The sequence below is a fragment of the Brevirhabdus pacifica genome, from assembly GCF_002797755.1.
GTDB lineage: Bacteria > Pseudomonadota > Alphaproteobacteria > Rhodobacterales > Rhodobacteraceae > Brevirhabdus > Brevirhabdus pacifica.
This window is the reverse complement of record NZ_PGFI01000011.1, coordinates 223,217-278,880: the sequence shown is the minus strand read 5'-3', so window position 1 is coordinate 278,880 and position 55,664 is coordinate 223,217. Positions and strand designations below refer to the sequence as shown.

General features: G+C 68.9%; 51 protein-coding genes, 1 tRNA gene and 1 pseudogene (2 of these 53 running past the window's edge). 27 read left to right on the top strand and 26 right to left on the bottom strand.

Annotated elements, in window-relative coordinates:
• Positions 1-239, bottom strand: the 5' end (the start) of a protein-coding gene (locus CLV77_RS01525) for an EAL domain-containing protein (protein ID WP_076979570.1). Its footprint begins 607 nt before the window's first position; 239 of the gene's 846 nt are visible here — the first part of the coding sequence; its start codon is at positions 237-239; its stop codon lies off the left edge, out of view.
• Positions 240-315: 76 nt separating this feature from the next.
• Here CLV77_RS01525 and CLV77_RS01520 point away from each other — a divergent pair, with 76 nt between their 5' ends.
• The 5 genes from CLV77_RS01520 to CLV77_RS01505 all read left to right on the top strand — a co-directional run bounded on the left by CLV77_RS01520 (position 316) and on the right by CLV77_RS01505 (position 6,903).
• Positions 316-882: a DNA-3-methyladenine glycosylase I gene (locus tag CLV77_RS01520; RefSeq protein ID WP_076979571.1), complete on the top strand. Its 567-nt coding sequence runs from the start codon at positions 316-318 to the stop codon at positions 880-882.
• 101 nt (positions 883-983) lie between these two features.
• Entirely contained in the window at positions 984-2,387 is a 1,404-nt protein-coding gene (gene argH / locus CLV77_RS01515) for an argininosuccinate lyase (protein WP_076979572.1), read from the top strand.
• Positions 2,375-2,551, top strand: coding sequence for a hypothetical protein (locus CLV77_RS16250; RefSeq protein ID WP_157801989.1), 177 nt, complete (start codon positions 2,375-2,377; stop codon positions 2,549-2,551). The genes argH and CLV77_RS16250 overlap by 13 nt, the downstream gene beginning before the upstream one ends.
• 118 nt (positions 2,552-2,669) lie before the next feature.
• Positions 2,670-3,935, top strand: coding sequence for a diaminopimelate decarboxylase (lysA, locus tag CLV77_RS01510; RefSeq protein ID WP_076979573.1), 1,266 nt, complete (start codon positions 2,670-2,672; stop codon positions 3,933-3,935).
• Between the two features lie 88 nt (positions 3,936-4,023).
• Positions 4,024-6,903 carry a DUF4175 domain-containing protein gene (locus CLV77_RS01505; protein ID WP_083707743.1) on the top strand — a complete coding sequence of 960 codons (2,880 nt, stop codon included), beginning with the start codon at positions 4,024-4,026 and terminating at the stop codon, positions 6,901-6,903.
• A 108-nt stretch (positions 6,904-7,011) separates the two neighbouring features.
• On the opposite strand, the gene CLV77_RS16645 is transcribed toward CLV77_RS01505, so the two are convergent.
• On the bottom strand, positions 7,012-8,289 hold the full coding sequence (locus tag CLV77_RS16645) for a zinc-ribbon domain-containing protein (protein WP_076979574.1): 1,278 nt from the start codon (positions 8,287-8,289) through the stop codon (positions 7,012-7,014).
• A 166-nt stretch (positions 8,290-8,455) separates the two neighbouring features.
• On the opposite strand from CLV77_RS16645, the gene CLV77_RS01495 reads away from it, so the two are divergent.
• The 4 genes from CLV77_RS01495 (at position 8,456) to CLV77_RS01480 (ending at position 12,579) form a co-directional block, all read left to right on the top strand.
• Positions 8,456-9,133, top strand: a complete 678-nt coding sequence (locus tag CLV77_RS01495; protein ID WP_076981053.1) for a cell division ATP-binding protein FtsE — start codon at positions 8,456-8,458, stop codon at positions 9,131-9,133.
• Positions 9,134-9,174: 41 nt separating this feature from the next.
• The gene (locus CLV77_RS01490) at positions 9,175-10,071 is read left to right on the top strand and encodes a cell division protein FtsX (protein WP_076981054.1); all 897 of its coding nucleotides are present in this window, start codon (positions 9,175-9,177) and stop codon (positions 10,069-10,071) included.
• Positions 10,068-11,075, top strand: a complete 1,008-nt coding sequence (locus CLV77_RS01485; RefSeq protein WP_076979575.1) for a lysophospholipid acyltransferase family protein — start codon at positions 10,068-10,070, stop codon at positions 11,073-11,075. The genes CLV77_RS01490 and CLV77_RS01485 overlap by 4 nt, the downstream gene beginning before the upstream one ends.
• 67 nt (positions 11,076-11,142) lie before the next feature.
• Positions 11,143-12,579, top strand: a complete 1,437-nt coding sequence (locus CLV77_RS01480) for an HWE histidine kinase domain-containing protein (protein ID WP_076979576.1) — start codon at positions 11,143-11,145, stop codon at positions 12,577-12,579.
• A gap of 27 nt (positions 12,580-12,606) precedes the next feature.
• Here CLV77_RS01480 and CLV77_RS01475 read toward each other — a convergent pair whose 3' ends face one another.
• Complete coding sequence (locus CLV77_RS01475; RefSeq protein ID WP_076979577.1) at positions 12,607-13,569, bottom strand: acetyl-CoA carboxylase carboxyltransferase subunit alpha; 963 nt, start codon at positions 13,567-13,569, stop codon at positions 12,607-12,609.
• Positions 13,570-13,811: 242 nt separating this feature from the next.
• Between CLV77_RS01475 and CLV77_RS01470 the strand changes: the two genes are divergently transcribed.
• The gene (locus CLV77_RS01470; protein WP_076979578.1) at positions 13,812-14,042 is read left to right on the top strand and encodes a hypothetical protein; all 231 of its coding nucleotides are present in this window, start codon (positions 13,812-13,814) and stop codon (positions 14,040-14,042) included.
• A 102-nt stretch (positions 14,043-14,144) separates the two neighbouring features.
• Here the strand turns inward: CLV77_RS01470 and CLV77_RS01465 are convergent, their stop codons facing one another.
• The 4 genes and pseudogenes from CLV77_RS01465 to CLV77_RS01450 all read right to left on the bottom strand — a co-directional run bounded on the left by CLV77_RS01465 (position 14,145) and on the right by CLV77_RS01450 (position 19,561).
• Positions 14,145-15,110 (bottom strand): L-malyl-CoA/beta-methylmalyl-CoA lyase, encoded by a 966-nt coding sequence (locus CLV77_RS01465; protein WP_076979579.1) that lies wholly within the window; start codon positions 15,108-15,110, stop codon positions 14,145-14,147.
• A gap of 156 nt (positions 15,111-15,266) precedes the next feature.
• Positions 15,267-16,139 (bottom strand): annotated as a pseudogene (locus tag CLV77_RS01460) (4-(cytidine 5'-diphospho)-2-C-methyl-D-erythritol kinase); the annotation flags it as partial.
• Entirely contained in the window at positions 16,129-17,817 is a 1,689-nt protein-coding gene (locus CLV77_RS01455) for a tetratricopeptide repeat protein (protein WP_076979581.1), read from the bottom strand. The pseudogene CLV77_RS01460 and the gene CLV77_RS01455, both read right to left, overlap by 11 nt.
• A 94-nt stretch (positions 17,818-17,911) precedes the next feature.
• Positions 17,912-19,561, bottom strand: a complete 1,650-nt coding sequence (locus tag CLV77_RS01450; RefSeq protein ID WP_076979582.1) for an electron transfer flavoprotein-ubiquinone oxidoreductase — start codon at positions 19,559-19,561, stop codon at positions 17,912-17,914.
• Positions 19,562-19,847: 286 nt separating this feature from the next.
• Here CLV77_RS01450 and greA point away from each other — a divergent pair, with 286 nt between their 5' ends.
• Together greA and CLV77_RS01440 are read left to right on the top strand one after the other, a co-directional pair.
• On the top strand, positions 19,848-20,318 hold the full coding sequence (gene greA, locus CLV77_RS01445; RefSeq protein WP_076979583.1) for a transcription elongation factor GreA: 471 nt from the start codon (positions 19,848-19,850) through the stop codon (positions 20,316-20,318).
• 30 nt (positions 20,319-20,348) lie between these two features.
• On the top strand, positions 20,349-21,380 hold the full coding sequence (locus tag CLV77_RS01440) for a hypothetical protein (RefSeq protein WP_076979584.1): 1,032 nt from the start codon (positions 20,349-20,351) through the stop codon (positions 21,378-21,380).
• Positions 21,381-21,415: 35 nt separating this feature from the next.
• Here CLV77_RS01440 and CLV77_RS01435 read toward each other — a convergent pair whose 3' ends face one another.
• The 4 genes from CLV77_RS01435 to CLV77_RS01420 are packed head-to-tail and all read right to left on the bottom strand — an operon-like array spanning position 21,416 to position 24,679.
• On the bottom strand, positions 21,416-22,702 hold the full coding sequence (locus tag CLV77_RS01435) for a molybdopterin-binding protein (RefSeq protein WP_236861023.1): 1,287 nt from the start codon (positions 22,700-22,702) through the stop codon (positions 21,416-21,418).
• The gene (gene mobB / locus CLV77_RS01430) at positions 22,699-23,193 is read right to left on the bottom strand and encodes a molybdopterin-guanine dinucleotide biosynthesis protein B (protein WP_076979585.1); all 495 of its coding nucleotides are present in this window, start codon (positions 23,191-23,193) and stop codon (positions 22,699-22,701) included. The genes CLV77_RS01435 and mobB overlap by 4 nt, the downstream gene beginning before the upstream one ends.
• Positions 23,190-23,813 carry a molybdenum cofactor guanylyltransferase MobA gene (gene mobA / locus CLV77_RS01425; protein WP_076979586.1) on the bottom strand — a complete coding sequence of 208 codons (624 nt, stop codon included), beginning with the start codon at positions 23,811-23,813 and terminating at the stop codon, positions 23,190-23,192. The genes mobB and mobA overlap by 4 nt, the downstream gene beginning before the upstream one ends.
• Positions 23,810-24,679: a formate dehydrogenase accessory sulfurtransferase FdhD gene (locus tag CLV77_RS01420; RefSeq protein ID WP_076979587.1), complete on the bottom strand. Its 870-nt coding sequence runs from the start codon at positions 24,677-24,679 to the stop codon at positions 23,810-23,812. The genes mobA and CLV77_RS01420 overlap by 4 nt, the downstream gene beginning before the upstream one ends.
• 72 nt (positions 24,680-24,751) lie before the next feature.
• Here CLV77_RS01420 and CLV77_RS01415 point away from each other — a divergent pair, with 72 nt between their 5' ends.
• A complete protein-coding gene (locus CLV77_RS01415; RefSeq protein WP_076979588.1) occupies positions 24,752-25,477 on the top strand; it encodes an AzlC family ABC transporter permease in 726 nt (241 codons plus the stop codon).
• On the top strand, positions 25,474-25,803 hold the full coding sequence (locus CLV77_RS01410) for an AzlD domain-containing protein (protein WP_076979589.1): 330 nt from the start codon (positions 25,474-25,476) through the stop codon (positions 25,801-25,803). Before CLV77_RS01415 ends, CLV77_RS01410 begins: the two co-directional genes overlap by 4 nt.
• A 131-nt stretch (positions 25,804-25,934) precedes the next feature.
• Here the strand turns inward: CLV77_RS01410 and CLV77_RS01405 are convergent, their stop codons facing one another.
• From CLV77_RS01405 to CLV77_RS01395, 3 genes are all read right to left on the bottom strand, one after another.
• Positions 25,935-26,528 carry a hypothetical protein gene (locus CLV77_RS01405; protein ID WP_076979590.1) on the bottom strand — a complete coding sequence of 198 codons (594 nt, stop codon included), beginning with the start codon at positions 26,526-26,528 and terminating at the stop codon, positions 25,935-25,937.
• Between the two features lie 34 nt (positions 26,529-26,562).
• Positions 26,563-26,697 (bottom strand): aa3-type cytochrome c oxidase subunit IV, encoded by a 135-nt coding sequence (locus tag CLV77_RS01400; protein ID WP_076979591.1) that lies wholly within the window; start codon positions 26,695-26,697, stop codon positions 26,563-26,565.
• A 165-nt stretch (positions 26,698-26,862) separates the two neighbouring features.
• Positions 26,863-28,590, bottom strand: coding sequence for an acyl-CoA dehydrogenase family protein (locus CLV77_RS01395; RefSeq protein ID WP_076979592.1), 1,728 nt, complete (start codon positions 28,588-28,590; stop codon positions 26,863-26,865).
• Positions 28,591-28,746: 156 nt separating this feature from the next.
• Here CLV77_RS01395 and CLV77_RS01390 point away from each other — a divergent pair, with 156 nt between their 5' ends.
• Entirely contained in the window at positions 28,747-29,739 is a 993-nt protein-coding gene (locus tag CLV77_RS01390) for an L-threonylcarbamoyladenylate synthase (protein WP_076979593.1), read from the top strand.
• A 31-nt stretch (positions 29,740-29,770) separates the two neighbouring features.
• Here the strand turns inward: CLV77_RS01390 and CLV77_RS01385 are convergent, their stop codons facing one another.
• Positions 29,771-30,343 (bottom strand): YqgE/AlgH family protein, encoded by a 573-nt coding sequence (locus tag CLV77_RS01385; RefSeq protein ID WP_076981056.1) that lies wholly within the window; start codon positions 30,341-30,343, stop codon positions 29,771-29,773.
• A gap of 177 nt (positions 30,344-30,520) precedes the next feature.
• Between CLV77_RS01385 and CLV77_RS01380 the strand changes: the two genes are divergently transcribed.
• Positions 30,521-31,582, top strand: a complete 1,062-nt coding sequence (locus CLV77_RS01380; protein ID WP_083707745.1) for a protein-disulfide reductase DsbD domain-containing protein — start codon at positions 30,521-30,523, stop codon at positions 31,580-31,582.
• 27 nt (positions 31,583-31,609) lie between these two features.
• Here the strand turns inward: CLV77_RS01380 and CLV77_RS01375 are convergent, their stop codons facing one another.
• From CLV77_RS01375 to CLV77_RS01355, 5 genes are all read right to left on the bottom strand, one after another.
• Positions 31,610-35,152: an efflux RND transporter permease subunit gene (locus CLV77_RS01375; RefSeq protein ID WP_083707746.1), complete on the bottom strand. Its 3,543-nt coding sequence runs from the start codon at positions 35,150-35,152 to the stop codon at positions 31,610-31,612.
• A gap of 2 nt (positions 35,153-35,154) precedes the next feature.
• On the bottom strand, positions 35,155-36,663 hold the full coding sequence (locus CLV77_RS01370) for an efflux RND transporter periplasmic adaptor subunit (RefSeq protein ID WP_076979594.1): 1,509 nt from the start codon (positions 36,661-36,663) through the stop codon (positions 35,155-35,157).
• 96 nt (positions 36,664-36,759) lie between these two features.
• The gene (gene moaB / locus CLV77_RS01365; RefSeq protein WP_076979595.1) at positions 36,760-37,302 is read right to left on the bottom strand and encodes a molybdenum cofactor biosynthesis protein B; all 543 of its coding nucleotides are present in this window, start codon (positions 37,300-37,302) and stop codon (positions 36,760-36,762) included.
• A gap of 3 nt (positions 37,303-37,305) precedes the next feature.
• On the bottom strand, positions 37,306-37,977 hold the full coding sequence (locus tag CLV77_RS01360; protein ID WP_076979596.1) for a LysE family translocator: 672 nt from the start codon (positions 37,975-37,977) through the stop codon (positions 37,306-37,308).
• Complete coding sequence (locus CLV77_RS01355; RefSeq protein WP_076979597.1) at positions 37,977-38,834, bottom strand: uracil-DNA glycosylase; 858 nt, start codon at positions 38,832-38,834, stop codon at positions 37,977-37,979. The genes CLV77_RS01360 and CLV77_RS01355 overlap by 1 nt, the downstream gene beginning before the upstream one ends.
• A 114-nt stretch (positions 38,835-38,948) precedes the next feature.
• On the opposite strand from CLV77_RS01355, the gene CLV77_RS01350 reads away from it, so the two are divergent.
• From CLV77_RS01350 to CLV77_RS01335, 4 genes are all read left to right on the top strand, one after another.
• A complete protein-coding gene (locus CLV77_RS01350; RefSeq protein WP_076979598.1) occupies positions 38,949-39,893 on the top strand; it encodes an aspartate carbamoyltransferase catalytic subunit in 945 nt (314 codons plus the stop codon).
• Complete coding sequence (gene pyrC, locus CLV77_RS01345) at positions 39,890-41,173, top strand: dihydroorotase (protein WP_076979599.1); 1,284 nt, start codon at positions 39,890-39,892, stop codon at positions 41,171-41,173. Before CLV77_RS01350 ends, pyrC begins: the two co-directional genes overlap by 4 nt.
• 145 nt (positions 41,174-41,318) lie before the next feature.
• Positions 41,319-41,924, top strand: a complete 606-nt coding sequence (plsY, locus tag CLV77_RS01340; RefSeq protein ID WP_076979600.1) for a glycerol-3-phosphate 1-O-acyltransferase PlsY — start codon at positions 41,319-41,321, stop codon at positions 41,922-41,924.
• Positions 41,925-41,959: 35 nt separating this feature from the next.
• Positions 41,960-42,451 carry a DUF805 domain-containing protein gene (locus CLV77_RS01335; protein WP_076979601.1) on the top strand — a complete coding sequence of 164 codons (492 nt, stop codon included), beginning with the start codon at positions 41,960-41,962 and terminating at the stop codon, positions 42,449-42,451.
• Between the two features lie 7 nt (positions 42,452-42,458).
• On the opposite strand, the gene CLV77_RS01330 is transcribed toward CLV77_RS01335, so the two are convergent.
• From CLV77_RS01330 to CLV77_RS01320, 3 genes are all read right to left on the bottom strand, one after another.
• Positions 42,459-43,829, bottom strand: a complete 1,371-nt coding sequence (locus CLV77_RS01330; RefSeq protein WP_076979602.1) for a glutamate--cysteine ligase — start codon at positions 43,827-43,829, stop codon at positions 42,459-42,461.
• 135 nt (positions 43,830-43,964) lie between these two features.
• Entirely contained in the window at positions 43,965-44,567 is a 603-nt protein-coding gene (locus tag CLV77_RS01325) for a hypothetical protein (protein WP_076979603.1), read from the bottom strand.
• A complete protein-coding gene (locus CLV77_RS01320; RefSeq protein ID WP_076979604.1) occupies positions 44,564-45,361 on the bottom strand; it encodes a 16S rRNA (uracil(1498)-N(3))-methyltransferase in 798 nt (265 codons plus the stop codon). The genes CLV77_RS01325 and CLV77_RS01320 overlap by 4 nt, the downstream gene beginning before the upstream one ends.
• A gap of 12 nt (positions 45,362-45,373) precedes the next feature.
• Between CLV77_RS01320 and ubiA the strand changes: the two genes are divergently transcribed.
• From ubiA to CLV77_RS01305, 3 genes are read left to right on the top strand one after another with little or no spacing between them, the layout of a single operon-like run.
• Positions 45,374-46,399, top strand: a complete 1,026-nt coding sequence (gene ubiA, locus CLV77_RS01315) for a 4-hydroxybenzoate octaprenyltransferase (RefSeq protein ID WP_418222449.1) — start codon at positions 45,374-45,376, stop codon at positions 46,397-46,399.
• Between the two features lie 42 nt (positions 46,400-46,441).
• Positions 46,442-48,469, top strand: coding sequence for an OmpA family protein (locus tag CLV77_RS01310; RefSeq protein WP_076979606.1), 2,028 nt, complete (start codon positions 46,442-46,444; stop codon positions 48,467-48,469).
• Entirely contained in the window at positions 48,466-48,795 is a 330-nt protein-coding gene (locus CLV77_RS01305; protein ID WP_076979607.1) for a hypothetical protein, read from the top strand. The genes CLV77_RS01310 and CLV77_RS01305 overlap by 4 nt, the downstream gene beginning before the upstream one ends.
• 68 nt (positions 48,796-48,863) lie before the next feature.
• On the opposite strand, the gene CLV77_RS01300 is transcribed toward CLV77_RS01305, so the two are convergent.
• Together CLV77_RS01300 and CLV77_RS01295 are read right to left on the bottom strand one after the other, a co-directional pair.
• Positions 48,864-49,514 carry a GntR family transcriptional regulator gene (locus tag CLV77_RS01300; protein ID WP_076979608.1) on the bottom strand — a complete coding sequence of 217 codons (651 nt, stop codon included), beginning with the start codon at positions 49,512-49,514 and terminating at the stop codon, positions 48,864-48,866.
• A 23-nt stretch (positions 49,515-49,537) separates the two neighbouring features.
• Positions 49,538-50,263, bottom strand: coding sequence for a M48 family metallopeptidase (locus tag CLV77_RS01295; protein WP_076979609.1), 726 nt, complete (start codon positions 50,261-50,263; stop codon positions 49,538-49,540).
• 110 nt (positions 50,264-50,373) lie between these two features.
• On the opposite strand from CLV77_RS01295, the gene CLV77_RS01290 reads away from it, so the two are divergent.
• The 4 genes from CLV77_RS01290 to CLV77_RS01275 all read left to right on the top strand — a co-directional run bounded on the left by CLV77_RS01290 (position 50,374) and on the right by CLV77_RS01275 (position 54,825).
• On the top strand, positions 50,374-50,694 hold the full coding sequence (locus CLV77_RS01290; RefSeq protein ID WP_076979610.1) for a TIGR02300 family protein: 321 nt from the start codon (positions 50,374-50,376) through the stop codon (positions 50,692-50,694).
• Between the two features lie 132 nt (positions 50,695-50,826).
• Positions 50,827-50,902 (top strand) — tRNA-Ala (locus CLV77_RS01285).
• A gap of 469 nt (positions 50,903-51,371) precedes the next feature.
• The gene (deoC, locus tag CLV77_RS01280) at positions 51,372-52,388 is read left to right on the top strand and encodes a deoxyribose-phosphate aldolase (protein WP_076979611.1); all 1,017 of its coding nucleotides are present in this window, start codon (positions 51,372-51,374) and stop codon (positions 52,386-52,388) included.
• 64 nt (positions 52,389-52,452) lie between these two features.
• Entirely contained in the window at positions 52,453-54,825 is a 2,373-nt protein-coding gene (locus tag CLV77_RS01275; protein WP_076979612.1) for an aldehyde dehydrogenase family protein, read from the top strand.
• Positions 54,826-54,872: 47 nt separating this feature from the next.
• Here CLV77_RS01275 and CLV77_RS01270 read toward each other — a convergent pair whose 3' ends face one another.
• A protein-coding gene (locus tag CLV77_RS01270; RefSeq protein WP_076979613.1) for a M24 family metallopeptidase crosses the window boundary here: on the bottom strand, positions 54,873-55,664 show its 3' portion. It continues 444 nt past the right edge of the window; only the last 792 of its 1,236 coding nucleotides appear in the window; its start codon lies beyond the right edge, outside the window; it ends in the stop codon at positions 54,873-54,875.

The window sequence follows — 55,664 nt, the reverse complement described above, 5'->3', positions numbered from 1 at the left end:
CCCACGAAATTGCGCGCCGGGATCACCCGCCCGCCGGGATCGACGACGCGGATCAGCCCCTCGTGAAAGGCGACGCGACCGGGATCGGCGGCCTGGACCACCGGCTGGTAGGCCAGCAGCACGTTGTCGGACAGGATCGCGGCCTGGACCATGTCCAATGTCCGGGCATCCCGCTTGGCGACCGCGACGCCGATGGGATCGCCCGGTTCTTCCCCGTTGTAGACTTCCGGATGATGCATGATCTTCCCCTTTGCTCGTCCTCCGGTGTGGGCGATAAGCTTTAAGAAGCGGTGAAACGGGACGTGGGGGGCGAACATGCCAAGATGCGAATGGTGCGGCGATGACCCGCTTTACGTCGAGTATCACGATCGCGAATGGGGCGTGCCCCGGCGCGACAGCCGCGAGCTTTTCGAGATGCTGACGCTGGAGGGGTTCCAGGCCGGGCTGAGCTGGATCACCATCCTGCGCAAGCGCGAGAATTTCCGCGCTGCCTTTGCCGGGTTCCGGCCCCAGATCCTGGCCGGCTGGGGCGCGCCCGAGGTCGAGCGTCTGCTGGGCGATGCCGGCATCGTCCGTCACCGCGGCAAGATCGAGGCCACCCTGTCGAACGCCCGCCAGTGGTGCCGGCTGGAAGAGGCCCGGCCCGGCGCCTTCTCGGACCTGGTCTGGGACAGCGTCGGCGGCACCCCGCGACAGGAGGGGCGGCGGCAGCATGCCGACCTGCCTTCCGTCACGCCCGAGGCCACCGCGCTGGCCAAGAAGCTCAAGGCCGAGGGGTTCCGCTTTTGCGGGCCGACCACGACCTATGCCTTCATGCAGGCGGCGGGGCTGATCAACGATCACGTCGCCGACTGTCCTCGCCACGCCGAGCTGGCCGGGTAGCATCCCGCGATGGGCCCAAGGCGTGTGCGCGCCATTTGCACAGGGCTGCGCCCTTGTGTAGAGGGTTCGCACGCCCAAACAGCCACCAGAGGCCGCCACCGATGACCGACAAGACCCAGAACACGATGTGGGGCGGCCGCTTTGCCGCCGGACCCGATGCCATCATGGAGGCGATCAACGCCTCGATCGGGTTTGACAAGCGCCTCTACGCCCAGGACATCGCCGGGTCGCGCGCCCATGCCGCGATGCTGGCCGCTTCGGGCATCCTCAGCGAGGCCGACGCCGACGCCATCGGCGAGGGGCTGACCGCCATCCTGGGCGAAATCGAACAGGGGGATTTTCCCTTCTCGACCGCGCTCGAGGACATCCACATGAACGTCGAGAGCCGCCTGCGCGAGCGCATCGGCGACGCGGCCGGCCGGCTGCACACCGCCCGGTCGCGCAACGACCAGGTTGCAACGGATTTCAAGCTGTGGACCCGCGACCAGATCGATGCCGCAACCCGTGGCCTTGAGGCTCTGATCGACGCGCTTCTGGGCCAGGCCGAGGCCGGCGCCGACTGGGTCATGCCCGGCTTCACCCATCTTCAGACCGCGCAGCCCGTCACTTGGGGCCACCACATGATGGCCTATGTCGAGATGTTCGGCCGGGATCTTTCGCGCTTCCGCGACGCCCGGGTTCGGATGAACGAATGCCCCCTGGGCGCTGCGGCACTTGCGGGCACGTCCTTCCCGATCGACCGGCACGTGACGGCAGAGGCGCTGGGCTTCGACCGGCCCTCGGCAAACTCGCTCGACGCGGTGTCGGATCGCGATTTCGCGCTGGATTACCTGTCGGCGGCGACCATCTGCGCCATGCACCTCAGCCGTTTCGCCGAAGAGCTGGTGATCTGGTCCTCGGCCCAGTTCCGCTTTGTCGCGCTGTCGGACCGGTTCTCGACCGGCTCGTCGATCATGCCGCAGAAGAAGAACCCCGACGCGGCCGAACTGATCCGCGCCAAGATCGGTCGGATCCTGGGGGCAATGGTGGCGCTGTTCACGGTGATGAAGGGCCTGCCGCTGGCCTATTCCAAGGACATGCAGGAAGACAAGGAACAGGTCTTCGATGCCGCCGACAGCCTGATGCTGGCGCTGGCCGCGATGGAGGGGATGGTGCGCGACATGACCGCCAACCGCGAGTCCCTGGCCGCCGCCGCAGGCTCGGGCTTCTCGACCGCGACGGACCTGGCCGACTGGCTGGTGCGCGAGGCGGGGCTGCCGTTCCGCGACGCCCACCACGCGACCGGCGCGCTGGTCGCGATGGCCGAGAAGAAGGGCTGTGACCTGCCGGACCTGACCCTGGAAGAGATGCAGTCGGTGAACCCTGCCATCACCCAGGGCGTCTTCGACGTGCTGGGGGTCGAGAACTCGGTCGCAAGCCGCGTCTCCTACGGGGGCACGGCACCCGCCCAGGTGCGCAAGCAGGTCGCCCGCTGGCGCGAGGTCCAGGCCGGATGGACCGCGTGAAGTTGCGCGCCGCCCTCGGGGGGATTGCGGCCCTGATGCTGCTGGGGCTTGCGGGATGCGGCGTCGACGGCCGCCCCGTGCCGCCCGGCACCGACCCCGACGCGGCGCCGGTCGAAAAGACCCCCGCCACGCCTGAGGTCTTTCCCAAACCCCTCACCGAGTAGGGACGCCCGGGCCAAGGGCGGCGATTGATCCGCCCCGCGCATCTGCTATGACCCGCACGAACGGCGCCAGGGCGCCCTGCGGATCGTCACGACCACGACCATCAGAAGGACCGACGGGATGGATCATTTTCTTTACAGGGACGGCCAGCTTCATGCCGAGGATGTGCCCGTGTCCGAGATCGCCCGCGCGGTCGGCACCCCCGTCTACATCTATTCCGAGGCCACGCTTCTGCGCCATTTCCGCCTGTTCGACGAGGCGCTGTCGGGCATGGATCACCTGGTCTGCTTCGCGATGAAGTCGAATTCCAACCAGGCCGTGCTGAAGCTTCTGGCCGATGCCGGGGCCGGGATGGATGTGGTCTCGGGCGGCGAATACGCCCGTGCCCGCGCCGCCGGCGTCCCCGGCGAACGCATCGTCTTTTCCGGTGTCGGCAAGACCGAGGCCGAGATGCGCCAGGCGCTTGAGGGTGGCATCCGCCAGTTCAACATCGAGTCCGAGCCCGAGATGGCCCTGCTGTCCGGTGTTGCCGAAAGCATGGGCAAGGTGGCCCCCGTCACCATCCGCATCAACCCCGATGTCGATGCCCGCACCCATGAGAAGATCGCCACCGGCAAGTCCGAGAACAAGTTCGGCATTCCGATCTCGCGCGCCAGTGCTGTCTTTGCCGAGGCCGCGGCGCTGCCGGGCCTCGAGGTGGTCGGCATCGACGTGCACATCGGCAGCCAGCTGGTCGAGCTGGAGCCGTTCGAACAGGCTTACACCAAGGTCGCCGAGCTGACCCGCCAGCTGCGCGCCGAGGGGCACGACATCCGCCGCCTCGACCTGGGCGGCGGGCTGGGCATCCCCTACACCCGCTCGAACGAGGTGCCGCCCCTGCCGCAGGATTACGGCGACATGGTACGCCGCACCCTCGGCCACCTGGATTGCGAGATCGAGATCGAGCCGGGTCGCCTGATCGCGGGCAACGCGGGCATCCTGGTATCGTCGGTCATCTACCTCAAGTCTGGCGAAGGGCGCGATTTCCTGATCGTGGACGCCGCGATGAACGACCTGCTGCGCCCGTCGATGTACGGCGCCTACCACGACATCGTGCCGCTTATTGAGCCGTCCTCCGACACCCCGCTGGCACCGATCGACATCGTCGGCCCGGTCTGCGAAAGCGGCGACACATTCGCCAAGCAGCGTCCGATGCCGCCGCTCGCCTCGGGGGATCTGGTCGCCTTCCGCTCGGCCGGGGCCTATGGCGCGGTCATGTCGTCGGAATACAACACCCGCCCCCTCATCCCCGAGGTTCTGGTGCGCGGGGATCAATTTGCCGTAATTCGTCCCCGGCCTACCTATGACGACATCATCAACCGCGATAAGCTGCCCGAGTGGCTATAGCCCCGCGCGCCCTCTGATTCCGCCCGCAGCGCCCTCGGGACGCGCCGCGACGCGACTGTCCGGGGTCACCGCGGCCCCGGAGTGAGCGATGGATCCGAACCACCCCGACGCCCAGCCGCGCGAACCCGGCCCCGACCGGGACGCCGCCGCGGCACTGCGCAGCCTGGCCCGCCCCCTCGTGGTGACGCGGGCCGGTATGCTGGCCGAACGGATCACCCGCGCCTTCTGGCCCCTCTGGACACTGATCCTGGCAACACTGGCGGCGGTGATGCTGGGCGGGGCGGCGCCGCTTTCGGCCCGCGCGCTCGTCCTCGCCGGCGGTGCGGTCCTGTTGCTGGCGGGCTGGCTGGGTTTTCGTGGCCTCCGGCGCTTCGTCTGGCCCAGCCGCGAAGAGGCGTTGGCCCGGATCGACGCCACCCTCAAGGGCCGGCCCATCGCGGCCCTGCGTGACAGCCAGGCCATCGGGCAGAACGATCCGCGATCCCGCGCCGTCTGGACCGCCCACGTCGCCCGCATGGGCGAGCGGCTGAAGACCGCGCGCCCGGTCCGCCCCGACCTGCGGGTCGCGCGCGACGATCCCATGGCCTTGCGCCTGATCGCGGCAACCGCCTTTGCCGCCGCGCTGATCTTCGGCTCGGTCTGGCACCTGCGCGACGTGGCGGGCGTGCCGGGCGCCGGCGGAACAGCCGTCGCCGCCGGTCCCAGCTGGGAAGGCTGGGTCGAGCCGCCGCTTCATACCGGTCGGCCGGGCCTCTATCTCAACGACATCCCGTCCGGCCCGCTGGAACTGCCCGAGGGCAGCCGGTTGGTGCTGCGCTTCTACGGACAGCTTGGTGCGATCACGGTCGAACAGGACGTGACCGCCCCCCTGCCCGCCCCGGATGATGCGGCAACCGCCGAGGCCGGCCCCGAGGCCCAGCAGGCCGAGGAACTGGTCGGCGGCGGTTTCGAGGGGGTGGTCAGCCGCTCGGGAAGCCTGCGGATCACCGGCGCGCAGCCGCGCGACTGGCAGATCGACGTGCTGGCGGACATGGCCCCCACGGTCGAGGTCACGGCCCCCTTCGAGGGTCGCGCCGATGGCGAGATGCGGCAAGGCTTCCGCGCGACGGACGATCACGGTGTCGAGGGCGGCAGCGCGGTGCTGGAGCTTGACCTGCCCCGCCTGCCGCGCCGCCACGGGCTGGCTCCCACGCCCGAACCCCGTGATCCGATCACCATCGACCTGCCGATGACCATCGCCGGCGACCGCTCGACCTTCGAAGAGGTTCTGGTCGAACGCTTTGCCGAACATGCCTGGGCCGGCCTGCCCGTCACCCTGCGGCTGGAGGTGCGCGACGCCATCGGCCAGACCGGCGAGGTCCGGGTCACCGATATCGACCTGCCGCGCCGAAGCTTCTACGACCCGCTTGCCGCCGGCATCGTCGAACAGCGCCGCGACCTGCTGTGGACCCGCGAAAACGCGCCGCGCGTGGCACAGATCCTGCGCGCCATGACCGCCTACCCCGATGGGTTCATCAAGAACGAGAAGGGCTACCTGCGCCTGCGCCTGGCCCTGCACCGCCTGGAAGCCGCGATGGAGGGGCGGGGCGTTCCCCTGGCCGAGGGCGCGGATACACCCGCCGCCGCAGCCACGCCCGAGGACAAAATCGGGGACAAAACCGCCGCGCCCCGCGCCGCCGAGGCCCCGCGCCTCGTGCCCGTGGTCAACGGGCTGACGCCCGCGATGCGCGACGAGGTGGCCACGATGCTGTGGAACGCCGCGCTGATGTTCGAGGATGGCGACCTGTCGTCGGCCCTTGAACGCCTGCGCCGGGCCGAGGATCGCCTGTCCGAGGCCATGCGCAACAACGCCCCCGAGGACGAGATCGCCCGGCTGATGCAGGAACTGCGCGAGGCGATGCAGGACTATATCCGCGAGATGGCCGAGCAGGCCCGCCGCGACGAGAACCAGCAGGCCGAGGCCGACCAGCAGGGACAGCAGATCACCGGCGACCAGCTTCAGCAGATGATGGACCGGATCGAGGAGCTGATGCGCCAGGGCCGCACCGCCGAGGCGCAGCAGCTTCTGGACCAGCTTCGCCAGATGATGGAGAACATGCGCATCTCGCGCCAGCAGGGGCAGCAGGGACAGCAGGGCGATCAGGGCCAGCAGTCGATGCAGGGCCTGTCCGAGACGCTGCGCGAACAGCAGAACCTGTCGGACGAGGCGTTCCGCGACCTGCAACAGCGGTTCAACCCCGGCCAGCAGGGCCAACAGCAAGGCCAGCGCCCCGGACAGCAACCGGGCCAACAACCGGGCCAACAACCCGGTCAACAGCCGGGCCAGCAACCTGGTCAGCAACCCGGACAGGGGCAACCGGGCGATCGCCAGGGCAACCAGCCCGGATCCCGCCCCGGCGATCAGCCCGGGCAGCCTGGCGGCAGCGCCGGCCAGGGCCAGGGCAATCCCGACGCAACGCCCGGCGGGCCCCAGGGTCTTGCCGATCGTCAGCGCGCCCTGCGCGACCAGCTCAGCCGCCAGACCCGCAACCTTCCCGGCGCCGGCACCGAGGCCGGCGAGGCCGCCCGCGAGGCGCTGGACCGGGCCGGCCGGGCGATGGACCAGGCCGAGGATGCCTTGCGCGAGGGGCTGACCTCGGATGCGCTGGACCGCCAGTCCGAGGCCGTGGAGGCCCTGCGCGAAGGCATGCGCAATCTTGGCGACGCCATGGCCGACCAGCAGCCGGGCCAGCAGGGACAGGGACAACAGAACGGCCGCGCCCAGGGCCCCTCGGGTGAGGGGCGTGATCCGCTTGGCCGCGAGGCCGGAAACCAGGGGCGCGTCGGCTCGGACGATGCGCTGAGCGATGGCGAGGATGTCTATCGCCGCGCCCGCGAGTTGCTGGACGAGATCCGCCGCCGCTCGGGCGATCAGACCCGCCCCAGCGAGGAGCTGGATTACCTGCGGCGCTTGCTGGAACAGTTCTGAGCCGGACAGACCCACACGGATTGCGGCCTTGACCCGGGCCGCTCCGGGCTGGGCGCCAGGCAGGTGGAAACATCTGCCCCGCTTGAGGGCACCGAAGCCAGATGCGGTTTAGCCGCCCAGGTTGCCGATCTTTTCGACCATCAGCCGCGCCCAGTCGTCGAGGCGCAGGCGGGCCACGTCCACAGTCTCGACATAGCGGTCAAGCAGTGGCCCCGCCTCGGGGATGCGGTCGACCACCTCGGGGGCAAAGCGGTAAAGCGCCACCCCGGCGGCGGCCAGCAGCACCATAAGAAGAAACCCCAGCCGGAAGCCCGTGCGCTGACTTTCCTCGGCGGCGTCCTCCTCGGTGACGGGCGCGTCGGGATCGGCAGAGCGATCCGTGGTCGCGGTCAGCGAGGAATTGACCTCTTCGATATCGGGGAACATCTCGCTGCGGTCGTCCTGATCGACGCCCGGGCGGCCGGGGATCGCCGTCGCGTGGCCATGGGCACCGGCGGCTGCTCCGGCGGCACCGGCCTCGGCGGCGGCCTGCGCTGAGGCTTGCGCGGAAGGGGCGGGCATCTCGGGCTCATCGCCTTCCTGCCAGCTGGGCAGGCGGCTTCGGGCGGCGGTCGCGTCGTGGGGCGCGCCCGAATCCAGGCCCAGGTCGGGTTGGCTTTCCAGGCGGTTGATTTCGGCGCGGCGGGCCTCGGCCTCGCGGCGGGCCTCTTCGCGCAGGACCTCGGCCACTTCGGGATCGAGCGGGCGGCGGGGGATCTGTTCGCGCTGGGACAGCGGGCCGCCGGCGGGAAGCGATGTGCCGGCGGGATCCTCGGGGGTCGCGCGGTCGGCGTCGGGGGCCGCATGGTCTCCGCCCTCCTCCTCGTCATCCCCGTCCTCGGGCAGGCCATCATCGCCCAGCGCAGCGCGCAGGGAGGCCTCGAACTCGTCCTCCTCCGCGTCATCCGCTGCGGGGGCGGAGGTCGGCGCGCTGCCGGCCAGCTCCTCGTCATCCTCGTAAAGCTGGGTATCGTCGCGCTGGCTGTCGCCGGCATCGGCCGCCACGTCGCCGAAGAAGGCGGCGGCCTCGCCGTTGTCCTGACCCGCCTGGGGCGAACCGGCATCCGTTGCCGCGTCCGATGCCACATCCTGACCCGCCGCCGCAGCGGCCGTCGCACCCCCGACCGGGTCGTGGATACGCGAGTCCTGTCGCATGCCCCGGCTTCGCGGCTGGGCGACATGGGGTGGCGGCGTGGTGACGGGTTCATCCGGGCGGCCATCCGCCGTTTCGGAGACCTGGAACCAGGTGTGCCCGCAATTGGAACACTGGACATCGCGCCCTTCGGGCGGAATGACGCCGTCGCCCACCTCGTATTGCGCATCACAATTCGGGCAAATCAGTCGCATTTACGACCTCGCTCACTGCTCGGCGTCCGGTATTTTCCGGCTCGCTTCGATTTCATCGGCTTTTATCAATCAAAGCCTGTTAATTCAAAGTAATTGACCCTTCCTCCGATTGAAACCCGTCGCGTGTTGCGCGACACTCACGGCCTTGCAGATCGAGGGGCCGGAATTGATCGAACTGGAAAACGCCGCCTACTCCTATGGCGGCGCGGAACTACTCAGCGACATGTCCCTGCAATTGGGGGCGGGCAGCTTTCACTTCCTGACCGGCCCTTCCGGTGCCGGCAAGACCACCTTTCTGAAACTGTGCTACGCCGAACTGGTGCCCAGCGCGGGCACCGTGCGGCTGCTGGGCCAGGACGTGCGCCAGATGGATCGCGACGATGTCGCCCGCCTGCGCCGCCGCGTCGGGGTGGTCCATCAGGATTGCCAGTTCCTCGACCACCTCAGCCTGCGCGAGAATATCGCCCTGCCGCTGGAGGTTTCGGGCCACGACATGAACGCGGATTCCATCAACCTGGACGAGCTTCTGGGCTGGGTCGGCCTGGCCGAGCGCGCCCGCGCCCTGCCCCCGGAACTTTCTGGCGGCGAGCGACAGCGCGCGGCACTGGCGCGGGCCGTCATCATGTCGCCCGATGTCATCATCGCGGACGAGCCGACCGGCAACATCGACTGGGAGATGAGCCTGCGCCTTCTGACCCTGCTGGTCGAGCTGAACAAGATGGGCAAGACCATCGTCATCGCGACCCATGATCTGAACCTGATCCGCGCCACCAAGGCCGAGGTATCGGCGCGTGTCCTGCGCATCGCCAATCGCCGGCTGCAACTGGCGGGGTCGGACCTGTGAGCGCGCAGCGCCCCAGCCGAGGCGCCCGTGCCAGCGCGCCGCTGCACGCCCTCATCGCGGCGGTGTTCCGGCCCTCGGGCCGCGCCGACCGGGTCGTGCCGCCCACCGGCTTCACCGCGCGACTGACGGTCTTTACCGCCGCCGCCATGGCCTTCCTCGGTGTCTTCGCGCTGGCCCTCTCGCTGGCGACGGGCCGGCTGGCCGAACGCTGGGGGGCCGAACTTGCGCGCACCTCGACGGTGCGCATCTCGGCCCCGGCGGGGCAGATGGCGGCCCAGACCGAGGCGGTGGTAAGGGTGCTGCAATCCACCCCCGGCGTCCGCTCGGCCCGGGTGTTGGAGGATGACGAGCTGAGCGCGCTGCTGGAACCCTGGTTCGGCCCCGAGCTGCCGGTCGCCGACCTGCCGGTGCCCAGCCTCGTCGAGGTGATCGAGCAGGGCGAGGGTTTTGACGCAGAGGGCCTGCGCCAGAGGCTGGCCGCCGAGGCCCCCGGCTCGGTCCTGGACGACCACACCCGCTGGCGCCGTCCCCTGATCGACGCGGCCGACCGGCTGCGGCTTCTGGGGCTTCTGTCGCTGGCGCTGATCGCGGCCTCGACGGCGGCGATGATCACCCTCGCGGCCCAGGCCGCCCTGGCCGCCAACGCCCGGCTGATTTCCACCCTGCGCCTCGTGGGCGCACGGGACACGTTCATCGCGCGCGCCTTCGTGCGCCGCTTCACCCTGCGCGCCATCGGCGGCGCCACCATCGGCACGCTGGCCGGCGGCCTGGCGGTGCTTGCCCTGCCCAGCGCCGACGCGGCGGGCGGCTTCTTGACCGGTCTTGGATTCCAGGGCTGGCACTGGCTCTGGCCGCTTCTGATCCCGCCGCTTGCCGGACTGGTCGCCTTCCTGGCCACCCGCACCGCGGCGCTGCGCACCCTGAGAGGATTCAAATGATCGCCTACGGCATCCAGTGGCTGCGGTCGCTGTTCTACAGCATCTCGCTCTATACCTCGATGTTCGTGATCGGCATCGCCTACTTCCCCTTTGCGCTGTTCAGCCGGCGGGCAGCCTTCGGCGCCTGTCACGCTTTTTGCGGCTATGCCATCTGGTCGGCCCGCTGGATCGTCGGCATCAAGACCGAGGTTCGCGGCACCCCGCCCACCGAGGAATGCATGATCGCCGCCAAGCACCAGTCGTTCTTCGACATCATCGTCATCTTCAACAGCGTCCCCCGGGGCAAGTTCATCATGAAGCGCGAATTGCTGTTCGCGCCCGTGCTGGGCCAATACGCCTGGCGCATCGGCTGCGTGCCGGTGGATCGCGGCAAGCGTGGCCGCGCGGTGATGAAGATGGTGGCCGACGTGATCCACGGGATGCAGCGGGCCGGACAGCTGATCATCTACCCCCAGGGCACCCGGGTCGCACCGGGCGTCGCGGCCCCCTACAAGGTGGGCACGGGCGTTCTGTACGAACAACTGGGGCAGCCCTGCTACCCGGTGGCGACGAACGTGGGCCTCTTCTGGCCGAAGCGGGCTGTTATGCGCAAACCCGGCCGCGCAGTGGTCGAGTTTCTGGAGCCGATCCCGGCCGGCGTCGACAAGGCGAGCTTTCTTGCGCAACTCTCGCGCCAGGTCGAAGAGCGGTCGATCGAGCTGATGGCCGAGGCCGGGTTCCACACCCCGCCCGAGGGCAACGCCCTGACTGCTAGCGCGGGGGGCGCACGCTCTCTCAGGGACGGCGCCGGAACGAATGTGCCGGGGCCCGAGGGCACCCTGGACACCGGCACGGCCGAGGGGGGCGCGGTTGCGGGCCTCGGTGCCGCGCCCGGGCCGGGAGACCTTGACGACGACCCGCTCAGCCCGATGCCCGGCCCCGTTCGCGGGCCCATCAGCGAGGCGGGCGAGGACCCGGCGCCGGACGGCCCCGAGAAGACGACCGGGAAAGAGACCGACAGCTGACAGTTCTCTTTTCAATCCCGGAACATTCGTGCAACTTGGTCCGGATCACTTTGGGACTTGAGTGCACATGACCGGGCAGGACGATCAACGCGGGACCGTTGGCACCAAGGGCGCGGAGGCCGGCCGGAACGACAGGCGCGTCCGCATCCTGTTGGATCATCTCGACCAGGAGGTCGGGTTGTGGCAACTCAACGTCGCCGACGGCACCGCCTGGCGGAACCTGCGCCACGATCAGATCTTCGGCTATGACGAAGTGCTCCCCGAATGGACCTTCGAGATATTCCTTGAACATGTCGTCGCCCAGGACCGCGACAAGGTCCGCACCCTGTTCCAGACCGCCGTCGAGAACAGCCAGCACTGGTCCTTCGAATGCAAGATCATCCGCGCCGACGGAGACGAGGGCTGGATCCGCGCCCATGGCGAGCCTGTCCGTGACCCCGAAAGCGGCGAACAGTTCCTGCTGGGCAGTGTCTTCGACATCTCCCGCCTGCGCCGCGCAGAGGAGCAGACCCGCCTTCTGAAGGCCGAGTTGAACCACCGCGAGCGCAATCTGCTGGGAATGCTGCGCGCCATGGTGCAGCTTACGGCCGAACGTGCGACCGGCGTGAAGGCCTTCGCCAAGGTGCTTGGCGACCGGCTGGCGGCCTTGGGCCGGACCCACGATCTTTTCGTCAGCCGCGGCAGCTTCCCCGTGCCGCTGGTCCAGATCGTGCGCGCAGAGATGGCGGCGATGGACATCCGTCCGGACCGGTTCACCATTGAGGGCGACACCGACTTCGCGCTCCACTCCAAGACCGCCGAAAGCGCCACGCTGGTCCTGCACGAGCTGGTCACGAACGCCCGCCAGCACGGTGCCTTCAGCACCAACAAGGGGCGCGTGCGGATCAGTATCGAGTCCCGCAAGGAAGGGGTCGCCCGCATCATCTGGACCGAGGTCTGGGGCCCCCGCGTGGCAAGGCCCACCGAGTACGGCTTCGGCGCCCGCATCCTCGACACCGCCCTTGGTCAGGACGGCACGGTGAAGATGGACTACAAGCCCGACGGGCTGGTCTGCACCATCGACCTGGTGGCCAGCCGACCGCGCCCGACCATGGACGTGGCCCGCACGACCGTCATGCCCGTCGAGATGCCCGACCTGAAGGGCAAGCGCGTGATGGTGCTGGAGGATGAAGCGCTGATCGCCCTGTCGCTTGAGATGACCCTGACCGATGAGGGGGTCGTGGTGCTAGGCCCTTTCTCCTCGGTCGACGATGCAAAGGCTGCGATGAAGGGCGAGGTCGACGCCGCGATCCTGGATGTGAACCTCGGCCGCGACACATCGCTTGATGTGGCGCAGACGCTGACGACGCGGGGGGTGCCCTTCGTGTTCCTGACCGGCGACGGCGACTGGCACCGGGTCGCGAATACCTTCCCCGACGTGCCCGTCTTGGAAAAGCCGATCCGCGAGGTCGATGTGGTGGTCAGCCTCGGTCGCGTGCTGAAGAAGGCGGCCGGCCGGAAGTGAGGCATCGCGCCCCGGCCCGCTGGCGCATCAGGCGGCCAGGCCCTTCGATCCCATGTCCAGGAATTTCTGCCGCCGCGCGTCGCGCAGGGCCTTGCCGTCCTTGCCCGAAAGCTCCTCCAGCAGTTCGACGATGCTGCGACCGACGGCGTCGATGGCCGCGTCGCGGGCCCGCTGGGCGCCACCCACGGGTTCCTTGACGATCCGGTCGATCACGCCCAGTGCCTTGAGGTCCTGGGCCGTCAGGCGCAGGGCCTCGGCGGCCTCGCGCATCTTCTCGGCATCCTTCCACAGGATCGAGGCACAGCCCTCGGGGCTGATGACCGAGTAGATCGAATGCTCCAGCATCACCAGCCGGTCGGCGGTGGCGAAGGCAACGGCGCCGCCCGACCCGCCCTCGCCGATGATGACCGAGACCAGCGGGACGCCGATGCTCAGGCAGCGCTCGGTCGAGCGGGCGATCGCCTCGGACTGGCCCCGCTCCTCGGCGCCTTTGCCGGGGTAGGCGCCGGGCGTGTCGACAAGGGTCACAACCGGCAGGCGGAAGCGGTCGGCCAGATCCATCAGGCGGATTGCCTTGCGATACCCCTCGGGGCGGGCCATGCCGAAGTTGCGCTCGATCCGGGTCTTGGTGTCGTGGCCCTTCTCATGGCCGATCACCATCACCGGGCGGTCCTCAAGCCGGGCCAGCCCGCCGATCACGGCGTGGTCGTCGGCAAAGTTGCGATCGCCGGCCAGCGGCATGAAATCGGTGAACAGTCGGTTCACGTAATCCATGCAATGGGGGCGGTTCGGGTGCCGGGCGACCTGGCATTTGCGCCAGGGGGTCAGCTCGGCATAAAGCTCGCGCAGCATCTTGTCGGCCTTGGCGTCCAGCGCCGCGGCCTCTTTTTCCACGTCCATTTCGGAATTCGCCCGGGCCATCGCCCGCAATTCCTCGGCCTTGCCCTCGATCTCGGCCAGCGGCTTTTCAAATTCGAGATAGTTTTGCATGGAATGCTCCGCCTGTTGTCCGGGTTATATGACGCCCGGGGACGGTTTTTGCAACAATCCCCGGCCAGGGTCGGATTCAGCCGGCGGGCCGGCGCGTCATCCTACCGGAACGCTGCTTCCGAGGATCGAATTCGGGCAGTTCTGCGGCCCGGCGTTCAAGAAACGGTCAGATTTGCGCCTTAGAACGATCAACGCAAATTGCGACAACACCAGCGATAAGAACGTCAGGAAATGAACGTCACATGTATTACTCGCTAACCCTCGCTGCCCTTCTGGTGCTGATCTACCTGGCCCGGCCGATTCTCCGGCGCCGTCTGAGATACCTGCGCAACCGCACGCCCGGCCCGGTGCTGGAACGCCCGTTCTCGGCCCAGTTCTCGGGCCAGCTCTCCGGCCTTCCCGGCGGCGGCCCGTCCTATTCGGGGTTCGAGCGGTCGGCACCCCAGATCCGGCCCATGCCCCGCATGCGCTAGGCCAAGGCCGGGCGGCGCGGGCTGACCGCCCCGCCCTGCTCTCTGCATCCTGTCAAGTTCTGCGCCGCCGCCCCTTCGGGCAGGCGTGACCGGCGCCGTCGCTCAGCCCTGGCGGGCAGCGATCAGTTCGGATTGCCGGACGATGACTTCGGCCTGCTTGATCGAGGCGATGTCGACCAGCCGTCCCTTGTAGACCGTGGCGCCCGATCCTTCGGTCTTGGCCTTCTCCATGGCCTCCAGAATCTCGCGCGCCTCGGTCACGGCCTCTTCCGAGGGGGTGAAGACCTGGTTCGACAGCGGGATCTGGCTGGGGTGGATCGCCCATTTGCCGACCATGCCCAGCACGGCCGAGCGGCGCGCCTGAGCCAGGAAGCCCTCGGGGTCCGAGAAATCGCCATAGGGCCCGTCGACCGGCAGGACGCCATGGGTGCGGCAGGCGGCGACGATCGCGGTCTGGGCCCAGTGCCAGGGATCGGACCAGTACTGCTGCCCCTCGCGCAGCATGTAATAGCCTTCCTGCGTGCCGCCGATGCCAGTGGTCTGCATCCCCATCGAGGCCGCGAAATCGGCGGCCCCCAGGCTCATGGCCTGAAGCCGGTCCGAGGCGGCGGCGATCTCTTCGACATGGGCGATGCCGGCGGCGCTTTCGATGATGACCTCGAAGCCCAGCCGCTTGCTGCGGCCCGTCGCACGCTCGATCGCGGTGACAAGGGCGTCGACGGCATAAAGATCACCCGCACAGCCGACCTTGGGGATCATGATGAGGTCCAGCCGCTCGCCGGCTTGTTCCAGCAGGTCGACCACGTCGCGATACCACCAGGGGGTATCCAGACCGTTGATCCGGACGCTCAGCGTCTTGTCGCCCCAATCCACATCCGAGATGGCGGCGATGATGTTCTGACGGGCCTGGGCTTTGTCATCGGGGGCGACGCTGTCCTCCAGATCCAGGTTCACCACATCCGCGGCGCTGGCGGCCATCTTTTCGAAGATCGCAGGGCGGGAGCCCGGGCCGAAAAGCTGGCAGCGGTTGGGGCGGGAAACGGGCGAGGGCTGGATGCGGAAGCTCATTGCGGATCCTTGAGGTCATTAAGTTGCGTGACAGGCACGTCACTCGTTAGGATATTGCGGCGCAGCATGCAACGGGTCGCTTTCCCCGGAGCCGGGTGCGGTGCAATCCTCCAGCGGCACGCCGGCGCTCTGCCTGGGAAGGTCGGCCAGGGGTGTCGCGGCCTCCACCCACCAGCGGGGATGGGCACGGCGGATGGCCCGGGCCGCGGCGCGGGCGGCGTGCGCGGTCTCGAACATACCGAAACAGGTTGCACCCGAACCCGACATTCGCGCCAGCATGCAATCGGTCGTGCCCGAAAGGGCGAGGATCGCGTCGCGGATGACCGGAGCACGGGCGATGGCCGGCGCCTCGAGATCATTGCGCTGCAGGTGCATCCACGTGACCAGGTCCCAGGCGGTCCCGAAGCGGGGGATGCGATCGGTCATCGGCTCGTTGCCGCAGGCCGAAAGCCCGCCGAACACCATCGGGGTCGGCACCTCGACGCCCGGGTTGACCAGCACCATGTGGAATTCGGGCAGCGGGGGGACGGCGCCCAGGGTCTGGCCGATCCCGCGCATCCGGGCCGGGCGGGAGGCCAGACAGACGGGCACGTCGGCCCCCAGCGACACCAGCGCGGCCCCCTCGGGCAGGGGCACGCCCCACAGCCGGGACAACGCCCGGATCGCGGCGGCGGCGTCGGCCGATCCGCCCCCGATCCCCGAGGCCGGCGGCAGGAATTTCTCCAGCGTCAGCCGCGCCCCCGGAAGGGGCCGGGCTTCGCATTCGGCGGCAAGAAACCGCGCCGCCCGCAGGACAAGGTTGTCGTCGCCCGCCGGCACGGTCGCGCCGAATGGACCGGCCAGGTCCAGCAAAAGCTCCCCCGGGGCGGCGGGTTCGGCATGCAGGATGTCGCCCGTGCTGACAAAGGCCACGAGACTGTCGAGGAAGTGATACCCGTCGTCGCGCCGTCCGGTGACGTGCAGCGTCAGGTTGATCTTGGCCGGGGCGTATTCTTTGACGAATTCCGTGGCGTGTTCCTCAGCCGTCATTCGCCACCGTGACCGGTGCCTTTGCCTCTTCCGAGAGGACCATGTCCAGGCCCACGTCCAGCTTGCGCAGGATGCGCTTCTCGTCGCGTTCCTCGGGCTTGAAGGACAGGGCACGCTTCCACTGGAATTCGGCCTCGCGCTCCCGGCCGACGCGCCACAGAACGTCGCCCAGGTGATCGTTGATGATCGGGTCCAGCGGCATCAGCTCGACCGCGCGTTCCATATGCGGCACCGCTTCCTCGTAGCGGCCAAGACGATAGAGGACCCAGCCCAGACTGTCGGTGATGTAACCGTCGTTGGGCCGCTCGGCGACCGCCAGCTCGATCATCTCCAGCGCCTCGTCCAGGTTCTTGTCCTGCTCGACGAAGGAATAGCCCAAGTAGTTCAGGACCAGCGGCTGGTTGGGGCGAAGCTCCAGCGCCTTACGGAAATCGCCCTCGGCGATGGTCCACTCGTTCTGGCGTTCGCGGCTGATGCCACGGGCATAATAGACCACCCATTGCGAGGCCGAGGGATGCGGCACCAGCTCCAGCGCGCGGGTGTAGGCCTCTTCGGCCTCCTCGTAGCGGTTGAGGCGGCGCAGCATGTCGCCCAGCGTCACGTGGACCGAGGCGATCTGACCGTGGGTCTTGCCCAGCTGTTGCAGAACCTCGACCGCGGCGTCGGGTTTACCGATGTCCTGAAGCGTCTCGGCCCGGCCGATGGCGGCGATGTGGTAGGCCGGATCGTCCGCCGGCACCCGGTCGTAGGCGGCGGTGGCCAGGTCCCGCTGACCCAGCGATTCCAGCAGTCCCGCGCTCAGCAGCAGGGCGTCGATGTGATCGGGCTGAAGATACTCGGCAATGCGCGAATACAGCAGCGTCAGGCTGTCGGGGGTCTCGCCGCGCAGGGCGGCGGCGACGGTATAGAACACCTCGGCCTGGCCGTCCTGGGCGCTGGTCACCATGTCGAAGGCCAGGGTCTCGCCCGCCTCAAGCGTCTCGAGGGCGGCGATGATCTCGGGGTCCGAGGTATCGGGCAGCGCAGTTTCGATCAGTTCGATCGCATCGCCGTCCCGGTCAAGCTGGCTGAGAACGCTGGCATGGGTCAGCACGCCCCGGCGCGTCATCTGAAGCGCCCCTTCGGCCTTGCCGGACAGGATCGCGTCGGCGCCTTCCATGTCGCCCGCAAGACCCAGCGCCAGCGCCTTGTGATAGGCGCCGAATTCCTTCAGCCCCGGCGTCGCGATCAGCGTGTCGAACCGGGCCAGCGCCTCGGTCATCTTACCCTCGCCCAGCAGGTCCCAGGCAAGCACCAATCCGCTCACCAGCTCGCCCACGCTCTCGGAATAGGCCGCCGCGTCGCCGCCGTTGCGAATCGCATCGCCCAAAAGAATCAGCTGTGCGATCTGGCTGTCGGCCTTGGCGCTTTCCATCTGGCGCGCGACGGTGATCGCCTTGTCGATCTGTCCCAGCCCCATGTACGAGACGATCAGGCTTTCCATCAGGATGGCGTTGTCGCGATCCTCGGCCAAGGCGCGGGTATAGTATTGCGCCGCTATGCGAAACTCGTTGTCGGCGCTGGCCTGGCGCGCGGCCAGATAGGACCCCGCAAGCCCCTTGGCCCCGGCTTCAAGGGGGACTGAGAAAGCGATCACCCCGAGGGCCACGGAACTCATCAGTCTGCGAAAACGTGTCATGCGGAGGTCCTCATAAAACTGCGGCACAGGTTACGACCACGCGCGGCCCGGAGCAATCCACCCCGGGCCCGGGGACCCTCTGCTGATGCAATTGTTACATGTTCGGGTAGTTCGGACCATCGCCTCCCTGCGGGGTGGTCCAGACGATGTTCTGACTGGGGTCCTTGATGTCACAGGTCTTGCAGTGGACGCAGTTCTGGAAATTGATCTGGAACTTGACCGCCTCGCCCTCTCCCACGAACTCGTAGACGCCCGCGGGGCAGTAGCGCGCCGAGGGGCCGGCATAGAGCGGCAGGTTCACCTTCACCGGCGTATCGGCATCCCGCAGCTTGAGGTGGCAGGGCTGGTTTTCCTCGTGGTTGGTCATCGAGAAGCTGACGTTGGTCAGCCGGTCAAAGCTCAGCACCCCGTCGGGACGGGGATAGTCGATGGGCTTGTGCTGCTCGGCCAGCTCGGTCGCCTCGGCGTCGGTCTTCTGGTGCTTGAGCGTGCCGAAAAGCGAGAAGCCGAAAAGGTTGTTGGTCCACATGTCCAGCCCGCCGACGGTAAGCGAGGCCAGCAGCCCGAAGCGCGACCACAGCGGCTTGACGTTGCGCACGGGGCGCAGGTCGCGGCCGATGGCGCCGTCGCGGACGGCCCCGTCATACCCGTCCAGCACGTCGGCCGAGCGGCCGGCGGCCAGCGCCTCGACGATGGCCTCGGCCGCGGCCTTGCCCGACAGCATCGCGTTGTGGTTGCCCTTGATGCGCGGCACGTTGACCATGCCCGCCGAACAGCCCAGCAGCGCGCCCCCCGGAAAGGCCAGCTTGGGCAGCGACTGCCAACCGCCCTCGGAGATGGCGCGCGCGCCGTAGGCCACGCGCTTGCCGCCTTCCAAGAGCTCGGCCACCATCGGGTGGTGCTTGAAGCGCTGAAACTCCATGTAGGGGAACAGGTAGGGGTTGGCGTAGTTCAGGTGCACGACAAAGCCGACATAGACTTGGTTGTTGTCCAGGTGGTAGATGAAGGACCCGCCGCCCGCGTTGCCGCCCAGCGGCCATCCCATGGTGTGCACGACCTTGCCCTGCTGGTGCTTGGCGGGGTCGATCTCCCAGATCTCCTTCATGCCAAGGCCGTATTTCTGCACGTCGCTGTCGCCGTCGAGGGCGAACTTCTCGATCACCTGCTTGGAAAGCGATCCGCGGACACCCTCGCCCAGCAGAACGTATTTGCCGTGCAGCTCCATGCCCGGTTCATAGTTGGGGCCGGGGGTGCCATCGGTGTTCAGGCCGAATTCGCCGGCGACCACGCCCTTAACGCTGCCATCCTCGCGATAGACCAACGCCGAGCAGGACATGCCGGGGAAGATCTCGACCCCCAGCGCCTCGGCCTGTTCGGCCATCCAGCGGCAGACATTGCCCATCGACACGATGTAGTTGCCGTGGTTCGACATCAGCGGCGGCATCAGGAAGTTCGGGATGCGGACCGAGCCGGACTCTCCCAGCATGTGGAATTCGTCGCGCTTGACCTCGACGTTGATCGGCGCGCCCATGTTGCGCCAGTCGGGCAGCAGCGCATCAAGGCCCGAGGGATCCAGAACCGCGCCCGACAGGATATGCGCGCCCACTTCCGATCCCTTTTCCAGCACCACGACATCAAGGTCGGCGTTCAACTGCTTGAGGCGGATCGCGGCGCTGAGGCCGGCCGGGCCGGCACCCACGATCACGACGTCGTATTCCATGGTTTCGCGCGCGGAGTCGGACATGTTCGGCTTCCTTCTGGCTGACGGCACGGCACCGCCGGGGATGTTTCATATGCTTGTTACCCAATGGCAAATATCCCAGCGCTGACCGACACGTCAATCTGTCCCTCCCGGCACGTGGCGGCAACGACGTCGCGACACGCGGCAAGCGGTTGCCGCGCGGGGCGCCAAGCCCCAGTTATCGCTTGCCATCCGCTCGGCGGTTGGTTCAGTTAAGCGAAACAGCAGGGCGCAGTGATGCGCCCGAGGGGCGCCCGCGCCAGGACGCCCACGGACCGGAGGATGAGACGTGGAAAAGATACCCATGACGCGCAGCGGCCACCAGGCGCTGGAGGCCGAACTGAAGAACCTGAAGTCCGTCCAGCGCCCGGCCGTCATCCGCGCGATCGCCGAGGCGCGTGAACATGGCGACCTTTCCGAGAATGCCGAGTATCACGCCGCCCGCGAAAAGCAGAGCTTCATCGAGGGCCGGGTCAAGGAGCTGGAGTCGATCATCTCGCGCGCCGACGTGATCGACACGTCCAAGATGTCCGGCAACATCAAGTTCGGCGCGACGGTCAAGCTTGTCGACGAGGACACCGACGAAGAGAAGACCTACCAGATCGTCGGTGAGCCCGAGGCCGACATCGAAAAGGGCCGCCTGAACATCAAGTCCCCCCTTGCCCACGCTTTGATCGGCAAGGAGGAAGGTGATAGCGTCGAAGTGCGCACCCCCGGCGGCACGCGCAGCTACGAAGTTCTTGAAATCGGATATCATTAGCCCGCCGCGGGCTGATGGACAGGACACCGCATGGTCACTGACAGGAACCGCCAGACGCCCCCGCTTTTCGGCGGGCGCGACGGCGCGGGGGAAAACGCGATCTCGGCCACCGAGATCGTGGCGGCGATCCTCAGCTTCGTCTGGGTGGCGCTGGTCTTCGTCTATCTTTACGTGATCCCGCCGGCGTCGGGCGAGGGCGGCAATCCCGCGACCACGATCATGATCTTCGTCGCGATCTTCCTGCCGCTGGCGCTGATCTGGGTGGCGGCCGTGGCCGCGCGCACCTCGCGCATGATGAAGGCCGAGTCGGCGCGCCTTCAGGCCTCGATCGACGCGCTGCGCAACGCCTACGTGGTCCAGAGCCACAGCAACAACGCAAGTCTGGACCCCGGCCTGACGCGCAAGATCGAACAGCTTGTCGAGGCCCAGCGCGCCACCGAGGAGGCGCTGGCCATGTTCCATTCCGTGCGCTCGGGCGAACGGCCGATGCATGCGCCCCTGGCCGGCACCCCGGTCGCCGGCGCCGCCGGCAAGCCCCATGTCGATCAGCCCAGCCTGGCCCTGGGCACCCCGGCCGAGGACCTGGGCGTGCCGATCTCGATCGCCGATTTCATCAAGGCCATGAACTTCCCCGAGGATGCCAACGACCGCGAGGGTTTCCGCGCCCTGCGGCTGGCGCTGGCCGACCGGCGCATCGCCACGCTGATCCGCGCCTCCGAGGATCTGCTGACCCTGCTCAGCCAGGACGGGATCTACATGGACGATCTGCGCCCCGACCGCGCCCGCCCCGAGGTCTGGCGCCGCTTTGCCAAGGGCGAGCGGGGCAAGCCTGTGGCGGCGCTGGCCGGGGTCCGCGACCGCTCCAGCCTGGCGCTGACATCAGGCCGGATGAAGTCCGATGCCGTTTTCCGCGACGTGGCGCATCACTTCCTGCGCCAGTTTGACCGCAGCTTTGTCGAGTTCGAGAAGGGCGCCAGCGATCAGGACATCGCGGCCCTGGCCGAGACGCGCACCGCGCGGGCCTTCATGCTGGTGGGCCGGGTCTCGGGCACCTTCGACTGATTTGGGCATCGCCGCGCGCGCGGCGTCACCCCCGGCTACAGGCCGAAGCTCGCATAAGGCAGGAAGCGTACCGGATCCCCCGGCCGCACGTCGCGGGCGCCGTCCTCAAGCTCGACCAGCCCGGTCGCCCAGCTCAGCCCCGAGATCCGCCCCGAGCCTTCCGAGACAAAGACCTCGGCCCGTCCCTCAGCGTCAAGCCGGGCGCGCAGGTACTCGCGGCGGCCGGGCTTCTTGTTCTTCTTGAAGGCGGCGGGCACGGTGAAGCCCTGCGGCGCGCTCCACTCCGCGCCTTCCAGCACGGCGAAGGCCGGCCGGGCGAAAAGAAGGGTGCAGACGAAGGCGGCGACCGGATTTCCCGGCAGGCCGAAGACCGGCATTCCCTGCCATAGCGCCAGCGCCAGCGGACGCCCCGGCTTCAGCGCGATGCGCCAGTTGCGCAGCGATCCGGTCTCGGCCAGCAGTGCCGAGACGTGATCCTCGTCGCCCGCAGAGGCCCCGCCCGAGGTCAGCAGCGCGTCGCAGCGGTCGCGCGCGTCGTCCAGCCGTTCGGCCAGGGCGGCGCGGTCGTCGCCGACGTGTCCCATGTCCACAGCCACCACGCCCCAGCGGCGCAACATCGCCAGCAGCATGGGGCGGTTGGCGTCGAATATCTGGCCGGGCCCGGCGGGCTGGCCGGCGGCGACCAGTTCATCCCCCGTCGATAACACGCCCACACGCAGCGGCTCGCGCACCGAAACCTCGGCCACCCCGAGGGCCGAGAGCAGCGCCAGGTCCGGCGCGCCCAGCCGGTGGCCCGCGTCGAAGACCTGTGCGCCCGCGACCACGTCCTCACCGGCCTTTCGGGTATTGGACCCCGCCCGCAGGGGGCCGTGAAAGGCCACGTTGGCGCCGTCGGTGGTGACATCCTCTTCCAGCACGACCGTATCCACCCCCTCGGGCAGGATCGCGCCGGTCAGGATGCGGATCGCCTGGCCCAGGGGCACCCCGCCCTCGAATGGCACGCCGGCGGCGGCGCGCCCCTCGACCAGGGGCAATTGCTGCGGGCCCGACCCGGTCGCGGCATGGGCAAAGCCATAGCCATCGACGGCCGAGTTGGGCATCGGCGGGTTGGAGCGGAGGGCGGCAACCGGCTCGGCCAGAACGCGGCCGGCGGCCTCGTCAACCGGCAGGCGGATCACCCCGGTCACCGCGTGCAGACCGTCGCGCAACTGTGCCATCGCGTCATCGACCGGGGTCCAGTCGACCCCGGCGGGCAGCGCGAAACAGTCGTTGCGCAGGGGCGGCGGGCGCAGGGTCCCGTCCGTTGGCGAGGGGCCGCTCAAAGCCCGACCTCGCGCAGGATGAAATCGGCGATGCGCGCGGTCGCGTTCAGGTCGAAGACCGGACGCCCCTCCACCTCGAGCGCGGTGTCGGCGGCGACGGCGCGGATGGTCGGATCACCGGGCGCGATCAGCGAATTGCCGGTCTCGGCGCGGAAGGCCTCGACCTTGGGGTGGTCGTCACGCTTGTAGCCCTCGACCAGGATCAGATCGACAGGCGCCAGCTTGGACAGCAGCAATTCCAGCGGCGGCTCCTCGTGACCGCGCAACTCGTGCATCAGCGCCCAGCGCGTCCCCGAGGACAGCAGCACCTCGGTCGCACCTGCCTGGCGGTGGCGGTGGCTGTCCTTGCCCGGGTGGTCCACGTCGAAACTGTGGTGGGCATGCTTGATGGTCGAGACCGAGAAGCCGCGCGCCGAGATCTCGGCGACGAGCCGCTCCATCAGCCCGGTCTTGCCAGCGTTCTTCCAGCCGACGACACCGTAGACCCTCATGCCGCGCCCTCCTTCAGGATTTCCTTGGCCCGGATCATGTCTTCGGGCGTGTTGACGTTGAAGAAGGGATCGTGCCCGGCGCAATCGAACCGGGCGGCGGCGGTGCCGTGGCGGTCGGTCCAGGCGACCACCTTGCGGGTCCCCTCGGCCAGGGCGCGGCGCAGATCCTCGCGCAGGGCGACGGGCCAGTAGCCGAAGGTTGGGTGCCGCGCCAGGCCCCGTTCGGGATCGGGGGTCGCCGCCAGCGCGATGGGCTGGCCCGAGCTTTCGGCGGCCGTCCGCAGCCGGTCGGCCAGATCGCGGGGAAAGAAGGGCGTGTCGGCGGCCGCGGTGACGATATGCGTGGCCCCCTGCCCGGCGGCCCAATCCAGCCCCGCCAGCACCCCGGCCAGCGGTCCGGCGAACCCCTCGACACTGTCGGCAACCACCGGCAGGCCCAGCTCGGCAAAGCGCGCGGGATCGCCGTTGGCGTTCAGCGCCATCGCCTCGACCTGGGGCGCAAGCCGGTCGCGCACCCGCTCCATCAGGCTGAGTCCGCCCAGTTCCAACAGGCCCTTGTCGCCGCCGCCCATGCGGCGCGACAGCCCTCCGGCCAGGATGACGCCGCAGGTGCCGCTCATGCACCCGCACCCTTACGGCCCGAGCGGCGATCCTCTGGCGCGACCGTCGCGGGGTCGGCGTCGAGGATCAGGCGTTCCTGCCCGCTGAGGCAGACAAAGCGTTGACCGCGCATCCGGCCGATCACCGTCAAGCCGACCTGGCGCGCGATCTCGACCCCCCAGGCGGTGAAGCCCGAGCGCGAGGCCAGCACCGGGATGCCCATCATCGCGGTCTTGATCACCATCTCGGATGTCAGGCGCCCGGTGGTGTAGAGGATCTTGTCGGCCGGATCCGTGCCGGTCGCCCGCATCCAGCCCGCGATCTTGTCCACGGCGTTGTGGCGGCCGACATCTTCCATGTAGACCAGCGGCTGGTCCTGGTGGCACAGCACACTGCCATGGATGGCACCCGCCTCGAGGTAGAGGCTGGGCATGGTGTTGATCTGCCGCGCCAGCGCATAGAGCCATGAGCTGCGGACCGGCGTCGCCGGCAGGCTGAGCCCTTCAAGCCCCTCCATCATGTCGCCGAAGACCGTGCCCACGGCGCAGCCCGAGGTGCGGGTCTTCTTCTGAAGCTTTTCCTCGTGGTCGGTCTCGACCGCGGTACGCACAACGACGGTCTCCAGCTCTTCGTCATAATCGATGCCGGTGACCTCGTCATCGGCGCGCAGCATGTTCTGGTTGGTCAGGAAGCCAAGGGCCAGATATTCGGGGTAATCCCCGATGGTCATGGCGGTGACGATCTCGCGGCTGTTGAGGAAGATCGTCAGCGGCCGTTCCTCGACCACCTTCAGCGTGACGGCAGCGCCGGTGTGGTCCAGCCCCTCGACGGGCCGCGTCAGGCGCGGGTTGTCGGGGTCCGGTCCGATCAGGATATCCTGTGTCATGGCTGGTTTCTGGCCTTTTCGCCGGTGGTCAGGATGGCTATTGCTGGCGGAGACTGAAGCAGGGAAGAGCCTATGTCCAGATCGCGAGACCACTTTTGGAGGGGCTTCAGAAACGGGGCCCCGTTTCTTCTTGTAGTGGTGCCGTTCGCCCTGCTTTTCGGGGTGGTGGCGACCGAAGCCGGGCTTGATCTTCTCAAGGTGATGGGCTTTTCGGTGCTGGTGATCGCGGGGGCGTCGCAATTCGCGGCGCTTCAGCTGATGACCGACAACGCGCCGGTGCTGATGGTGCTGGCGACCGCGCTGGCGGTCAACATGCGCATGGCGATGTACTCGGCCTCGCTGACGCCCTACCTCGGCGCGGCGCCCCTGTGGCAGCGCGCGCTTGCCGCCTATTTCCTGGTCGATCAAAGCTATGCCGTCTCGATCGCGGAATATGAAAAGCGCCCCGAGATGAGCGTGCGCGACCGGGTGGTCTATTTCTTCGGCACGATGACCCCCGTCTGCATTCCATGGTACGTGGCGACCTATGTCGGCGCGGCGGTGGGCGCACGGATCCCCGAGGCTTGGGCGCTGGATTTCGCGGTGCCTATCACCTTCCTCGCGATCATCGCACCGGCGCTGCGCACCTTCGCCCATGTGGGAGCGGCTCTGGTGTCAATCGCGGTGGCGCTGAGCCTCAGTTTCCTGCCCTACAACAGCGGCCTGCTGATCGCCGCCGCGCTGGCGATGATGGTCGGCGCCGAGATCGAGCGGCAGACGACCCGCCGCGCCGCCCGGCGCAAGGAGACGAAGGCATGAACTATTCCGACGCGACCATCTGGCTGATCATCGTGGCGCTGGGGTCCGGCACCTTTCTGATCCGGTTTTCCTTTCTGGGGCTGATCGGCAACCGGCGTCTGCCCGACTGGGCCCTGCGCCACCTGCGTTACACGGCCGTGGCGGTGATGCCGGGGCTGGTGGCGCCGCTGGTCGTGTGGCCGCAGGCAACGGGCGGCGCGACCGACCTGCCGCGCATCCTGGCCGCTGCCGCGACCCTGGGCGTGGGCCTGACGACGCGCAACGTGCTGGCCTCGATCACCGCGGGGGCGGCGACGCTTTACACCATGCTGTGGCTGCTGGGCTGAGGGGGACGGCATTGGCGTTCTGGCCAGTGCCGGAGCCGGATGCACTGCACTGCCGGCAACAAAACCGGCAATGAAAAAGGCCGCGCTGGGCGCGGCCTTCGGTCAGTTTCCGTAACGCGGTAGAGGCCGGGTCAGTTGCCCGCCGCCAGCTTGGACTTGTTGTTGTCCGAATCGTCGTCATAGATCTTGCGCGTCTTCACGCCCGGCAGTTGGGCAAAGGCGTTCATCGTCGTCTTCGGGAAAAAGCTGACCGGCATGTTCTCGAACCCCGGAACGGTGCGCAGCGCCTTGCTGGTATAGTTCGAACAGAAGGATTTCGGTGCCGCCCCCTGGGCCGCAAAGGCGCGGATCGCCTGGTCCGCGACGGCCCGGGTCACCGGGACCTCCTGCACCACCAGGTGGAAGGTTTCCCGCGCGTGATAGTCGTAGAAGAACTCGCGCAGCGTGTTGGTGAAACCGTAGTGCAGGTCATGACGCTCGGGCGCGCTGCGGTGATACCAGGTCCCGGCGGGATCCCACAGCACCTGCTGGCTGCCGTTCACGATCACCGCCGTATGCCCGCCCTCGCCCGAGCGGTTGTTGATCGCCGTCACCAGCGTGATCGAGGCCGGCTCGGGATTGACGAAGGCTGCGCGTGCCACCGCCTCGTCCGAGGCATAGATATTATCGGCGCCACAGGCGGCGAGGAAAAGAATGGTTACCAACGGAAGGATCGTTCTGAGCATTCTGCCTCGCTGCTGTTTGTTATGGCCGGCTTTCTCAGCCGTTTATAAGTGCGAGAAGGATCAGCGCAACGATGATCGCGATGACCATGCGAATGGTGATCTTCACGAACCCTTCGAAGGTCTTTTCCTGGGTCGTGATGTCCATCGTGCCGTGCTTGTGTTCGGCCATGTCGAAACTCCGTCTGGCGTTGTTTGAGTTGGTCAGCAGATACTGAAAAAATCCGGGGGTGTCACGCCCCGCATGATGCGCATATCGGCGCAGGGGCGCGGGCGCGGCCAACGGGTGACAGGGCGCGGACCGCCCGGTTGCCCCCCCAGCCGGTGCCCGCCCGGATCAGCCCGCCAGTTCCTCGTGGCTGAGCCCGTAAAGGTCACCCGCCCCGCGCGTCGCCTGCACACAGAGGCTTGCGGCCTCCGGCAACAGCCGATCGACGTAGAACCGCGCCAGGGCCCGGCGCGGGCCGGCCTCTCCCTGGGCCTTCTCGGCCATCGCAGCGCGCAGGTGGGCACAGGCCCCCAGCACCCGGGCAAAGGCCCGCAGGAAGGACGTGGCGCCCGCGAAACGGTCGTTGAGATCTTCGCGCGCGACCAGCCAGTCGCAGGCCTCGCGCAGATTCTCGGCGGCTTGCCAGATCGGCTCGGCCAGCTCGGGCATGTCGGCGCGCGCCCCCTCGGCGCAGGCCTCGATGTCATCCAGCAACCGGGTCGCGGCCTCGCCGCCGTCGGCCAGCTTGCGCCCGACCAGGTCCATCGCCTGGATGCCGTTCGTTCCCTCGTAGATCGCGGTGACGCGGACATCGCGCAGGTATTGGCTGGCGCCCGTTTCCTCGATGTAGCCCATGCCGCCGTGAACCTGGATCCCCATCTGCGAGACCTCGACGCCGATATCGGTGCCGAAAGCCTTGGCGATGGGGGTCAGGAAGGCGGCGCGGTCGCGCCATTCGGGCTTGCCGGTGGCCCGCGCCATGTCGGCCGAGACGGCGCAGCCGAGGGCAATCGCCCGGGCGCCGAAAACCTCGGCCTTCATCTGCATCAGCATCCGGCGGACGTCGGCGTGATCGGCGATGGGTCCGGCACCGTCACCCAGCGGGGTGCGCCCCTGGCGCCGTTCCAGCGCGTGGGCCAGGGCGTGCTGATATGCCCCCTCGGCCACGCCGATCCCTTGCAGGCCGACGCCCAGCCGGGCGTTGTTCATCATGGTGAACATGGCCGCCATGCCCTTGTTCGGCTCTCCGATCATCCAGCCGGTGGCGCCGTCGAATTCCATCACCGCCGTCGGCGAGCCGTGCAGCCCCATCTTGTGCTCGAGCGAGACGACCCGCAGGCTGTTGGCTGCGCCGGGCTGACCCTCGGCATCGGGGATGCGCTTGGGCACCATGAAAAGGCCGATGCCGCGGGTGCCCTCGGGCGCGCCCGGCAGACGGGCCAGCACCAGATGGCAGACGTTGCCGGTGAAGTCGTTGTCGCCCCAGCTGATGAAGATCTTCTGCCCGGTGATCGCAAAGCTGCCGTCGCCATTGTCGACGGCGCGGCTGCGCAGGGCGCCCACGTCCGAACCGGCCTGCGGCTCTGTCAGGTTCATCGTGCCCGACCATTCGCCCGAGATCAGCCGGGGCAGGTAGACCCGCTTGATCTCGTCCGATGCGTGATGCTCCAGCGCCTCGATCTGGCCCTGGGTCATCAGCGGGTTCAGCTGCAACGCCAGGCAGGCCGAGGACATCATGTCGTTGACGACGCTGGTGATCGCCAGCGGCAGGCCCATGCCGCCATATTCCTCAGGGGCGGAGATGCCGACCCAGCCGCCCTCGGCCACTGCGGCATAGCCTTCGGCGAATCCGGGCGAGGTGCGCACGACGCCGTTTTCCAGGTGTGCGGGGTGCAGGTCACCCTCTCGCTGAAGGGGGGCCAGGACCTCCTCGCACAGGCGGCCGGCTTCCGAGATGATCGCAAGGCTGGTCTCGGAGGTCGCGTCGCCGAAACGCTCGGTGTCGGACAGCAGGGGAAAATCCACGACGTGGTCCAGGATGTATTGGTAATCCGTCACGGGTGCGCGGTAGGCCATGTGATGCGTTCTCCAATTCATTGCGAAACATCCCGGCGCCCCGGCGGGACCGAGCCGCGCGTCGACGCGACCCGGCGGATGTTGCCAAATTTTTGCGAACGGTAGACAAGGCGTCTGCACCGCTCAATCGGGACGCGGCGTCATCGGAGGGTAAATATGAAGACGTTGCACCTTTCCGCCGACGGACAGGGGCTGGACCGGGCGGCGGAACTGCTGCGCGGCGGCGCCCTCGTGGCCTTCCCGACCGAGACGGTCTACGGGCTGGGCGCCGACGCCGCCGACGACCGGGCGGTGGCACGCATCTTCGAGGCCAAGGGCCGGCCCAGCTTCAATCCGCTGATCGTCCACGTCTCATCGGTCGATCAGGCACGCCGCTATGCCGAGTTTTCCCCCGAGGCAGAGCGCCTGGCGGCCGCCTTCTGGCCCGGCGCGCTGACGCTGGTGCTGCCGCTGCGCCCCGAAGCGCCGCTGTCGCGGCTGGTCACGGCGGGCCTGGAGACGGTGGCGATCCGCATGCCCGCCCATCCGCTTGCCCACGAATTGCTGGAACGCGTCGGCCGCCCGCTGGCCGCCCCCTCGGCCAATGCCTCGGGCCGGATCAGCCCCACGAGTGCCGCCCATGTCCTCGGCACCGGGGACGGCGGCCTTGGCGGACGGATCGAGGCTGTCCTGGACGGCGGCCCCTGCGATGTCGGCGTCGAATCGACCATCCTGCGGCCCGGCACGGCGGGCGCGCCCGCCCGATTGCTGCGCCCCGGCGGCATCCCCGCCGAGGCGATCGAGGCCGCCCTCGGCGCCCCGCTGGAGCCCGAGGCCCCCGTGGCCGAGAATGCGCCCAGCGCCCCCGGGCAGCTGGCCTCGCATTACGCCCCAGAGGCGCGGGTGCGGCTGAATGCGTCGGAGGTGGGGCCGGACGAGGTCCTGCTGGGCTTTGGTGCGGACAAGGATCGGACGGCCGCGCTGAACCTGTCGCCCAGCGGCGATCTGCACGAGGCGGCGGCGAACCTCTTCGACATGCTGCGGCGGGTCGATGCGCAAGCCCGTCAGGCGGGGCTGAGCCGGATCGCGGTCGCACCAGTGCCCGAGCATGGGCTGGGCAAGGCGATCAACGACCGGCTGCGCCGCGCCGCCGCCCCGCGCGACGCCTGATTTCAGGTGAAAAGGGGCGGCAACCGCCCGCTCAGGCGCGCCCGCCCTCGGACGACAGCATCAGCGGGTCGATCCCGATGGATTTCAGCGCCTCTTCCCACTTGCCCCGCGCGTCCGAGCCGAAGACGATCTCGGGCGTGGCATCGCCGGTCAGCCAGCCGTTGCGCTGAAGCTCATCCTCAAGCTGCCCCGGCCCCCAGCCGGAATAACCAAGCGCCAGAAGGCTTTGACGGGGCCCGTCGCCGCGCGCGATATCCTCGAGAATGTCCAACGTGGCGGTCATGCCGAAGCTGGTGCTGACCTGCATGGTCGAATTGTCCGAGCAATAGTCGGCCGAATGCAGCACGAAGCCGCGCCCATGCTCCACCGGCCCGCCGAAATGCACGTTGATGGGGGGCAGGTCGCCCGCCGGGGTGATCCCAAGCTGTTCAAGCAGGTCGCGGGCCGACAGGTCCGGCGTCGGCTTGTTGACGATCAGGCCCAGCGCCCCCTCGTCCGAATGGGCGCAGACGAAGATCACGCTTCGGTCGAAACGCGGATCGCCCATTCCGGGCATCGCGATCAGCAGCTTGCCGCAAAGGGGGCTTTCGGAAATCTCGTTCATGGATTCTAGGATGAGGTCGCGGGCGGCGCGGCGCAAGAGGCGGTGAGCGCTAATTCGTGCAATCGCCTGTCCCAAGGCGCGGAGCCAGGGGGCGGCGCTTTTGCAGCCGTGCCACGCTCACGCCCTCTCTCCAACAAGTGACTGTTCCCCGCACGCCGTTCGCCTATCCTGTCCCGCATGACCAAAACCCTGATCCCTCTTGAGACTTCCCGCGTCGCGACCTCTGTTCGCACCGCCCCCCGGCCCCACCGGTCCGGGCGGCTGCGCGGCTGTCTGGCGGGGGTGCTGGGTCTGGCCGCGCTGGCCGTTGCCACGCCGGCTCCGGCCGGGCCTCCTCTGGTTCAGGGCGGGGCGGCCGAGGGGGCGTCGGGTCATGGCGGCACCATGGATCAGGCCGACGGCCCGGACGCTGCCGGGGTCGTGGTTTCGCTCAAGGATCCGGTCGCCCAGGCCGAGATCCTGCCCGGCTGGCGCCAGGCTGACGGCACGCTGATGGCCGCGCTGAGGCTTGAGATGAAGCCGGGCTGGAAAACCTACTGGCGCGCCCCGGGCGAGGCCGGGATCCCGCCACAGCTTGACTGGACCGGCTCGGACAATCTGGAGGCCACCCGTATCCTGTGGCCGACCCCTTCGGTCATCTTCTCGAACGGCCGCCGCTCCATCGGGTATCGCGACAGCGTTGTCCTGCCGATCGTCATCGCGCCCAAGGACGCCGGCAAGCCCGTGCGGCTTGAAGGCATGTTGCAGGCCGGCATCTGCGGCACGGTTTGCGTGCCGATGCAGTTCCAGCTTTCGGGGGAGCTGACCGGCGAGACGGCCGAGCCGGTCCCGCTGATCGAGGCCGCCATGCGCTACCGTCCCGTCAGCGGCGCCGCCGCCGGGGTGAAGAACCTGCGCTGCCGCACCCACCCGTCCGAGGACGGCCTGGTGGTCGAGGCGCGCATGCAACTGCCGCGCGGTCCCTCGGATGAGGTGGTCGTCTTCGAATACGACGATCCCGACCTTTGGATCGCCAGCGCCAGCGTGATCCGCAAGGGGCGCGAGCTGACGGCCGTCAGCACATTCATGGTGCAGCCCGGCTCGGGCGACGAGACCGGGACCGCATTGGGACCCAAGCCAGAGCCAGCGCATGTGGACCTGTCGCGCCTGCGCCTGACAATCTTGGGCAAGGACCGGGCCATCGACCTCAACGGTTGTCCTGAGGCGCGCAGCCTGTCGACGATCCTGCGCAGCGAGTAGGCCCCTCCGGGGCGCGCCCCCCAACGATCAGCCCCGGACAGGATCCGTCCCGCGCGCCCGGCGGGCGCGCCAGCTCAGCGCAAGCGCCCCCAGCACATAGGCCAGAAGCACCACGATCGCGCTTGCCGCGACGAATGCCGCCAGGGCGGGGGCCGGCCCAGCCTGCGCCAGCCGGTCCGCAAGCGTCGGTGACAGAAGCCCGGCGGGACCGGGCCAGATACCGCCGCGCAGGGCCGAATGCCCCACGGTCGCCGCGAAAAGCCCGGCGACGACCAGCGCGGCCAAGGCCGCTACCGCCCCCACACCGCGCCCGCCGGCATGGCGCGACCCCAGCGCCGGACCCAACGCAAGGCCCAGCGCCCGGCGCAGCCCCACGAATTGCCGCCGCAGGTCCATCTGCACCGCCAGCAGGGCCGGCACCATCAGCAGAACCAGCACCATTCCGAAGGCCAGCCCGTAGCAAAGGGTGATGACCGTAGGCTTGAGGAACTGCGCCTGGGCCGAGCTTTCGTAAAGCAGCGGCGCCAGACCCAGCACGGTCGTCAGCGTCGTCAGAAGCACCGGTCGCAACCGGTCCGAGGCCGCGTCCACGATCGCAGGGAAAAGGCCCCGATCCTCGGAATACTCGTCCACCGTCGTCACCAGCACGATCGAATCGTTGATGATGATGCCGGTCATGCCGATCAGCCCCACCACCGTGAACATCGACAGCGGCACGTCCCAGGACCAATGCCCGTAGATCGTGCCCACCAGACCGAAGGGGATGACCGACATCACCACCAGCGGCCGCGTCCAGGACGAGAAGACCCAAGCCAGCGTCAGGTAGATGCCGACCAGGCACAGCATGAAGCCCAACAGCGCGTCGGACAGGAAATCCCCCTCCTGCTCGGCCAGGCCCGACAGCCGCCAGGAAACGCCGTGCCGCTCCTCGATCGCGGGCAGGATCACGTCCTCCAGCTCGGTCATGATCTCGGTTGCCCGAGCGGCGTCATCCTCTGATATATCGCCCGTGACCGAAACCAGCCGCACCCCGTTCTCGCGCTGGATGGTGGAAAAGCCGCTGCGCCGGGTGACCTGCACGATGTCGGCCAGCGGCACATAGCGGCCGCCGGGCGTGCGCATCTGGGTGCGGTCCAGGAAATCCGCCGTCAGCTCGCCCTCCGGCAGTTCGACCCGAATGGTGGCCGAGCGGGGGCCGTCGGGATAGGTCGCGGCCTCGATCCCGCCCAGCCGGTCGCGCAGGACCCGGCCCAGCCCGTCGATGGTGAAGCCCAGCGCCTGGCCCTGGGCGGTCAGCTCCAGGATCAGCTCTTCCTTGTCATAGGCCAGCGTGTCCTCCAGCGCCGAAACCTCGCCAAAGCGGGCCAGCGTGGTCTTCAGCTCCTCGGCGGCGGCCTTCAGGGTCTCGGTCGGGGCGTTGAAAAGCTGCACGTCCAGCGCATCGCCCCCCGGTCCCGAGCGCCAGCCGCGGAAGCTGACGGTTTCCAGCATCGGGTGGCGGCGAACGCTGTCCTGCAACTCGCCCACGAACTTGAAACTGGAATAGGGGCGCAGGTCCGGATCGATCAGCTCGATCGCGATGGAGCCCAGCAGGTCGCTGTCCTTGTTGTCGGCACCCGCCAGGCCCCGCCCGGTCGAGCCGCCGATCTCGGCCAGCACGAATGCCAGCGGGTTGGTCCCGTGCTCGGCCTCGTATTTCGCGGCCAGCTCCTCGGTCGCGCGCTGCATCTCGCGCATCATCTCGACGGTGTCGGCGCGGCTGGCGCCATTGACCATCGCGAAATTGCCCGAGACCGACCCCCGCTCGGGCGCGTTGAAGAAGCGCCAGGTGACATCGCCGGTCACGAACAGGGCCAGCTGTGACGCCAGCAGCGCGAAGACCGCCGCGATCACCGGGTAGCGCGCCCAGACCACCGCCCGCATCAGGCGGCGGAAGATCCCGTCGCGAAACCGCCGGAAGCCCCGGTTCACCAGCCGGCTGGGCAGGTCATACCAATGTTCCTTGGCGGTGTGGGCCAGCGCATGACTGAGGTGGTTGGGCAGGATCACGAAACATTCCACAAGCGAGGCCAGAAGCACCACGATCACCGTGAACGGAATGTCCTTGATCAGATCGCCGAAACGCCCGCCTACCACCACCAGCGCGAAGAAGGCGATAACCGTGGTGATCGTGGCCGAGAAGACCGGCAGCGCCATGCGCCGGGCCGCGTTCTCGGCGGCGACGACGGGCGGCTCTCCCAGGCGTCGGGCGCGAAAATCGGCGTGTTCGCCCACGACGATGGCATCGTCGACCACGATGCCCAGCGTAATGATGAGCGCGAATAGCGAGACCATGTTGATGGTCAGGCCGGCGGCATACATCAGCGCGATGGCGGCGGCCATCGCCACCGGGATGCCGGCCGCGACCCAAAGGGCAATGCGCGCGTTGAGGAAAAGAAACAGAAGCCCCACCACCAGGCCCAGCCCCAGCAGCCCGTTGTCGAGAAGCAGGTCCAGCCGCCCGGTGATCGCCTCGGCCCGGGTGCGGATCAGGCTGATATCCACCCCCCGGGGCAGGCTTGCGCGCATCTCGGCCACGACCTCCTCGACCGTCTTCTGGATACCGATGGCGTCGCCCCGCTCAGTACGGTCCACCCTGACGGAGATCGCGGGATCGGGTCCGACGAAATAGGCCCGTTGCCGGTCGATTCCTTCCTGCGTGACCCGGGCCAGATCCCCGATCAGCAGCTTGGATCCATCGGGGTTGGAGCGCAGGGCGATGGCCTCGATCTGGTCGGGGCTGCGCTTGGCCACGCCGGTGCGAACCCGGGCGTTGGCGCCCGAGACATCGCCCGCCGGGTCCGCCCGTGCCTCCTCGGCGATGGCCTCGGCGATGGCGCGCATGGTCACGTCATGGCGGATGAGGGCGGCGGTCGGCACCTCGACGATGGTTTCGGGGGCGGCGACGCCACGGATCGTGGTGCGCGTCACCCCCCGGGCGAAAAGCCGCGCCACCAGCTCGTCAGCCAGACGGCCAAGTTGGTCCACCCCCACGGGGCCCGTGACCACGAGGTCTGTCACCCGGTCGCGCCAGGCGCCGCGCCTGACTTCGGGTTTCTCGGCCTCTTCGGGCAGGTTCGAGACCGCGTCGACCGCCGCCTGCACGTCGTCGGCGGCACGCGCCATGTCCCAACCCGGTTCGAACTCCAGCCCGATCGAGGCGCTGCCCTCGCGCGAGGTCGAGCTTGAGGATTCGACCCCCTCGACCGCCAGCAGCACCGGCTCCAGCAGCTCGACGATGCCGGCGTCCACATCCTCGGCCCCCGCCCCGTCCCAGCGGACCGAGACCGAGACGCTGTCGATGATGACATCGGGAAAGAACTGTGCCCGCATCCTTGGGATGGCGACGACCCCTGCGGCAATCATCAGCACCAGCACCAGATTGGCGGCAGTGCGATGGCGGGTGAAATACGAAAGGATCCCCCCGATGGCCGAGGCGACCTGCTGACGGCGCGCCGGCTGGGCGCGGTCGGTGCCGGTGCCCTGCCCTTGGCCCCGGTCCTGGCCCTGGCCCTGATCTTGGCCAGCCATGCTCAGCCCCCCATCCGGCCTTCAAGCCGGTCAAGGACACGCGCGGGGACCGAGGGCTGTGCCAGTTGCGCCAACAGCCGTTCCTTGACTTCGGGCGGCATGCGCTTGTTGCCCTCGATAAAGGCGATCAGCTTCTGGCGCCGCTCATCCGTCAGCTCGACCATCTCGGCCTCGTCCTCGGCCCGGGGCTGGGCACGGGCGGAGGCGTTGTCGGTCTTGCCGTCCACGATCTCGTCCGTTTCGGCGGGGCGTAGCGGCTTGACCCGGATGCCCGCTCCCAGCAGCGGCGAGCGTTCGGCCACCACCTCGCGCCCGTAAAGACCCTCGGCGCGGACCAACACGTCGTCGCCCTGGCGGCGCAGAAGCTCGACGGAAAGCGTCTCAAGCCGGTTCCCCTCGGCCAGCACCAGCACCGTGCCGCGCGCATCGAGCGCCGAGGCCGGCAGCCGCGCCACCCCCTCCAGCAACGGTTCGGTGACGCGGACGGTGACGAAATCCCCCGGGCGAAAGCCGGGGGCGCGGTCCAGTTGGGCAAAGAGAAGACGGCCGGTCTGCCCCTCGCCCACCGCCGCGCTGACCCGCGAGATGCGGCCACCGGCGGTCAGTTCGATCCCCGACAGGTCCAGCAGCGCCGTCACCTCGGCATGGGGCAGGTCGCCACCGTCGCCGGCCAGGCGCGCGTATTGGCCGACGGAAATGCGAAACTGGACCTCCAGCGCGTCGGGGTCGATCAGCCGCGCCAGGCGCTCGTTGCCCGTCACCAACCCGCCCTGCACGACGCCCACCTCAGAGAGGGTGCCGGCGAATTCCGCGCGCAGGACCGTGTCCTCAAGCCGCCGCTCGGCATCGCGAAGGTTTATGCGGGCCCGTCCCAGCCGGGTGCGCGCCAAGTCGATGCGGGTCTCGCCCTGGGCCAGGGCCTGCCGGCGCGAGACGACCGATTGGTCGGCCTGGGCTGCGGCCAGCTCGGCGGTCTCGACCTGGGCGGCGGTGCCGACACCGCGCCCCGAAAGGTCGCGCTGACGTTTCAGCGCCTGCGCCCTCAGGTCGGCCTGCGCCTGGGCAGCCGCCAGCTCGGCGCGGGCAAGCTCCAGCGCCCGCTCGGCATCGCGCTGCTCTGCCTCGGCCTCCTCCAGGTCCGAGCGCGCAACCTCCAGCGCCGACTGGGCCTCCCGCGGGTCGATCCGCAACAACACCTGTCCGGCCTTGACCACGCCGCCATCGACGAATTCGCGCGCCAGCTCGACGATGGTGCCGGCCGAGGGGGCGCGCAATTCCAGCGTCCGGCGCGAACGGACTTCGCCGAAGGTCGTCAGTTCGGGGTGCAGGTCGATGGCCTCGGCGGTCAGGACGTTGACGGCCACCACCCTTTCGCGGGCGGGCCGCTGGGGCGTGTCACGGGCCCAACGTTCCTGAAGCGCGCCGTAAAGCGTCTGCGCGCCCAGGCCCAGAAGGCCCAGGGTCACGGCAAGAAGGAACAGCCCCACGAGGGAGCGGCGCAGAAATCGCATGCAATAGACCCCGTTTGCGCCCCGAAGACATGGGCGTTTCACGATAGCGTGCCCCGCCTCCGGAACCAAGCCACAGTGGCGTGACGCCCCGCGTGCCTATTTCCGGCGCAGATGCTCGTCGAGGCGGGGCATGATCTCGACGAAATTGCAGGGCCGGTGGCGCAGGTCGAGTTGCAGCTTCAGGATCTCGTCCCAGGCGTCCTTGCAGGCCCCCGGGCTGCCGGGAAGGGCAAAAAGATAGGTGCCCTGCGCCACGCCGCCGGTGGCGCGCGACTGCACCGCCGAGGTGCCGATCTTCTTCATCGAGACGATGGTGAAGACCGTCGCGAAAGCCTCGATCTCTTTCTCGTAGACATCGCGGTGGGCCTCGACCGTGACATCGCGCCCGGTCAGGCCGGTGCCGCCCGTCGAGATGACCACATCGATGGCCGGATCGGCGCACCAGTCGCGCAACTGCGCCGCGATCTGCGCGCGTTCGTCGGGCAGGATGCGACGGTCGGCCAGTTGGTGGCCCGCCTCCTCGATCCGGTCGACCAGGGTCTGGCCCGACCGGTCCTCCTCAATCGAGCGCGTGTCGCTGACCGTCAGCACGGCGATGCGCACGGGCACGAACTGTGCGTTTTCGTCGATACGGCTCATGGCTCAACCTTTCTCAAGAAATGCCAGGCGCAGGGCCAGCCCGGCGAAAATTCCGGCCGAGATCCGGCCCATCCAGCGCCCGGCCCGGCCCTCGCCGCCACCCAGGCGGCGGCCCAGCCGATGCGCGAAGATCCCGGCCAGCGCGTTGATGACGAACCCGCCCAGCGACACGATCGCGCCCAGCACCAGGAACTGCACAAGGACCGAGCCGCGCGCGGGATCGACAAACTGCGGGATGAAGGCCAGCACGAACAGGATGACCTTGGGATTGGTGAGGTTCACGACCATGCCCTGACGCAGGCTGGCCCAGGCACCGCGACCGGCCGGCCCGGCCGCGACCTCGCCCACCTCCTGCGCGCGCGCCGAGAGCCCCGAGCGGCGCAGCGTCTGCCACGCCAACCACAGCAGGTAGGCCACGCCCAGCCAGCGGATCACCTCGAAGGTCCAGGGCATGGTGGCGATGACGGCGCCCAGGCCCAGCCCCGCCAGCGCCACGTGCACCACCCCGCCCAGCGCGACCCCCGCGCTGGCCGCCACCGCCGCCACCGACCCGGACCGCAGCCCCTGGCCCGCGCAAAACAGCATGTCCGCCCCGGGGGTCAGGTTCAGCGCCAGCGCCGCCGGTACGAAGGTAAGCAGCGTGACCGCGTCGACGGGCCAAAGCGCGCCCCCCATCAGCCCGCGTCGCCTTCGGCTCGCTCCAGCCGCGCGCGCAGCGACAGCAGGTCCGCCCATGCCAGCCGCTTGGCGTCGGGCGTCCGCAACAGGTAAGCCGGGTGCAGCATCGGCAGGACCGGGCGGCCCAGCGCCTCGGTCCAGTTGCCGCGCAGGCGGGTGATTCCCTTCTGCCCCAGGCAGGCGTGGCAGCTGACGTTGCCCATCAGCACCAGCACGTCGGGCGCCGCCAGGGCGACGTGCTTCTCGACGAAGGGCATCATCATCGCCACCTCGTCGGGCTGGGGATCGCGGTTGCCGGGCGGGCGCCAGGGCAGGATGTTGGCGATATAGACCGCGCGGCCCGGATCCTCGGCGCCGCGCGCAAGGCCGATGGCGTCAAGCATTCGGTCCAGAAGCTGCCCTGCCTTGCCGACGAAGGGGCGACCCTCGATATCCTCGTCGCGGCCCGGCGCCTCGCCCAGGATCATCACCCTGGCGCCCGCCAGCCCGTCGGAAAAGACGAAGTTGCGCGCGCCCTTCTTCAGCTCGCAATGCTCGAACGCGGCCTGTGCGCGGGCCAGCGCCTCCAGATCGCCCGCCCCCATCGCCGCCGCCGTGGCCTCGGCCACCGGATCTACCTCGGGCATGGGGACATGGCCAGTGGGGCCGGTGGGGGCGGCGGCGCCTGCGGAGGCCGGCGCGCCGGTTCCGCTCCGGCCGGGCTGCGCCGCATCGCGCGCGGGCGGCTGGTCGACCGCCTCGAACCGGTCGATGGGCTCCTCGGCGATGGCCTCGGTCGCGCCCAGCTCGATCTGCCATTCCAGCAGCGCGCGGGCGGTCTGATGATCGAGGGTTTCGGCAAGGCTGGCGTCCATGCCCGGCAAGTTATGCCTGCCCGCCCGCAAGGTAAATGCCCCATCGTCCGCGCGCCGAGGCTTGCCGGATGCCCCGCGCGGACCTATAAGGCCTCCGGTCGCGAAGGGGGCAGCATGACATTCCGCCACAGACATCTTCTTGGCATCGAACCGCTGCATCAGGAAGATATCCGCACGATCCTCGATCTTTCCGAACGCTACGTGGACCTCAACCGCCAGAGCAAGAAGCACCTGGACGTGCTGAGCGGTCTGACCCAGATCAACATGTTCTTCGAGAATTCGACCCGCACCCAGGCCAGTTTCGAACTGGCCGGCAAGCGGCTGGGCGCGGACGTGATGAACATGGCCATGCAGGCCAGCTCGCTCAAGAAGGGCGAGACGCTGATCGACACGGCGCTGACCCTGAACGCCATGCACCCCGATCTGCTGGTGGTGCGCCATCCGCATTCGGGGGCCGTCAACCTGCTGGCCGACAAGGTCAACTGCGCCGTGCTGAACGCCGGCGACGGGCGCCACGAACACCCCACCCAGGCGCTGCTGGACGCGCTGACGATCCGCCGCGCCAAGGGTCGGCTGCACCGCCTGTCGATCGCCATCTGCGGCGACATCGCCCACAGCCGGGTTGCGCGCTCGAACCTGCTGCTGCTGGGCAAGATGGAGAACCGCGTGCGCCTGATCGGCCCGCCCACCCTGATGCCCTCCCGTATCGAGGAATTCGGCGTCGAGGTCTTCGACGACATGCGCGAGGGGCTGCGCGACGTGGACGTGGTGATGATGCTGCGGCTTCAGAAGGAACGGATGGACGGCGGCTTCATCCCGTCCGAGCGTGAGTATTACCACCGCTTCGGCCTCGACGAGGAAAAGCTGGCCCACGCCAAGCCCGACGCCATCGTCATGCATCCCGGCCCGATGAACCGCGGGGTCGAGATCGACGGCACGCTGGCCGACGACATCAACCGCTCGGTCATCCAGGAACAGGTCGAGATGGGGGTCGCCGTGCGCATGGCGGCGATGGACCTGCTGTCGCGCCACGGCCGCGAAGGCGAGGACCAGGCATGAGCACCACCCTTTTCATCAACGCCCGCCTGATCGACCCCGAGGCCGGCACCGACAGCCTCGGCAGCCTGCGCATCCGCGACGGGCGCATCCTCGACATCGGGGCCGAACCGGCCCCTGCGGCGGGCGAGGGGACCGAGGTGGTCGACTGCCAGGGCGCCTGCCTCGCCCCCGGCATCGTCGACATCGGCGTCAAGATCTGCGAGCCGGGCGAGCGGCACAAGGAAAGCTTCCGCACCGCCGGCCTGGCGGCGGCGGCCGGCGGCATCACCACCATGGTGACCCGCCCCGACACCGCCCCCGCCATCGACAGCCCCGAGACGCTGGAATTCGTCACCCGCCGCGCGACCGAGGCCTCGCCCGTGCGCATCCTGCCCATGGCCGCCCTGACACGGGGACGCCAGGGCCGCGAGATGGTCGAGATCGGTTTCCTCCTCGATGCCGGCGCCGTCGCCTTCACCGACTGCGACCAGGTGATCCAGTCGCCCAAGGTTTTTTCGCGCTGCCTGACCTACGCACGGGCGCTGGGCGCGCTGGTCATCGCCCATCCCCAGGACCAGGGGCTGTCGGCCGGGGCCGCCGCGACCTCGGGCAAGTTCGCCTCGCTGCGCGGCCTGCCCGCCGTCTCCCCCATGGCCGAGCGGATGGGCCTCGAGCGTGACCTCGCGCTGGTCGAGATGACGCGCGCCCGCTACCACGCCGACAATCTCTCCAGCGCCGCCGCCCTGCCCGCGCTGGAACGCGCGAAGGCCGCCGGCCTCGACGTCACCGCCGGCGTCAACATCCATCACCTGACGCTGAACGAGCTCGACATCGGCGACTACCGCACCTTCTTCAAGATCAAGCCGCCCCTCCGCGCCGAGGAGGACCGCCGCGCCATGGTCGAGGCCGTGGCCGGTGGCCTGATCGACATCATCTCGTCGATGCACACCCCCCAGGACGAGGAAAGCAAGCGCCTGCCCTTCGAAGAGGCCGCCTCTGGCGCCGTCGCCCTCGAAACCCTGCTGCCGGCCGCCCTGCGCCTGGTGCACGCGGGCGACATCGACCTGCCGGTGTTGCTGCGCGCCATGACCCTCAACCCGGCCCGCCGGCTGGGGCTCGAGGCCGGGCGCCTCGCCGCCGGCGCCCCCGCCGACCTGATGCTCTTCGACCCCGACCGCCCCTTCGTGCTGGACCGCGCCACGTTGCAGTCGAAATCCAAGAACACCCCCTTCGACGGGCAGCGGATGCAGGGCCGGGTCCTGGGCACCTGGGTCGGCGGCACCCGCGTCTTCGAAGGTTAGGCCCCGGCGACATCGCGCCCCTGCCACGGGCCATTGAACCCGCGGCCCGCCTGCTTCATTGTCGCGAAAATATCCTCGCCGAAGGCCTCGGGCCCTGCCCGGCCGCGCGCCACCCGGCGCAGGCACCACCCCTGGAGCCCGCATCATGCCCGTCTTCGACACCCCGATCGCCGCCCTGCTGCTGACGGCCCTGCTCGGCTACTTGCTGGGCTCGGTGCCCTTCGGACTGGTGATGACCCGGCTCTTCGGGCTGGGGGACCTGCGCCGGATCGGGTCGGGCAATATCGGCGCGACCAACGTGCTGCGCACCGGGAACAAGACCGCGGCTTTCCTCACCCTTGTGCTCGACGCAGGCAAGGGGGCCATCGCCGTGCTGCTGGCCCGCGCCCTGCTGGGGGAGGACGCCGCACAGATCGCCGGCTTCTTCGCTTTTCTTGGCCATTGCTACCCGGCGACACTGGGGTTCAAGGGCGGCAAGGGCGTTGCTACCTTCCTCGGCACGCTGCTGGCGCTCTACTGGCCGGCGGGGCTTGCGGCCTGCGGCGTCTGGCTGGTGATGGCGGCGATCTTCCGGATCTCCTCGCTGGCGGCGCTGGTGGCGGCGGCGGCGGCACCGCTGCTGCTCTACCTGCTCGGCATGCCCCAGGCGGTTCTCTTCGGCGCGGCGCTGGCGGCGTTGATCTTTCTGCGCCACCGGGCCAACATCGCCCGGCTGGTGACGGGGACCGAACCCCGGATCGGCCAGAAATAGGCGTCGCCGCCCACCCTACCCCCGGAAGGCCAGCCATGGGTTTTGTCCCCTCAGTCCGCCACAGCCTGCGCAACTACGCCGTCTTTTCGGGCCGCGCCTCGCGGGCGGAATTCTGGTGGTTCCAGCTCTTCTACTTCCTGGGCACGATGGCGGCGGCCGTCCTCGACGGGGCGGTCTCGGGCCACGCCAGTTCAGGTGGCTGGATTTCGGCCCTCTGGTCGCTGGCGCTGCTCCTGCCCTCGATCTCCTTGCTGGTGCGCCGGCTCCATGACATCGACCGCACCGGCTGGTGGGTGCTGCTGATGCTGCTGCCGGCGGTGGGGATGCTGGTGCTGCTGGTCTTTGCCCTGATCAGGGGCAGCGCGGGGCGCAACCGCTTCGGCCCGCCGCCGGGGCACGGCGCGCCGGACCCCTACGCGGACGAGGACTGGGCGGACGAGGACTGGACGGACGACGCGGGCACGCCCGTCGCCCGGACGCGCATTCCGCCCGTGCCCCGGGCGGGACGGGGCGACAACGCGCCCTGACGCGCGGTCAGTAGGAATATTCGGCGTAGATCCGGCTCAGGTCGCCATCCCATTCGCCGTGGTACTTCGCCAGAAGCTCGTCGGCCGGGACCGTCCCCGACTCGACGCTTTCGCGCAGCGCATTCAGGAAATGGGTCTCGTCGGGGACAAGGCCGCCGGCGCCGGGACGGGCGCGGGATTTCAGCCCTTGCTCGGCGATGCCAAGCACTTCGCGGGCCAGGTCATGCATGCGGATGCCGCCCGCCTCCGCCTGAAGTCCGTCGACCGAGGCCGCGACGCGCAGCGCCTCGCGCTGCTCCGCGCTCCAGCCCCGCACCAGGTCCCAGGCCGCGTCCAGCGCCCCCTGGTCATAGGTCAGGCCCGCCCAGAAGGCCGGCAGCGCGCAAAGCCGGCGCCAGGGCCCGCCGTCGGCGCCACGCATCTCGATGAATTTCTTCAGCCGCGCTTCGGGGAAGATGGTCGTCAGGTGATCGGCCCAGTCCGACAGGCTGGGCGTCTCGCCCGGCAGCGCCGGAAGCTCGCCCCTCATGAAGTCGCGGAACGACTGGCCCAGCGCGTCGATGTACGTGCCGTCGCGGTAGACGAAATACATCGGCACATCGAGGGCATAGTCCACCCAGGCCTCGAAGCCGAACCCCTCGTCGAAGACGAAGGGCAGCATGCCCGTCCGCGCCGGATCAAGGTCGCGCCAGACCCGCGAACGCCAGGATTTGTGACCGTTGGGCTTGCCCTCGAAGAAGGGCGAGTTCGCGAAAAGTGCGGTCGCAACCGGCTGCAGGGCCAGCGCCACGCGCAGCTTGCGGACCATGTCGGCCTCGGATTCGAAGTCCAGGTTCACCTGCACGGTGCAGGTGCGGTACATCATCACCTTCCCCATGCTGCCGACCCGGTCCATGTAATCGGTCATCAGGCGGTAGCGACCCTTGGGCATCATCTCCATCTGGTCGTGGGTCCATTCGGGCGCGGCCCCCAGGCCGATGAAACCCGCGCCGATGTCGTCGGCGACGCTCTGGACCTCGCGCAGGTGAACGTTCACCTCGTCACAGGTCTCGTGGATGGTCTCCAGCGGGGCGCCCGAAAGTTCCAGCTGGCCGCCCGGCTCCAGGCTGACATTGGCCCCGTCCTTGAGCAGGCCGATGATCTTGCCGCCCTCCTCGACCGGGGCCCAGCCGAAGCGGTCGCGCAGACCCTCGAGGATGGCGCGGACCGAGCAGTCGCCCTCGTAGGGCAGCGGCAGCAACGTTTCGCGGTTGTAGCCGAATTTCTCGTGCTCGGTGCCAATGCGCCACTGGTCGCGGGGCTTGCAGCCTTCGGCCAGGTATTCGGCCAGCTGCTCGTGCCGCTCGATCGGACCGCCGCCGGACTGGGGAATGGACATGGCTTGGCTCCGATCTGAGGCGTTGTCCGTCAGGACAACCGGTGGGTTTCGTCAGGCCGACAGGGGTGCGACGTTGTGGCGGGGGTGTCAAGGCCCGCGCCCGTCGGGGACCATCGACCGATCCGCCCCGTGGACCTAGTGCAGACGCGTGACGCGACCACCGTTTCGCCCGGCGTTCCCGCCCCCCGCAACGCCACCCGTAACACTCCCCGTTCCGGTGCCGGGGCGGAGCCGCCCCTCGGGGCGCTGCCAAATCTCGCGCGTGCCGGGCCCGGTCTGGCGGCTGAGGGCGACGAGCCGCGCCGCGTCCATCCCCTCCAGCGCCGCGAAGGCATCGAAGAGAAGGCGCGAGCCTTCGGCATCAGCCGGGATCAGAAGCGAGCGTCCCTCGTCATCGATTAGCTGCCAGCGGGCGCGGCCCCCCGCCTCGGTCACCAGGCGGATCGAGTGCAGCGCCACCAGCGCGACCGAGCCGCCGTGGAAGGGCCCGAAATAGCGGATCTGTCCCTCGTCCAGCTGCACCACCCCCGGCCCGCCACGGCCCGAGCGGAAGCGCCCCCGCCGCACCGCCACCCACAGATAGGCCGAGCCGATCACCACCACCGCAAGGCCCAGCCCCTGCAAGAGCAGCCCGCCCAGAGAGATCATCCAGATCCCGGCAAGGACAACGCCCGCCGCCGCGATCGCCTCCCGCCAGTGCAGGATGGCGCGGCGCAGTTCGGGGCGGACGGGGTTCATGGCCGCCCCCCGGGCGCGGTCGGCCCCTGGCCGGAAGGCTCTCCGTCTGCCTGCCAATCGCCATGGCGAAGCTGCCACAGGGTCATCGCCGCGACCGCCGCCGTGTCCGCCCGCAGAATGCGCGGTCCGAGCGAGACAACCTTGGCCTGGGGAAGGGCATGCAGCCGCTCGCGCTCTGCCGGGCTGAACCCGCCCTCGGGGCCGATCAGGATCGCCCAGGGCCCGTCGCCCGCGCCGCCCTGCGCCCCGGACGGTCCGGCCACGTCGGGCACGGCCTGGCCCACCCGCGCCTCGTCACAGAACATCAGACGCCGCTCGGCCGGCCAGCGATCCAGCAGCGCGCCCAGCTTCTCCAGCCCTTCGACCGAGGGGACGAAAGTGCCGCCGCATTGCTCGGCAGCCTCGACCGCGTGGGCCTGGAGCCGGTCCTGCCGGATCCGGTCCGAATTGGTGAAATCGGTCTGCACCGGGCAGATCCGTCGCGCCCCCATCTCGGCCGCCTTCTCGACGATGAAATCGGTGCGCGCCTTCTTGATCGGCGCGAAAAGCAGCCAGAGGTCGGGCGGCAGGGCAAGGGGGCGGGTCTGCGCGACCGCGCGCAGGCTGCCGCCGCGCTTGCCGGCCTCGGCAACCTCGGCGTGCCATTCGCCGTCGCGCCCGTTGAACAGGCTCAGCCCGTCTCCGGCGCCCATCCGCATCACCCCGAAGAGGTAATGCGCCTGGTCCCGGTCCAGAGGAACCGTTTGCCCCGCCCCGAGCGGGTGATCTACATAAAGGCGAACCTTGGAACTCATGGACCGGACCATATGACCGACCAAACCGAAGCGCCAGAGGCCGGGCACCCTTCCCGCCCCGGACAGGCAGGCCCCGGCACCGACGTGCAGGTGGCCGACGCGGTGCGCCGGAACTGGGTCGACACCCGGGCCCCCGCCGCCTGGCGCCCCTACCTGCGGCTCAGCCGGCTGGACCGGCCGATCGGGACGTGGCTGTTGCTGCTGCCCTGCTGGTGGGGGCTGCTGCTGGCCGCGTTCTCGACGGGGCGGTTCGGATTCCACGACCTCTGGATCCTCGCGGCCTGCGGAGTTGGCGCAATCGTGATGCGGGGTGCGGGATGCACCTGGAACGACATCACCGACCGCAACATCGACGACAAGGTCGCGCGCACCCGCTCGCGTCCGCTGCCGTCGGGACAGGTCAGCACGCGCGGCGCGCTGGTGTGGATGGCGGCGCAATGCCTGGTCGGTCTGGCGATCCTTCTGACCTTCAACTGGGCGGCGGTGGGACTGGGCGTGGCGTCTCTGGGACTGGTCGCGATCTACCCCTTTGCCAAGCGCTTCACCTGGTGGCCTCAGGTCTTCCTGGGCCTGGCCTTCAACTGGGGCGCGCTGCTGGCCTGGACGGCCCACACCGGCAGCCTGGGTTGGCCCGCGGTCCTTCTTTACTTGGCCGGAATCGCCTGGACCCTGTTCTACGACACCATCTACGCCCATCAGGACAAGGAGGACGACGCGCTGATCGGGGTCCATTCCACGGCCCGCCTTTTCGCCGAGCGGACGCCGCTGTGGCTGCGCGGATTCCTGGTGATCTCGGTCGTGCTGATGATGCTGTCGGTGATGATCGCGGCGGGGCCCGGCGCCAACCCGCTGGCCCTTGCGCTGGCGCTTGGCGGGGCCTGGGGGTTCGGTTGGCACCTGGCCTGGCAACTGGGTCGGCTGAACATCGACGACACCGATTGCTGCCTGCGGCTGTTCCGTTCCAACCGGAACGCGGGGCTGATCCCCGTGCTGTTTCTCGCCGTCGCGGTCCTCATACGATTGAACGCCGGCGGGTGACGGGCTAGACACGCGCCACACGTTCCCAACCACGGCGGCACCATGCGTCTCGGTCAAAAGATCATCATCGCTCTCATCTTCGTGGTTGCGGCAGGTCTCAGCGTGGTGACCTCCCGCGTTGCGGTCCAGTGGATCGAGGAACGCACCCTCGCCGCCGTCGACCGCGTCATCGCCTTCCGCGGCATCGACTGGGTGGATGCCACCGCCGACGGGCTGCGCATCCGCCTGATCGGCACCGCGCCCGACGAGGCCCGCCGTTTCGAGGCCCTGTCGATCGTCGGCAGCGTCGTCGATTCCGAGCGGGTGATCGACGCGATGGAGGTGGTCGACACCTCGAACATGCCGCCGCCCAAGTTCTCCATCGAGATCCTGCGCAACGATCGCGGCATCTCGTTGATCGGCCTGATCCCGGCCGAAAGCGAAAGCCGCATCATCGTCGACCGCATCGAGGAGCTGACGCGCAATGCCCGCGTCGCTGACATGCTGGACGAGGGCGAGTATCCCGTCCCCGAAGGCTGGCCCGAGGCACTGGATTTCGCAATCGAGGCGCTGGGCCTGCTGCCCCGTTCGAAAATTTCGGTCGCGGCGGACATGGTCGCGATCACCGCCATCACCGGCTCTGCCGAGGAAAAGCAGCGGCTGGAGGAAGAGCTGGCTCTGCTGGCGCCCGAGGGGCTGCTGGTCACCACCGACCTGACGGCGCCGCGCCCGGTCATCACCCCCTTCACCCTGCGTTTCGTCAAGGAAGCCGAGGGCCCGCGCTTCGACGCCTGCTCGGCCGACACGCCCGAAGCCCGCGACCGCATCCTGGAAGCCGCTGCGCGGGCCGGCGTCACCGGCGAAATCGACTGCACCATCGGCCTGGGCGTGCCCAGCCCCAACTGGGCCGCCGCCGTCGAGACCGCGATCGCCAAGCTGGACCAGCTTGAGGGCGGCAACATCACCTTCTCGGATGCCGACGTGACCTTGGTCGCGCTGGAGACCGTCGAGCAGGCGGATTTCGACCGCGTCGTCGGCGAGCTGAAGGCCGACCTGCCCGAGGTCTTCTCGGTCAAGGCGATCCTGCCCGATCCCCCGGCCGAGGAAGGGGGCGACAAGGCCCCCGTCATCCCCGAGTTCACCGCCCGCCGCGACGAAGAGGGTGCCTTGCAGATGCGCGGCCGCCTGCGCGACGAGATGATGCAGGATGCGGTCACCGCCTTCGCCCAGGCCAAGTTCGGGGCCGACCGGGTCTACAACGCCACTCGGCTTGACGACACCCTGCCCGACGGCTGGCCGGTGCGTGTGCTGGCCGGGCTTGCCGCCATGTCCGAGCTTGAGACCGGCGCCCTCGTGGTCCGCCCCGACCTCATCCGTATCGAGGGTGAGACCGGCAGTGCAGACGCGCGCCAGCAGATGGCCCGGATCCTGTCCGAGCGGCTGGGAAAGCAGGACAAGAACTACGAGCTGGACGTGCGCTACATCGAGGCGCTGGACCCCTCGGCGGCCCTGCCGACGCCGCGCGAATGCGCCGACAGCATCCAGGCCGAGATTGCCAAGCGCAAGATCACCTTCGCCCCCGGCTCGCTGGAGATCGACCCCGAGTCGCTGCCGACGGTGGACGCCATTGCCCGCATCCTCGACGAATGCACCGACGTGCGTTTCGAGATCGGCGGTCACACCGACAGCCAGGGCCGCGAGGAGATGAATCTGAACCTCAGCCAGGCGCGGGCCGACTCGGTGCTGAACGCCCTGATGGCGCGGCAGGTGCTGACCGGCAATTTGACGGCCAAAGGCTATGGCGAGAGCGACCCCATCGCCGACAACGACACCGAGGATGGCCGCGAGGCCAACCGCCGGATCGAGTTCCGCCTGCTGGCCGCCGCCACCGATCGGGCCAAGGCGAAAGCCAAGGCCGAGGGTGAGGCCGCCGACAAGCAGGCCGCCGCGACCGCCCCCGACGGGGCCGGCGAAGAGGGCGGCCCGGGCGCGGACGAACCGACCGAGGGGGCAGCCCCCGCCGACAGTGATGCCGAAGACCCGTCCAGCGCCACCGGGGCGACCGGGACAACCAACGGAGAAGCCCGATGAACCGCAGCGAATTCATCATCGTCATCGCGATCATCCTGTTCGCCTCATTCATCCTGGGCTGGTTCGCCTCGTGGATCATGACCCGGCTTTCGCGGGTCACGCAGGCCGACATGAGCGAGCTTGAGCAGATGGCCAAGTCGCTGCACGAGGCCGAGGAAACCCGCGATCAGGCCATCGCCTACATGCAGCAGCGCGAAGGCGAGCTGACCAATCAGTTGGCCCAGACCGAAGCCGAACTGCGGGCTGCCATGGACGGGTTGCGCGACGCCCGCGAAGAGGCCGAGGAGCTGCGCGCCTATATCGAGCATGTGAAAAACGCGGGCTGAGCCTTCCCGGCCCTGCCCGCTGACTGCTGCCCGCCGACTGCTGACTGCCGCCGGCAGACGCCCGCGGCTCAGCTGCGCAGCAGTTTCAGGCCCTGGGTCACATCGGCCCGCACGGCCAGACGCAGGCCGGGTTCATCCCCCGCCCGCAGGGTTGCCAATATCAGCCGGTGATTGCGCGGCGCTTCGGCCCGGCGCAGACGGCCGTAAAGCTTGCGCATGGTCGGCCCCAGTTGCAGCCAGACCTGTTCGGCCATCGCCAGCATCGCCGGCGCCTGCGCGCGCAAATAAAGGCTGCGGTGAAACTCCAGATTGGTGCGGATGTAGCCCACGGCATCCTGCTTGACGATGGTCTCGGCAATGGCGCTCTGCACCGTCTGCATCCGGTCGATCAGGGCCAGGTGGGCGCGTGGCAGGGCACGGGCGGCCAGCTCGGGCTCGATCAGGGCGCGCAGGGCGGCCAGCTCCTCGATCCGGTCGTTCGACAGCTCGGGCGTCGAGATCCGCCCCGACGACGACAGCGTCAGCGCCCCCTCGGCCACCAGCCGGCGCACCGCCTCGCGGGCGGGGGTCATCGACACGTCGAAATCCCGCGCCAGACCGCGCAGAGTCAGGGCGCGGCCCGGCTCGATCTCGCCATGCATGATCTGAAGCCGCAAGGCGCGGTAAAGCCGATCGTGGATCGGCGGGGTCGCATCGCTTTGGCGTGTCTGCATCAACATTCATCCATGCTGCGCCGGGGCGCTTACGGCGTCAACTCGAACCGCCAGGCGTGCAGGCTGGTGCCATGACGGCGCAGCCAGGCCCGCGGCTCCCGGTAGCCCGGGCAAAGCGACTCGACCACCGCCCAGAAGGCGGGCGAGTGATTCATCTGCTCAAGATGCGCCACCTCATGGGCGGCGACATAATCCAAAACCTGCGCGGGCGCGAGGATCAGCCGCCAGGAATACATCAGGTTCCCCTCGGACGAACAGGACCCCCAGCGCGAGCGCGTGTCGCGAAGGGTGATGCGGCCATAGTCCCGGCCCAGCGCCCCCGCATGGTGGTCCGAGGCCGCGACCAGCCGGTCGCGCGCCAGCGCCTTCAGCTTGCCCGCCAGTGCCGGTCCCGCGTTGTCGGTAAATTCTTCGCCACTCGCCGGCATCTCGATCACGCCGTCGCCAAGACGCACCCGTGCCCCGGACCCGGGCAACAGCCGGTGCGGCCGTCCCTCGACCGGGAACTCGGCGCCCGGAACCAGGTCCCGCGCCGGCGCACTCTGGGCGATCATCCGGCGCAGCCACTGGGCCTTTTCGGCCACGAATCGCTCGGCCGCACGGCGGGGCGCATGGGTGGGCATCGACAGGGTGGCACGCCCGTCCAGCTGCGAGACACGAAGGGAAAGACGCCGCGCGCGCCCCGACCGGCGCAGGGTGACGCTGACCGGCGCGAGGCCGTCGCCGTCGCCCGGCAGTTCGATCGTGTCTCCCATTCTGCTGCGGCCTCCTGATACTTGTCCGGCGAAAGCCTTTGACACGGCCATAGGGTTATGGCAGGTGACGCCGACTTCAAAAAGCTCGAACTCGTAAAAGGGGGTGTTTCATGCCCAAAGAGGAATGGGGCGTCAAACGTGTCTGCCCGACGACCGGCAAGCGATTCTACGATCTCAACAAGAACCCGATCGTCAGCCCCTACACGGGTGAGGTGGTCGTGATCGATACCGGCAGCAAGTCCCGCACGATGCTGGCGGACAAGGCCGATCCGAAGACGGTCAAGGAAACCGAAACCGAGGACGACGATCTGCTGGTCGACGACGACGACAATGATGTCGATCTGGACGATGACGTTCTTGAAGACGACGACGATGACGAGACGGTCGCCCTTGACGACCTGACCGACGTCGCCGCGAACGACGACGACTAAGCCGGGTTTTCCGGGTCGCCGGGCACCCGTGCCCGCGATTTTGGGGCAGGTTTGCAGATACCGAATTTTTTCGCTTGCATGCCTCTCTGCCCTTACATAAACAGCGGGCGCGGACAGGATCCGCACCCGGAAGGGGCCTTAGCTCAGTTGGGAGAGCGCTTGCATGGCATGCAAGAGGTCAGGGGTTCGACTCCCCTAGGCTCCACCATTCCCCCCTTTCTTCAAGCGGCTTGCCCACAGGATTGTCCACAGCGGCAATGCGACCCTGTGCGCCGGTCCGGCCCGACCTGGCGCCTGCCTGTTAAACAGGCGATTTGCCGTTCGCCGGGGCAGTTGACGTACGCGCCTTATGCTTGATCGCCTCTGCATTCACTTTATATTTCAACTACTTGTCCAAATCCCGCGATCGACGGCACCTCTTAAATCCCGCGATCGCGTCGGATTTCCGCGGCGGAGTTGGCTCGCGTTGCACCGGCTCGCGCCGCGGATGGGGGAAGCGAAAGCCGCGACCGCGCGCCGCAAATGCTCCACAGCTGCCTGCGGACCTTTCCCGCCCCGGTCCGGGCCCGCTGGGGGCCACCCCTCGCCCGGCCTCTTCACGTCGGGTCATCCGCCTTGCGCCGCCCCCGGCGTCATGCGATTTTTGCCGCTGGAGGCCCCATGACCGGATACGCAGAATGACCCGCCCCGTGACAGACCCGACCGAGGCGGCCGCGCTTCGTTCCGAAAGCCACCAGCTGCCCCAGCTCCACGAACCCCGCAACCCGGGGATGGCGCTGGATACCGACTGGGTGGCCCGGGTGCAGGCCAACACCTCGGCGATCGAGCGGCGCGCCGCCACCCTGCCCGGCCGCCGGTCGCTGAAGAAGGCGCACCAGGCCGCGTGGCTTTTGCGCGCGATCACCCTGATCGACCTGACCACCCTGTCGGGCGACGACACCGAGGGTCGGGTGCGCCGGCTGTGCGCCAAGGCCCGCCAGCCCGTGCGGCCCGACCTGCTTGAGGCCCTGGGAATGGGCCCGATCACCACCGGCGCCGTCTGCGTCTACCATGAAATGGTCCCGACCGCCGTGCGCGCGCTGGAGGGCACCGACATTCCCGTCGCCGCCGTCTCGACCGGCTTCCCCGCCGGCCTGTCGCCCTTCCGCCTGCGGCTTGAGGAGATCCGCGAAAGCGTGGCCGCCGGTGCAAGCGAGATCGACATCGTGATCTCGCGCCGGCATGTGCTGACCGGCGATTGGGCCGCCCTTTATGACGAGATGCGCCAGTTCCGCGACGCCTGCGGCGAGGCCCACGTCAAGGCCATCCTTGCCACGGGCGAGCTGGGCTCGTTGCGCAACGTGGCCCGGGCCAGTCTGGTGTGCATGATGGCGGGGGCGGACTTCATCAAGACGTCGACCGGCAAGGAATCGGTGAACGCCACGCTGCCCGTCTCGCTGACCATGATCCGGGCCATCCGCGACTATCAGGACGCAACCGGGGTCAAGGTCGGCTACAAGCCTGCGGGCGGCATCTCCAAGGCCAAGGACGCGCTGACCTACCTCGCCCTGATGAAGGACGAGCTGGGCGACCGCTGGCTGCAACCGGATCTTTTCCGCTTCGGCGCCTCGTCGCTGCTGGGCGACATCGAACGCCAGTTGGAGCATCACGTCACCGGGCGCTACTCGGCCCTGCACCGTCACCCCGCGGGATGATGCCCCGGACCCGCCCGACCGGAACCCTGCCGTTCCCCTCGGCCAAGACAGGAAGGACCCGCCCATGACCGTCCAGGAGATCTTCGAGACGATGGACTACGGCCCCGCCCCCGAAAGCGCCGCCGCGGCGCAGGAGTGGCTAGAGCGGTCCGGCCGCGCCTTCGGCCATTTCATCGGCGGGCAGATGACCGCCCACGCCGGCGGGCTCGACAGCCGCAACCCCGCCGATGGCAGTCATCTGGCCAGCCTCAGCCAGGCCGATGCCGCCGCCATCGACGCCGCCGTCGCCGCCGCCCGCAAGGCACAGGCAGACTGGGCCGCGGACGGCGCCCGCCGGGGGCGTGTGCTTTATGCAATGGCGCGGCTTGTGCAGAAACACGCCCGCCTGCTGGCCGTGCTCGAGACGCTCGAGAACGGCAAGCCGATCCGCGAAAGCCGCGACATCGACATCCCGCTGGTGGCCCGCCACTTCTACTACCATGCCGGCCTGGCCCGGCTGATGGAGGACGAGATGCCCGCCCAGCGCCCCCACGGCGTCTGCGGTCAGATCATCCCGTGGAACTTCCCGCTGCTGATGCTGGCGTGGAAGGTGGCGCCGGCCCTGGCGGCGGGCAACACGGTGGTCCTGAAACCAGCGGAAGACACATCGCTCACCGCGCTCTTCATGGCCGAGATCTGCACCCAGGCGGGCGTGCCCCCCGGGGTGGTCAACATCGTCACCGGCGACGGCCGCGTCGGCGAGATGATCGTGGCGCACGAGGGGATCGACAAGATCGCCTTCACCGGCTCGACCGAGGTCGGCCGCCGCATCCGCGAGGCCACCGCCGGCACCGGCAAGGCACTGACCCTCGAGCTGGGGGGCAAGTCGCCCTACATCGTCTTCGACGACGCCGATCTCGACTCGGCCGTCGAGGGGCTGGTCGACGCGATCTGGTTCAACCAGGGGCAGGTCTGCTGTGCCGGCTCGCGCCTGCTGGTGCAGGAGGGCGTGGCCGAGCGGTTCCACGACAAGCTGCGCCGGCGCATGGACGGGCTGCGGCTGGGCGATCCGCTGGACAAGTGCATCGACGTGGGCGCCATGGTCGACCCCGCCCAGTTGGAGCGCGTCAGCCGCATGGTCAGCGAAGGGCTTGAGGCCGACCCGGGCGCCGAGGTGCACCGCACCGGCGCTGCCCTGCCCGACGGGGGCTGTTTCTATCCGCCGACGCTGATCACCGGCCTGCACCCGGCCTCGCCCCTGATGCAGGACGAAATCTTCGGCCCGGTGCTGGTCGGCACCACCTTCCGCACTCCCGCCGAGGCCGTGGCGCTGGCCAACAACAGCCGCTACGGGCTGGCGGCGACGGTCTGGTCCGAGAACCTGAACCTGGCGCTGGACGTGGCGCCGAAACTGGCCGCCGGCGTGGTCTGGATCAATGCCACCAACCTCTTCGACGCCGCCGCCCCCTTCGGCGGGCTGCGCGAAAGCGGCTTCGGCCGCGAGGGCGGGCCCGAGGGGCTGGCGGCCTATACCCGGCCCCGCGCCGAGGCGACTGAACTCTCGCGCCTCCGGCCGGTCGAGGCGCCCGCCAAGGGTGCGGCCCCTTCCGACGGGTTGCTGGACCGCACCGCCAAGAACCTTGTCGGCGGCAAGCAGGCGCGCCCGGACAGCGGCTATTCGACCCCGGTGTGGTCGCCCGACGGGCGCCTGCTGGGCCACGTGGGACAGGGCAACGCCAAAGACATCCGCAACGCGGTCGAGGCCGCCGGCACCGCCGGCGCGTGGTCGCGCAGCACGGGCCACGGCAGGGCGCAGATCCTCTATTATCTGGCCGAGAACCTCGCCGCCCGCGAGGCCGAATTCGCGACGCGCCTGCGCGACCTGGGCCAGGTCGATGCCGACGGCGCCGCCGCCGAGGTTGCGGCGAGTGTCGACAGGCTCTTCACCGCCGCCGCCTGGGCCGACAAGTTCGACGGCCGCGCGGCGGGCGTGCCCCTGCGCGGGATGGCCCTTGCCCTGCGCGAACCCGTGGGCGTCATCGGCGCGCTTTGCGCCGACGAGGCGCCGCTGCTGGGTTTCGTCACGGTGCTGGGCGCGATTCTGGCCACGGGCAGCCGCGCCGTCCTGATCCCGTCGGAGGCCGCGCCGCTGGCGGCGATGGACCTGATGCAGGTGATCGAGACCTCGGACGTGCCCGCGGGGGTGGTCAACATCATCGCTGGCCGGCACGAGGATCTGGCCGCGCCGCTGGCTGGGCACATGGATGTCCAGGCGGTCTGGAGCTTCTCGTCCTCGGACCTTTCGGAAGGGATCGAGCGCGCCTCGGCCGCCGATCTGAAACGCACCTGGGTCAACCACGGGCGCGGCCTTGACTGGCACGCGCCCGCCGGTGGGCTGAAGCCGTTCCTCGAGCAGGCAACCGAGGTCAAGACCGTCTGGGTCCCCTACGGCGAATAGGCAGACCCGCGGGGACGGCGCGCGCCGTCCCCCAAGCCCCTCGAACTTCAGCCGATCACGTTGAAATCGGGCCCGTAGGGATAGCCGGTGATATTCTCGGCCCCCTCCTCGGTGACGATCAGGATATCATGCTCCCGGTAGCCGCCGGCGCCCGGCTGGCCCTCGGGGATCGTCAGCATCGGCTCCATCGAGACGACCATGCCCGGGCGCAGCACTGTCTCCACGTCCTCGCGCAGTTCCAGCCCGGCCTCGCGCCCGTAATAGTGGCTGAGCAGGCCGAAGGAATGGCCATAGCCGAAGCTGCGGTATTGCAGCAGGTCGCGCGCGGCGAAATATTCGTTGATCGCCCCCGTGATCGCCGCACAGCTCATCCCCGGCCTGATCAGCGAGATCCCCAGATCATGGGCGCCGACATTGGCCTCCCAGATCCGGGCAGAGTCCGTGTCGGGCTGGCCCAGGAACAGCGTCCGCTCCAGCGCGGTATAATAGCCCGAGATCATCGGGAAGGTGTTGAGCGACAGGATATCGCCATCCTGCAACCTGCGCGCCGTGACGGGATTGTGGGCGCCGTCGGTGTTCAGCCCCGACTGGAACCAGACCCAGGTGTCGCGGTATTCCGCGTCGGGAAAACGGGCAGCAATCTCAAGCTCCATCGCGTCGCGCCCGGCCATGGCGACATCGATCTCGCGGGTGCCGGTGCTGACGGCATCGCGGATGGCATAGCCGCCGGCGTCGGCCACGGCGGCCCCGGCCCGGATCAGCGCCTGTTCGGCCGGGCTTTTGACCAAGCGCAGGCGCATCAGGTCGGGGCCCATGTCACTCACGGCGGCGGGGCTCAG

Bases quoted from the DNA above. Each gene is read 5' to 3' on its own strand.
- CLV77_RS01305 (WP_076979607.1), top strand. From the start codon at position 48,466: ATGAACCGCAGCGAATTCATCATCGTCATCGCGATCATCCTGTTCGCC.
- CLV77_RS01350 (WP_076979598.1), top strand. From the start codon at position 38,949: ATGACATTCCGCCACAGACATCTTCTTGGCATCGAACCGCTGCATCAG.
- CLV77_RS01390 (WP_076979593.1), top strand. From the start codon at position 28,747: ATGAAGACGTTGCACCTTTCCGCCGACGGACAGGGGCTGGACCGGGCG.
- moaB (WP_076979595.1), bottom strand. From the start codon at position 37,302: ATGAGCCGTATCGACGAAAACGCACAGTTCGTGCCCGTGCGCATCGCC.
- CLV77_RS01505 (WP_083707743.1), top strand. From the start codon at position 4,024: ATGGATCCGAACCACCCCGACGCCCAGCCGCGCGAACCCGGCCCCGAC.
- CLV77_RS16250 (WP_157801989.1), top strand. From the start codon at position 2,375: ATGGACCGCGTGAAGTTGCGCGCCGCCCTCGGGGGGATTGCGGCCCTG.
- CLV77_RS01475 (WP_076979577.1), bottom strand. From the start codon at position 13,569: ATGCAAAACTATCTCGAATTTGAAAAGCCGCTGGCCGAGATCGAGGGC.
- plsY (WP_076979600.1), top strand. From the start codon at position 41,319: ATGCCCGTCTTCGACACCCCGATCGCCGCCCTGCTGCTGACGGCCCTG.
- CLV77_RS01385 (WP_076981056.1), bottom strand. From the start codon at position 30,343: ATGAACGAGATTTCCGAAAGCCCCCTTTGCGGCAAGCTGCTGATCGCG.
- CLV77_RS01370 (WP_076979594.1), bottom strand. From the start codon at position 36,663: ATGCGATTTCTGCGCCGCTCCCTCGTGGGGCTGTTCCTTCTTGCCGTG.
- mobA (WP_076979586.1), bottom strand. From the start codon at position 23,813: ATGAGCGGCACCTGCGGCGTCATCCTGGCCGGAGGGCTGTCGCGCCGC.
- CLV77_RS01355 (WP_076979597.1), bottom strand. From the start codon at position 38,834: ATGGACGCCAGCCTTGCCGAAACCCTCGATCATCAGACCGCCCGCGCG.
- CLV77_RS01395 (WP_076979592.1), bottom strand. From the start codon at position 28,590: ATGGCCTACCGCGCACCCGTGACGGATTACCAATACATCCTGGACCAC.
- CLV77_RS01405 (WP_076979590.1), bottom strand. From the start codon at position 26,528: ATGCTCAGAACGATCCTTCCGTTGGTAACCATTCTTTTCCTCGCCGCC.
- CLV77_RS01465 (WP_076979579.1), bottom strand. From the start codon at position 15,110: ATGAGCTTCCGCATCCAGCCCTCGCCCGTTTCCCGCCCCAACCGCTGC.
- CLV77_RS01300 (WP_076979608.1), bottom strand. From the start codon at position 49,514: ATGTTGATGCAGACACGCCAAAGCGATGCGACCCCGCCGATCCACGAT.
- CLV77_RS01455 (WP_076979581.1), bottom strand. From the start codon at position 17,817: ATGACACGTTTTCGCAGACTGATGAGTTCCGTGGCCCTCGGGGTGATC.
- pyrC (WP_076979599.1), top strand. From the start codon at position 39,890: ATGAGCACCACCCTTTTCATCAACGCCCGCCTGATCGACCCCGAGGCC.
- CLV77_RS01415 (WP_076979588.1), top strand. From the start codon at position 24,752: ATGTCCAGATCGCGAGACCACTTTTGGAGGGGCTTCAGAAACGGGGCC.
- mobB (WP_076979585.1), bottom strand. From the start codon at position 23,193: ATGAGGGTCTACGGTGTCGTCGGCTGGAAGAACGCTGGCAAGACCGGG.
- CLV77_RS01320 (WP_076979604.1), bottom strand. From the start codon at position 45,361: ATGAGTTCCAAGGTTCGCCTTTATGTAGATCACCCGCTCGGGGCGGGG.
- CLV77_RS01335 (WP_076979601.1), top strand. From the start codon at position 41,960: ATGGGTTTTGTCCCCTCAGTCCGCCACAGCCTGCGCAACTACGCCGTC.
- argH (WP_076979572.1), top strand. From the start codon at position 984: ATGACCGACAAGACCCAGAACACGATGTGGGGCGGCCGCTTTGCCGCC.
- CLV77_RS01420 (WP_076979587.1), bottom strand. From the start codon at position 24,679: ATGACACAGGATATCCTGATCGGACCGGACCCCGACAACCCGCGCCTG.
- deoC (WP_076979611.1), top strand. From the start codon at position 51,372: ATGACCCGCCCCGTGACAGACCCGACCGAGGCGGCCGCGCTTCGTTCC.
- CLV77_RS01290 (WP_076979610.1), top strand. From the start codon at position 50,374: ATGCCCAAAGAGGAATGGGGCGTCAAACGTGTCTGCCCGACGACCGGC.
- CLV77_RS01330 (WP_076979602.1), bottom strand. From the start codon at position 43,829: ATGTCCATTCCCCAGTCCGGCGGCGGTCCGATCGAGCGGCACGAGCAG.
- CLV77_RS01485 (WP_076979575.1), top strand. From the start codon at position 10,068: ATGATCGCCTACGGCATCCAGTGGCTGCGGTCGCTGTTCTACAGCATC.
- CLV77_RS01450 (WP_076979582.1), bottom strand. From the start codon at position 19,561: ATGTCCGACTCCGCGCGCGAAACCATGGAATACGACGTCGTGATCGTG.
- CLV77_RS01400 (WP_076979591.1), bottom strand. From the start codon at position 26,697: ATGGCCGAACACAAGCACGGCACGATGGACATCACGACCCAGGAAAAG.
- CLV77_RS01440 (WP_076979584.1), top strand. From the start codon at position 20,349: ATGGTCACTGACAGGAACCGCCAGACGCCCCCGCTTTTCGGCGGGCGC.
- CLV77_RS01275 (WP_076979612.1), top strand. From the start codon at position 52,453: ATGACCGTCCAGGAGATCTTCGAGACGATGGACTACGGCCCCGCCCCC.
- CLV77_RS01375 (WP_083707746.1), bottom strand. From the start codon at position 35,152: ATGGCTGGCCAAGATCAGGGCCAGGGCCAGGACCGGGGCCAAGGGCAG.
- CLV77_RS01360 (WP_076979596.1), bottom strand. From the start codon at position 37,977: ATGGGGGGCGCGCTTTGGCCCGTCGACGCGGTCACGCTGCTTACCTTC.
- CLV77_RS01470 (WP_076979578.1), top strand. From the start codon at position 13,812: ATGTATTACTCGCTAACCCTCGCTGCCCTTCTGGTGCTGATCTACCTG.
- CLV77_RS01410 (WP_076979589.1), top strand. From the start codon at position 25,474: ATGAACTATTCCGACGCGACCATCTGGCTGATCATCGTGGCGCTGGGG.
- CLV77_RS01520 (WP_076979571.1), top strand. From the start codon at position 316: ATGCCAAGATGCGAATGGTGCGGCGATGACCCGCTTTACGTCGAGTAT.
- lysA (WP_076979573.1), top strand. From the start codon at position 2,670: ATGGATCATTTTCTTTACAGGGACGGCCAGCTTCATGCCGAGGATGTG.
- CLV77_RS01480 (WP_076979576.1), top strand. From the start codon at position 11,143: ATGACCGGGCAGGACGATCAACGCGGGACCGTTGGCACCAAGGGCGCG.
- CLV77_RS01295 (WP_076979609.1), bottom strand. From the start codon at position 50,263: ATGGGAGACACGATCGAACTGCCGGGCGACGGCGACGGCCTCGCGCCG.
- CLV77_RS01380 (WP_083707745.1), top strand. From the start codon at position 30,521: ATGACCAAAACCCTGATCCCTCTTGAGACTTCCCGCGTCGCGACCTCT.
- CLV77_RS16645 (WP_076979574.1), bottom strand. From the start codon at position 8,289: ATGCGACTGATTTGCCCGAATTGTGATGCGCAATACGAGGTGGGCGAC.
- CLV77_RS01310 (WP_076979606.1), top strand. From the start codon at position 46,442: ATGCGTCTCGGTCAAAAGATCATCATCGCTCTCATCTTCGTGGTTGCG.
- CLV77_RS01325 (WP_076979603.1), bottom strand. From the start codon at position 44,567: ATGAACCCCGTCCGCCCCGAACTGCGCCGCGCCATCCTGCACTGGCGG.
- ubiA (WP_418222449.1), top strand. From the start codon at position 45,374: ATGACCGACCAAACCGAAGCGCCAGAGGCCGGGCACCCTTCCCGCCCC.